Genomic DNA, 56,500 nt, shown 5'->3' on the forward strand with positions numbered 1-56,500 from the left:
GTGGGGCCTGTGGGGGCTACCTGGTCCGTTGGGCCGACTACCGGTTGCTGATCGATCCCGGCTTCGGCAGCCTCGGTCACCTGCTGGGACACACGCGGGCCGAGGACGTGGACGCGGTACTGGTCAGCCACGGTCATCCTGACCACTGCGCGGATATCAACCCGTTGCTGCGGGCACGGACCCTGAGCACCAGTCCGCCGGACCGACTGACGGTCGCCGCGCCACACGGCGCACTGGACGCGATTCTGGCCCTTGACGAACCCGGTTTCCTCGACGACTCCCACCGTCTCGCGGAATTCACCCCCGGCGACGCCTTCCGCCTCGGTCCGTTCCAGATCCAGTCCGTCGCTCTCCCCCATTCCGTGGACAACGCCGGATTTCGCATCTCCGCCGGGGGAAGGCACCTCGCCTACACCGGTGACCGCGGCCCCGACCCGCGCATGGTCGACCTCGCCTCCGGCGCGGACGTGCTCCTGGCGGAGGCCACGTTCCCCGAGGAGGTTCCGGCGCGCCACCGGGGGAACCTGTCCAGTGCCCGGGACGCGGCCGTCGAGGCGACGAGCGCCGGCGTGGGCCACCTCGTTCTCACCCACCTGTGGCCCGGCACCGCCCACAGGCGCGCCTACGAGGCGGCGGTCCCGTATTTCCGTGGCCCGATCAGTGTCGCCCAACCGACAATGGAGCTCGACCTCGGTTCGGCGGACCACGCGTCCTGAGCGGCCCGCCGCTGGAAAAGCTTGGGAGGGGACGCCTCATGGCGCCGTTACCCCGCGCCGTCCTCGGTGTGAACGCGATGCTGCGGATGCAGACGGCCTGCCCGGCGACCTTCGCGGCCCTGGTCCTGGACGCCGAACCGCTGGTCCCCGAGGGAGAAGGGATCGAGTTCCTCGACGCGACGTCACCGGACCCGCCGGGCGGTCCCGTCCCCGAGGAGTACGTGCGCGCCATCGAGTCCGGCACCCGCGCGGCCCTCACCGACCCCACGACGGGCCAGCCGCTCTACACCGCCGGCCTCATCCTGCGCCACGTCCGCTGGCACGAGGTCGACTCCAACGAACGCGACTTCACCCGAGCCGGCACCCGCGCGGCCCAGGAGGTCCTGGCGTGCGTGACCGAGTCCCGCGCCCCGCGACCGATCCGGGGGCGGTAGCGCCACCGTCGACTTCGCTCAGTCGTAGGGTCGGAACACCGATGTACGAATAGTGAACGGGCCCGCGTTGACAGTGTCGCCGAAAACCGCGTCACGACGTGCACGGTACTGCGGACCGACCAGGTCCGGACCTGGATCCGAAAACACGGTGACCGTTGATTTCCGTGGATCCACGATCAGATAGGTGGGGATCCACATCGCCGCGTAGTCGGCTGTCTTCTCAACGTAGTCGTTGTCCGGGTTGGAGTCGGAGACGACCTCGGCAACGAGCCGGACGTCCTCCGGGGAGACGTAGCGACCCTCCCCCAACAGGGCGGCTTCGGGTAACACGATCACATCCGGCCGACGCGACCGCTCCAGCGGAGCGGACTCCACGATGGGGCCGGAATGCGCGATCAGCTCCCCCGCGAGAGTCTCCGCTCCCTTGTCGAACTGTCGGATCAGCACCTTGGTGGCGAGAGCATGGCGGATGGGTGGGCTCGTCCGGACGTTGACGCCCGAAGCACCGACCTCTACGTCCCACACCTCGTGCCTGGCCATGATGTCTTCGGCGATGGCCCGAAGCCGCTGGTACTGGACCTGTTCGGGTGGCTCCACGTCTCCGAGCCTAGAGGACCGTCATCCTCAGGCCTGGGAATCGGCGCTACTCCACGACCTGCCAGTCGACCGTGGCGACGCCCTGACTGGCGGAGGCGATCTCCTCGAAGGCGGCGCGGGAGAGGTCGAGGCAGCGGCCTTCGACGAAGGGGCCGCGGTCGTTGATGCGTACGGTGACGCTCCTGCCGTTGGCGGGGTTGGTGACCTCGACCATCGTGTCGAAGGGCAGGGTCTTGTGCGCGGCCGTCATCGCGTTGGGATCGAACCGCTCACCGTTGGCGGTCATCTGGCCCTCGCCGTAGTTGGAGGCCTCGCACGTGCCCCCTTCACCGGAGGGCGTCGCGGCGGCCGACGGGCCCGAGTCGGAACCGTCGGAGTCGCCGGACTCGTCGGAGGAGTCGGAGGCATCGGCACTGTCGTCGGTCCCGGTCGAGTCCTCCGTGGCGGCCGGTTCGGGTTCCGGCGCGTCCTCGGTCTCCTCCGACTCCGGTTCCGCCTCCGCCTGCGCGGATCCGCTACCGGTCTGGGTCGCGTCGTCGCCCGCGTCCTGGCGCCGCTGCTCGGCGTCCTCGAGGTCGGCGTCGGTGCGCCCCTGCGGCTCGCCGAACGGCAGCGCCGCCGCCTCTGTCGTCTCCACCGCCTGTGGTTCCTCAGGGGTGTCTCCGCCGAACATCACCGCCGCTCCGGCCGTACCGGTGGCGAGGATCAGAGCCCCGGCGGCGACGGAGGTGACGAACAGCCGCGTGGGAAAACGCCGAGCACGTCGATGTCTGGTCACGAGGGAAGTCCTGGGATTGGGGACAGGAGTGACTGGCCCATGAAGGGGACCAGAAGCACCCACTATACATAACGTATGAATAACGGAAATTTCGGATAGTTTTGCCTGGGACGTCGAATGCCCAGTTCAGGGGACACAAGACCCATGGTTCGACAAACCGCACGCACCTCTCGCCCTCTAGCGAGTGGTATCGGACACCCACGGGCGGCCCTCCACCTGACGCTCCCCCGGTTCGCCCCGCGTTCATCGGGGCGTCCAAGCGGTGTTCCCTCCTAGTAGTATTTGGAGGGCTTAGTGTCACCGTTTTGGCTGTGGCGCGTGACTCGGCATCACATCGTCGGTCGAGTCCATCCCTCCGCGCACTGACCTACACTCACGGTGATCCAATGCGACGTGCGCTCCGATGCGGGGTTTCGCGCGTCCCACGAGCAGGGGTACTCACATCGAAGTGGAGGCCGCGTTGCCTGTGCTCTCAACTTCCCACGACAACCGTTCGTCTGCGACCCGTACAGTTGCCGTGGTCCTCGCTGGAGGAAGCGGACAGCGCATGGGCCTCGCGACACCGAAGCAACTGTTGAAGATCGCGGGCAAGTCGATCCTCGAACACACGCTGACGGAGTTCCAACAGGCTCCGGAGGTGGACGAGATCATCGTGCTGATGAACCCCGGGTTCATCGCCGACGCAGAGAAGATCGTCCGGGGCGCCGGACTCACCAAGGTGAGCCGAGTTCTGCCCGGTGGTACGTCACGTAACGCCACGACGCAGTTGGCGCTGGACGCGGTGGCGCACTACTCGCCCGACACCAAGCTCCTGCTGCACGACGCCGTGCGGCCCCTCCTCGGCCAGCGGGTCATCTCCGACAGCGTCACGGCCCTGGACTCCTACGACGCCGTCGACGTCGCCATTCCCTCAGCGGACACCATCATCCGGGTGGAGGACGACGTCCTCGTCGACGTGCCGCCGCGCTCGGAGCTGCGTCGTGGCCAGACCCCGCAGTCGTTCCGGTTGGGAACGCTGTCGGCGGCCTACGCGAAGGCCTGGGAGGACCCCAACTTCGAGGCGACCGACGACTGCTCGGTGGTGCTGCGATACAGCCCGGACACCCCCGTGTACGTGGTGCCGGGCAGCGAGCAGAACATGAAGGTCACCGAGCCCCTCGACATCTTCCTCGCGGACAAGCTGTTCCAGCTCTCCTCGTCCACCGCGCCGGCCTTCACCCCGGAGGAGTACACCAAGCAGCTCTCCGGCACCACCACCGTGGTGTTCGGCGGCAGCTACGGCATCGGTGCCGAGGTCGCGAAGCTGATCGAGGACCACGGAGGGCGGGTCTTCCGCTACTCGCGCAGCGCCACGCGCACCGACGTCGGCAACCTCGACGACTGCACCGCCGCACTGGCCCAGGCGCACGCCGCCACCGGCAACATCCACTACGTGGTGAACACCGCCGGCATCCTCCGCGTGGGCCGCCTCGACCAGACCAGCGCCGCGGAGATCGAGGAGTCGCTGCGCGTCAACTACCTCGCCCCGGTGCACATCGCGCAGGCCGCCTACCCCTACCTAAGCCAGACCCAGGGGCACCTGCTGCTGTACACCTCCAGCTCCTACACCCGAGGCCGCGCCTCCTACAGCCTGTACTCCTCGGCGAAGGCCGGCACTGTGAACCTGACCCAGGCGCTCGCCGACGAGTGGTCCGAGGACGGTGTCCGGATCAACTGCATCAACCCCGAGCGCACTCGGACGCCGATGCGCCGCCAGGCCTTCGGTGACGAGCCGGCCGACTCGCTGTTGAGCGCGGAGCAGGTGGCGCGCACGTCCCTGGACGTCATGTTGTCCGACCTCACGGGACAGGTGATCGACGTACGTCGCGCCGAGCCCTCCAGCGGTGGAGAGGGCTCGGGGCAGGAGGAGGCAAGCGCGGGATGAACCTCCGCCAGTACTTCGCCGCGAAGGAAGTCGTCGGGTACGCCGGCACCGCGCTCGCGTTCTTCCTGATGCTCATCGGCGCGGTCACCGCCAATCCGTGGTTGTTCGCCGTGGGCGCCGTCGGCACCTACGCGATGGACGTCGCGCTGATGGGGTTCCTGCCCCAGGAGGTCAGCACGCGGCTGCAGCAACTCCGGATGGGGGTCACGACCCGCGGTCTCCTGCGGCAGGTGCTGCTGCTCGCGCTGCTCGCCGCTGAGGGCGTGTCCGTACGCGTCCTCAGCGTGGTCATCCTCAGCCTGCTGGTGCTGTTCGCGCTGCAGTTCACGGCCGGTGTGACGGTGCGGATGCTCGGTTGGCGGCGCAAGCTCCCGGTCGTCACCCGCAACATCGACCTCGGCGCGCTGCGGATTCCCGACAGCCCGCCGATGGCGCTGATCCGTTCGCCTATGTCTCGGCTGCTTCCCCTGGACGTCTTCCTGGTCGCGGGAGTCACGGCCTTCGTGATCAGCGGCCTGAGCGTCCTGGTCGCGGTCGGGGCGGCCATAGCGATCGGGCTCACCGCCGTCTACCAACTGGTGATCGGTTGGCACCTGTGGCGGTCCCGGACCATCCCGCGCAGCGAGGCCGTCATGCGGCACGTGCAGGGGTGGTTGGACGACTACCAGCCCCAGGTCGTGGTCTACTTCTCCGGCTCTCCGGAGGGCGCCTACCAGGTGAACATGTGGCTGGACTGCCTGGCCAAGCTTTCCCTGCGACCCGTCATCGTGCTGCGGGAGCGGGCCATCGCCGCCCAGTTGGCGCCCACGACGGTGCCCGTCCTGTGCGTTCCGGTGTCCACCGACCTCATGGCGCTGGACTTCGGCCCGGCCCGGGTCGCGCTGTACCCCGCCAACACCGGCAAGAACATCCACATGCTGCGCAATCCCCTGCTGCGCCACGTGTTCATCGGGCACGGCGACAGCGACAAGATCGCCAGCATCAACCCCTTCACCAAGGTGCACGACGAGGTGTGGACCGCGGGGAAGGCCGGCCGGGACCGTTACGCGATCGCCCAGGTGGGGGTGCGAGACGACACGATCGTGGAGGTCGGCCGCCCCCAACTGGACACGCTGACCGGCAGCGTCTCCGACACCTCCCGGCCCACCGTGCTGTACGCGCCGACCTGGGAGGGCTGGACCGACGAACCGGGGAACACGTCCCTGATCGACGCCGGCCCCCGCCTGATCGAGCTGCTGCTGCGGGCCGAGCCGGGCGTACGGGTCCTGTACAAGCCGCACCCCTTCACGGGGATCCGCTCCGCGCGGGCGCGCAGGGCGCACAAGCGGATCGTGGAACTCATCACGACCGCCAACGGGACGACGGGGCCCGCCCCCCGCTCCGCGGCGCTCAGAGAACTCGACCGAAAGCTGGCGTCGTTCGACGACGAGATCAGCGCCCATGACGAGGCGCACCACTCCCGTGAGGAGGGCGACGCCGACTCCGGTGTGGTGGAACGGCTTCGGGTCCTCAGCGACCAGTGGCACGACACCTACTGGAGTGACAACTCCGACGGCCGGCACCTGGTCATCGAGGGGCCGCGGCCCAGCCTGTACTCCTGCTTCCACCACGCGGACCTGCTCATCAGCGACATCTCCAGCGTGGTTTCGGACTTCATCGCCACCGAGAAGCCCTACGCGATCACCAACTGCGCGGGGGTCAGCGACGAGGACTTCCGCACGGCGAACCCGACGTCGCAGGCCGCCTACCTCCTCGCGCCGGACGGGTCCGGCCTGGACGAGGCGCTGTTGGCCATCCGCCAGCCCGAGACCGACCATCGGGCCGACGAACGGCGTGGGCTGCGCGAGTACCTGCTCGGCCCCCGGGAGCCAAGCTCCCAGTCCCGGTTCGACGCCGCACTGCGCGACCTCTATCGGCGGGCCGCCGAACAACACCCGGTGACGGAGTTATCGTCCGGTGGCGACGCGGTCGCGGCCACGCACTCGGCCCAGCACGCGTCCGACTGAATCCACCCAGCGCCCGGTCCGGTCCTCCTCAGGGGTGACCAGGCCGGGCGTCGTCGTTCCTGGGAGTCGCTCCACCCCGATCTTGATCCTTTCGGCATCGAGTGTCACGGTAAGTACCGCGCCGTCCCGCGTCCGGTAGCCTTCACATGTGTAAAGGCGACCACGTCTCGTTAGAACGGCGTGGCGGAATCCCCACCGTCGCCGTTCGAGTAGAGAGGATCCACTGATGCACCCAAGCCGCGGTGTCCCCGTCGCGGCCGCCCTGCTGACCGTCAGCCTGGCTCTCTCCGGATGTGGAGCGATCAGCTCCCTGACCTCCGACGACGACGCCGCGGAGTCCGAGGGCGGCGGGGAGTCGGGAGCGGACACCGGCGAGGAGGCGGGCGAGCCCGGCGGAGCCCTGGAGCGGCCCAGCGTCACCGAGCGGGCCATCCAGGGCGAACGCGAGTTCACGGCGAACGTGGTGGCCCAGCGCCTGGACGGCGACCACATGATGGTCGAGTTCCAGATGGTCAACGACTCACAGGAGACGATCTCCATCGGGCAGAGCTACCTGAACAGCCAGTACGCGGACAACTCCGCCTACCCCAAGGGCAACTTCTCCATCCTGAGCTGGTTCGACCGGGACGAGTCCGCGTTACAGCTCCCCTACCACTACAGCGACCGCGAATGCGTGTGCTCCGACACCGACGAACGGGACAACCGTCGTGTCGAGGCCGGGGAAAGCCTCACCCTCGCCGCGGTGATGCCGGCCCCACCGGCGGAACAGTCCCAGGTCACCATCTTCTCCGGGCTCACCGCGCCGTTCGTGAACGTGCCCATCGAGGACGACGGGACGGACCTGGAGATGTTCGGGCTGGAGCACCCGGACGAGGCCGACGTCGAACGAGAGACCATCCGCCTGGAGTCCGTGATCGAGCGGGCCGACCGCAGTGGGTCGGTCGTGGAGGACAGCGAGGGCACCAGCTTCAACCTGTCGACCGACGTCCTCTTCGACACCAACGAGTCGGAGTTGACCTCCGAGGCGGACTCCCTGATCGAGGACACCGCCGACCGGATCGACGCCGCCGGGGCGACCGACATCAAGGTCGAGGGCCACGCCGACGACACCGGTGACGACGAGATCAACGACCCCCTGTCCGAGGAGCGGGCGGAGGCGGTGCGCGACGCCCTCGACGAGTACCTGGACGGTGTCAGTTACGAGATCGAGGGGTTCGGCTCCCGGGAGCCGCTGTACGACGACACCAGCGAGGAGGCCCGGGAGCAGAACCGCCGGGTGACCATCAGCATTCCGGACTCCGGTGAGATGTCCAGTTCGGGCGACGCCGACTCGGAGGTGGACACCGAGGCCGACGAAGAGGCGGAGGAGGACGCTCCGTCCTCGGCGGGCACCGGGGCGGGAGCCCCGCCGGAGGACTTCACCGCGGACCTGTCGGGAAGCTGGGCCAACGACCCGATCCAGGGCGAGCTGCGACTGACGGGGCTCACCCGTATCGCTAACGACCGCGCGGTGCTGACGTACTCCATCACCAACACCTCTGACGAGCGCATCCGCGTGTGGGGACTGCTCCGCGACAACAGCCCGCGGGACACCGGTGGGCGCAACGCCGAGGGCGCCCGGCTCACCGTCCCGGAGACGGGGAACACGCACCTGACGACGCACGCGTTCGTCCCCGAGTTCGGCACCGGCGCCGAGTGCGCCTGCACCAGCCTCCGGGGGCAGCTCGACGGGTTGGACCTCGAGGTCACCGACGAGTACTACAACCTGATGTCCATCGACCCCGAGGCCACCACGGTGGACGTCCAGATCGGCGACGCACCGCCCTTCGAGGGCGTCGCCGTCGAGGGCTGACCGTGCCTCGATTCGAGTCAGGAGCCGACGATTTCGGCCCCTGACTCGAATCGGCAGGAGATTCTTCCGCGCTACCCCTGGTGATCATGCGATTACAGGAGTAGCTTGCTACACATTGGCCGGCTCCCCTCACCGACCCAGCCGCCCGTCGCGGCACTAGCAGGTGACACTCGAACCACCTGTGGAAAGCAGGGGAGCTGTGGACACGAACACCAGGAACGTTCAGGCACGTCGACCCATGCGCGACGTTCTCGCGTTCCTGCGGTTCCGGCATTCTCCTCTTCGCGCATTACCCGCGTGAACAGCTCCGCCATGTGGACGGCGTGGCGGCGTGACGGGAGGCTCATGTTTGAGGGGGACGGGCCTCCCCACCCTGCTGCGGCCATCAGGAGTGGCCGCAGCAGGTCGAAGAAAGGGGGAGGCCCGCCGTTTTTGGCTGGCGCCGGGTCTCCCCCGCATCGTAGACCCACGCGCCGATATCGCGACGGACACTTGACGAACTGCGCGGCACCACCAAGGGTTCACCATCCAGATCGGACGCCTCTGACAGCGGGGCGCCCTGCTACCGGTGCACCTCCTTCTACTTCTACTTCTTTGACCTGCGGTCATCTTGTGTGACATGTGGTCGCTTCACCAGACCACAATGGGACTGGGCTGGTGTTCGGTCGTCCTCGGCCCGCGTCCCCCATGTGTGGGGTGGGCCGGGCGTCGCCACCTGCCGGTCCAGCGCCGCACCCGGCTCACGGCGGCTCTCTGAACTTCGCGCGGTGACGCCGTCGCCGGCCACGCTTCTGCTGTCGCCTCGTGCGACAGCACTCGGGGAGGCTCCTGTCGAGGGGGCGGGACCTCCCCACCGCCGCCGCGACCGCTTGCACCCACGAGCGGCGGCGAGGAGGCCCGCCGTATCGCTGGCGGCGGGCCTCCACACCACTCCCCGCGCCCGGGCCGCGCACGGCGAGGGTCACCTCTGCGTCGAGATTCTCCGGCCGGCCCGCACGCCGCCTGGCCCCCCGCCAGCGTCCGCTCGCGAATGCTTCGCGTCGGTTTCCTCCACCAATCAGAGGCGCGCGGACGTCGCGTCGGCGCCCCGGGAAGACGTCGCCCCTCCAGTCACGATGTGTGCCGACCCATGCACGCTGACCCGAATGCCACCACGGAAAGTAACATCGTGAACCGTCTTCACGTGACCCCCGTTCCTCGGTAGTCTCTCCGGTAACTCGCCGCCCTGCTCCCGCGGCCTCCCCCCACGCCCCACCGCTCTCGTGTGGCGTGCTCTTTCTGGAGAATCACGATGAAGCGATACCTGGCGCCTATCGCCGTGGCCACCACCACGGTGCTAATCGGCAGCGCTCCAGCGCATGCCGACAACCGTCCCAGTGTGAACGTCGAGGCGACCGAAGAGTGCGGACAGGCCACGATCACGTGGACCAACCCGATGCACCGCGACTACAGCGGCGGCTACGAGATCACGTCGAGCGACGCCGACGAGATCGACGTCTCGGTCCCCGCCGGTGAGACGATCACCGAAACGATCGACGCCGAGGACGGTGCCGAGCTCCGGGCATGGATCAATAAGAGTCCCGACCGGCCGGACGGAAGCTCTCGCGGCGATGCCACCGAAATCGACTTCACCATCGACGCCTGTGAAGACGATGACGACGACACCGACCCCACTCCGGACCCGACGCCGGAGCCCACCGCGACACCGCCGGACGACAAGGACGACGAGACCGATCCCGAGGAGGAGCCGGCCGAGTGGGTCGCCGACTTCGAGCCGGCGCCGGAAGACGTCCACCCAGGTGAGTTGTGCGACGCGGACGACGCCTACCGGATCTACGCGTACACCGACGAGTCCGTCGTCCAGTGCCTCCCCGACGACAACGGCGACACCCACCTGTGGGTCGAGATCTTCGACCCGGCCGACCTCGCCACCGCGCCCTCCGAGGAGGACGACGACGAGGAGAACGACACGGGTTCCGAGGACGACGGCGACGACAAGACCGCCCCCGGCGACAGCGGCGACCGGGGCGGCCTTCCCGTGACCGGCGCGGCTCTCGGTGGTCTGATCGCCACCGCCGTCGCCGCCCTCGGTGGCGGTGCGGCCACGGTCTGGGCCATGCGGCGCCGCCGCGCGGAGAACCCCGAGGAGTAGGGCGCCACACCGCCGGGTCCTCGGGACGGGCACGGCGGCATCCCGCGGGCCGGCCCTGTCCCGGGGAGGGCCGGGGCCGGCCCGCGCGTTGTTTCGTCGCGACCCGCGCGCCGATCGGCGACGACCACCGAGGGACCGATCGGGGGCACGTACCGACCGGACGTCTCACCAGGCGCTTCGAGCGTGGCGGCCAACGGTCCCATGCCACGCGTCGCGGTCGTGACGATCGACCCCGGTCCGTGCGACGCACCGAGGAACCGCCACAGCCTCGAATGCCCCCGCGAGAGCGTCTCCCCGAGGGGATCCGCGCGGCAGGTGGTGATGGGGCGGTCCATGTCGTCCTCCTGGGAGCCCCGATCCCGAGTGCACGAGCCTCGCTACTACACTCTGTAGAGTTCGACGTTCCGTGTCAGGATCTGGAGGCCCCCTCGTGGTGGACTGGCTCGCGATCGCGGTGAACACGATCTCGGTCCTGCTCGCCGCCTGGTTCGTGTTCTCGGCGTTTCGGAAGCAACCCATGAACCTTCCCCACATCATCGGGCTGGGGGTTCTGGAGGTTGCCCTGGTCGCGCAGCTCGTGACGGCGATCGTGCTCCTGGCCGGGGGCGACCGGCCGGCGGAGCTCGCGGTGTTCATCAGTTACCTGGTGTCCATCGTCCTCATCCCACCGGCGGCCGCGCTGTGGGGGCTGATCGAACGCGGGAAGTGGGGCACCGGCGTGATCGCCGCGGCGTGCCTGGTCATCCCGGCGATGATGGTGCGGCTCCAGGACCTGTGGGCGGTGGGGGTTGGCTGACCTCTCCGGCGCCGCGGTCCGGACCGGACCCGGACGCGTCCTCATCGCCATCTACGCCGTCTTCGCGCTCGGCGCGACGACCCGCGCCGTCTACCAGATCGCCACCCGCTTCGAGGTCGCTCCGCTCGCCTACGCACTGTCGGCGCTCGCCGCCGCCGTCTACGTCGTCGCCACCGTGGGGCTCGCCCGTGGTGGCCCCTGGGCACGACGCGTGGCCGCGATCTGCTGCTCCGTCGAACTCGTCGGTGTGGTGGTGGTCGGCGCCGCCAGCTACGTCGTCCCCGCGTACTTCCCCGACGCGACGGTCTGGTCCCACTTCGGCAGCGGCTACTTCTTCGTCCCGCTGGTGTTGCCGATCATCGGACTTTGGTGGCTGTGGCGCGGCGCGCGGGACTACGATGCCTCGCATGGGCGCGCCGACTCCGAACCAGCAGACCGGGCCTGACCCGATATCCGGCGGTGCGATGCCGCCGATCGTGACCGTCGACTGGCTGAGACACCACGTCGAGACCGGTCCGACCCCCGACGACCTCGCCCTCGTCGACGTCCGGTGGTACCTGGACGGTCGTTCCGGGCTGGACGCGTACCGGGCGGGGCACATCCCGGGCGCCGTCTTCGTCGACCTCGACACTGACCTCGCGGCCCCGGCCGACTCCGTCAACGGCCGACACCCACTCCCCACACCGGACGACTTCGCCGCCGCCCTGGGCCGGGCGGGTGTCGGAGACGCGACGCCCGTGGTGGCCTACGACGACACCGGAGGTGGGTCCGCCGCCCGCCTCGTGTGGATGTTGCGCGTCCTCGGCCTTCCGGCCGCTCTGCTCGACGGTGGCCTGCCCGCCTGGGACGGGGATGTCGCCACCGGCGACGAGTTCCGGCCCCCGACGGCCCGCACCACCCTCCCCTGGCCGGACGACCGCTTCCTGGACACCGCGACGGTCCGCGGGCTCCTGGACGACCCGTCGACGCTCCTCGTGGACGCGCGGGCCCGCGGGCGCTACACCGGACAGGAGCCGGCGGCGGTCGACCCCCGCCCCGGACACGTGCCGGGCGCGTACAACGCCCCTTGGCAGGACCTGCTGGACGCCTCCGGTCAGCTCGGATCTCCGGAGCGCGTGCGCGCCCGCCTCACCGAGCTCGGTGTCCCCGACGACGCCCGGAACCCGATCGCCTACTGCGGATCCGGGGTGTCGGCCTGCCTCGACCTCGTCGCGATGGAGCACGCGGGTCTACCCGCCGGACGGCTCTACGTCGGCTCGTGGTCGGCGTGGGGCGCCGACCACACGCTGCCCAACGAAACCACGCCCTGACGCTCGACCCCGGCGGCCCCGGATCGCGCGCCCACGGCTGATTCCCGTGCTCAGCGGGGGGCGGGGGTTCGACTGAGCGCTCTGACGGGCAAGACGGCCACGGAGGGTCCTTTACGCCGACGCGAGGAGACACCCCATGGCAAGCGACGCGACACCGGTTCACCTCGGACACTACGGTGTGTGGTTGCCCGCTGGTCACGTCACCCCTGAGGTCGCCGCGGGCGTCGAGAGTCTGGGATACGGAACGCTGTGGATCGGGGGTTCCCCGGCGGCGGACCTGACCGTCGCGGAGTCGGCGCTGGCCGCTACCTCCCGGCTGACGGTGGCGACGGGGATCGTCAACATCTGGGCCTCGGAGGCCCGAACCACCGCGGACTCCTTCCACCGCCTCAACGACGCCTACCGCGATCGGTTCCTGCTCGGGATCGGGGCCGGGCACCGCGAGTTGAACGGGCCGCAGGCCGTCCGCCCCTACCAGGGGATGGTGGACTACCTCGACGTGCTCGACGCCCGGAGCGTACCCGCCAACCGGCGGGTCCTCGCCGCGCTGGGGCCGCGCATGCTCGCCCTGGCCGCGGAGCGGGCCGCGGGCGCCCACCCCTACCTCGTGCCGCCCATCTTCTCCTCCGAGGCGCGCGCCACGCTGGGGCGCGACCCGTTGCTGGCGCCGGAGCACACCGTCGCCCTGGGCGCCTCCATCACCGCGACCCGCGCCACCGCACGGGAACTCGTCAGCGGTTACCTCCAGATGCGCAACTATCGGGCCAGCTTCTCCCGGCTGGGCTTCACCCCGGAGGACTTCGAGAACGGCGGCAGTGACCGGCTGGTGGACGCCGTCGTGGCCCAGGGGGACCCCGCGCTGGCGGCCGAGGCCGTTCGCGGCCACCGCGCGTCCGGAGCCGATCACGTGGCCGTCCAACTGCTGGCCCCACCCGGCGAACTCCTGCCCGGCCTGCGCCTTCTCGCGCCCCACCTGGGGCTTCCCGAGCGGCCGGGCCAGTACTAAATTGACATCCATGGCGGAGCGGTGGGCTCCCACCGCGCCCGGAGTCCTCCAACTCCCTTCCGGCCGCACCGTGCGCGGCTGGGGACTCCGGCTCGCCCCCCACCCGGGCCCCGACCCGACCTTCGGCCTCTTCCTGCTCAACTACCGACCCCCCGAGTTCCCCTGGGAACACCGCTGGGTGCGCTGGCCGGAGTTCTGGATACCCAGCGATCCCGCCGACGCCGTGGACGCCATCCACGCCGCGTGGGACCGTACGTCCACCGGCCGCGTACAGATCGCCTGCGCCGGGGGCCGTGGCCGTACCGGAACGGTCCTCGCCTGCCTGGCCGTCCTCGACGGCCTGCCGGCCCGCGCGGCGGTGGCCCACGTACGCCGCCACTACCACCCCCACGCCGTCGAGACCCCGTGGCAGCGCCGCTTCATCACCCGCTTCGCCCGCACGCTACGCCAGAGCGACTAGGTCGTGTCTCGGAGTTGGCTGTGGGCGGGTTCGCTGTGGCGGGAGGTGCCGGTGTGCTCTGGTCGGTTGATCGGGTGGGAGGTGAACGTGGACTTCGCCATCATGCGCGCTCAAGCATGCGCCCGGGGCGCTTCGGCGTTGGGGTCTGCGGGCCGAGCCGCCTGGGGATGTTCTCCGAGCTGGGCGATCACGCGTTGGGGCGGTCCACGGGAAGGTTGTCGACAACGGGCATCTGGCCCGCGAGCAAGGACACAGACCGATGTCGATAGTGGTGACCGCCGGACAGCGCGGTGATGCACCGCAGTTCGAGACGGTGCTGGCCGATATCCGGGTTGCCTGGCCCGGCGGTGCTCGCCCGCGGACGCGGCCGGACCGGTACGGGAGCACAAGGCGTATCCCTCTCACGCGATCCGTGCCCATCCGCGCCGCAGACAGATCACGTGCGCCATCCCGGTGCCAGCCAGCCACGCCGGGCACCGCCTCCAGCGGGGCAACCGTGGTGCCCGCCCGCGTTCGACACCGACGACCACCACAACCGCCACGTCGTGGAGTACGGCATCAACGACTCAAACGCCACCACACCATAGCCCTCGCTCCCCAGCACCCCCACACACGACGTCGCCACCCACCATTCGCGACACCCACCTCGAGACACACCCCAGGTCGCGACTCCTGGTCGGTGATGGAGCCGGAATCGGGCGTTGAGGTGGCTCAGTGGTCGTCCTGCCCCCTGGCGTCAGTGCGCGTTCGCGGCTCTCGTCGCCTGTCCGGTCCTGTTTCCCCGCGCCGGCCGCATGCTGGTGGGCGCGCACCGGCGTGGCCGTTCTCCGTGCCTCGGCCAGCGCGTTTGGGACGGTCACCCCCACGACACCGCATCGCGAGCGCGGAGATCATCCCGATGAGCCTGATGCGGAGGTCGTGTCAGCGGCCACCGCTCGCATCGCCGCCGGCCCGCCCGTCTCGCGGCCTCGTTGACCACGGAGGTCTCCCGAGAAGGTCCGTGTCGTCGCACGTGGCGACGCCGGGGCGTGGCCACCACCGATAGGCGGTGGAGAAGGCAACCGTGCCCGCCGACAGGTGTGGGCGGTGGGGGCGGCTCCCGTCGAGGCGCCTCGGAGCACCGGGAGACGTGCCGCGGGTCCAGGCAGATGGACGCGAGGGACAGCCCCCGGCCGCGTTCCCTCGCGGGTCCGTGGCGGTCGACGCCGGGGTACCGCGGTGGCGCGGCGGGCTCAGTAGGCGGCGTCGGTGGCGGGATCGAAGGTTCGGGTGCGGTGGAGGCCGGCGGCTCGGCCCTTGGCGGCGGCGGTGAGGGCCATCTTGCGGGACGCCTCGTCGAGCATCTCGCCGCCGAGCATGACGGCGCCGCGACGGCGCACCGTGGTGGCGTACTCGTAGGCGTCGAGGATGAGCTCGGCGTGGTCGTAGTCGGCCTGGGTGGGGGCGTAGACGGCGTTGGAGGCCTCGACCTGTTCGGGGTGGAGCACCCACTTGCCGTCGAAGCCGAGGGAGGCCGAGCGTTGGGCCGCTCGGGTGAAGCCGTCCACGTCCTTGATCTGCAGGTAGGGGCCGTCGATGGCCTGGAGACCGTTGGCCCGGGCCGCGACCAGGATCCGCATCAGGACGTAGTGATAGGCGTCCCCGTCGGTGTAGCCAGGGGGTTGTTCGCCGACGACGAGCGACTTCATGGCGATACTGGCCATGAAGTCCGCGGGCCCGAAGACCAGGCTCTCCAGGCGGGGGGACGCGGCGGCGATCTCCTCGACGCGGGTCAGCGCGGCGGCGTCCTCGATCTGGGCCTCGATGCCGATCCGGCCCAGCGCGAGCCCGTTGGCGCGTTCGATCTGGGTGAGGAGCTGGTCGAGCCACATGACGTCGCGAGCCGCGGTCACCTTGGGCAGGACGAGACAGTCGAGCTCCGCCCCCGCTCCCTCGACCACGTCGATGACGTCCCGGTAGGTCCACTCGGTGGTCAGATCGTTCACCCGGACCGTGCGCAGGCGTTCCCCCCAGCCGCCGGAGGTGAGCGCCTCCACCACGGCGGCGCGGGCCCGGTCCTTCTCCGAGGGGGCGACCGAGTCCTCCATGTCGAGGATCACGGCGTCGACGGGCAGGGTCTGGGCCTTCTCCAGGAACCTCGGGTTGGAGCCCGGAACCGACAGGCACGACCGCCGCGCCCGTTGCCGCTCGTCCGCCATCACAGTCTCCTTCGCCACGCGTGACAACTCTCCTATCCTCGCAGGCCGGCCGATGGTCAGCGCGGGTGGGCCACTGTGGCGGGCCGATTCCACGACCTCCTAAGCTGACAGGGGGAAACCGGCATACACCGCGAAGAGGATCATCCATGGCTCACGACGGCGGTTCCGCGACAGCGGTTCCCACCAGCGCGCACTGGGGGACCTACCACGTGGTGGTCGAGGGTGACCGGGTGGTCGCGGCGCGGCCCGATCCCGGGGACCCCGACCCCTCCCCGGTGATCGGCAACGTCCCGACGGCGCAGCACCACGCGTCCCGGGTCGGCCGGCCGGCGGTCCGGCGCGCGTGGTTGGAGAACGGCCCCGGGGCCGACGAACGGCGTGGTCACCCCGACGACGAGTATGTCGAGGTCGGCTGGGATCGGGTGCTCGACCTGCTCGCGGGTGAACTCGACCGGGTCCGTACCGAGCACGGGAACCAGGCGATCTTCGGTGGCAGTTACGGCTGGGGCAGCGCGGGCCGGTTCCACCACGCGCAGAGCCAGGTGCACCGCTTCCTCAACGCGATCGGCGGCTACACCCCGTCCCGGGCGACCTACAGCCACGGAACGTTGGAGGTCCTGTTCCCCCACCTGGTCGGCGCGCCCGGGGTCAACGACGTTCTGATGACTCCCCCGACCTGGGAGGTCATCGCGCGCGAGACCGACCTGCTGGTGACGTTCGGTGGGCTGCGCGTCTCCAACAACTGGACCGTCTCGGGTGGACGTGGCGCGAACACCGCACGGACCGGCACTCGGGCCGCGGCCGAGGCCGGAACCCAGATCGTCTCGGTCAGCCCGCTGCGCGACGACACCGCCGACGACCTCGCCCCCGAGTGGTTGCCGGTCGCTCCAGGGACGGACACCGCCGTCCTGCTGTCGTTGATCCACGTGCTGTTCGACGAGGACCTGGCGGACCTCGACTTCCTGGACAGGTACACCGTCGGCGGGGCCCGGCTGCGCGCCTACGTGAACGGCGAGGACGACGGCGTGGCCAAGACGCCGGAGTGGGCGGCGGAGATCTCAGAGCTCCCGGCCGCCACGCTGCGGGAACTCGCCCGCCGCATGGCCCGTGGCCGCACGTTGGTCAACATCGGCTGGTCGCTGCAACGGTCGGTCTTCGGCGAGCAGCCCCTGTGGGCGGGCCTGGCCCTGGCCGCCTGCCTCGGACAGGTCGGTCTGCCCGGCGGCGGGTTCGCCAGCGGGTACGGCTCCATGGGCAACTACGGCGGCGGGGCCACTCCCAAGGGGCTCCCCAAGCTGCCGCAGGGCACGAACCCGGTGCGGACCTTCATTCCGGTGACCCGCATCGCCGACGCCCTGCTCCACCCCGGCGAGGAGTACGACTTCGACGGGCGTCGCCGCACCTACCCGGACCTGCGCCTGGTGTACTGGGCGGGCGGTAACCCGTTCCACCACCACCAGGACCTGCACAAGCTCTCCCGGGCGTTCGGACGGGCGGAGACGGTGGTGGTCAACGAGACGCACTGGACCGCCACCGCCCGCCACGCCGACATCGTGCTCCCCGCCACCACCTCACTGGAACGCGACGACTTCGCGGTGAGCCAGGGCGACCTGACCCTGCGGGCCATGCCCCGCGCCGTAGCGCCGCACGCGGAGGCGCGCGACGAGTACGACGTCTTCACCGACCTCGCGCGGCGCCTGGGGGCCGAGGAGACCTTCACCGAGGGCCGCACGTCCTTGGAGTGGCAGGAGTACCTCTACGAGCGGTGGCGGCACCGCATGGACGCCGACCTGCCGGACTTCACGGAGTTCCGCAAGGTCGGAGCGGTCGACGTTCCGCACCGCAGCGAACCGGAGACCCTCTTCGGAGCCTTCCGCGCCGACCCGGACAACGCGCCGCTGCGCACCCCCAGCGGACGGATCGAGCTGTACTCCGAGACCATCGCCGGTTTCGGATACCCCGACTGTCCCGGCCACCCGGTGTGGGCGGAGTCGCCGGAGAGTCTGGGGTCCCCGCGCGCGGCCCGCTTCCCGCTGGTCATGGTCGCCAACCAACCCAGCGGACGGCTGCACAGCCAGCACGACATGGGGAGCTACAGCCAGTCACAGAAGGTGCGGGGCCGCGCTCCCATCCGGGTGCATCCCGAGGACGCGCGCGAGCGTGGCCTCTCCGACGGGATGGTCGTGCGTGTCCACAACGACCGTGGAAGCTGTCTCGCCGGTGTTGAGGTGAGTGACGCGTTGCGGCCGGGGGTGGTGCAGTTGTCCACCGGCGCCTGGTTCGACCCGTCGCATCCGGAGGTGGCCGGCTGCGTGCACGGCAACCCGAACGTGCTCACCGCCGACGTGGGCACCTCGGCCCTCGCCCAGGGCTGCTCGGCCCAGCTCACGTTGGTGGAGATCGAGGCCTACGAAGGGCCGCTGCCCGCCGTTCGCGCCTTCGACCCGCCGGCGGGGACGACCCCCTAGGCGTCGCGCCGCCCGCGGACGATTCCGCGAGCGGTGCGACCAAGACGTGCGCCCCACGGTGTCGACCGACACGGTCGAACACAGCGGGGCGCACCCATGACGAGCGTGGCCCGGCGGAGGGGACATTCCCGGGCCACGCTCCGATGGAGGGGGTATGCGAGGCGTGGCACGCGTGGCACCACGCCACTCGATCACACGCGAGCGGGGGTCGCCGCTTCCATGGAAATCACTGGTTCTCGCCCTGTGTCCTAGTTCTTACTCTGTCCCCTAGTTCTCGCTCTGTTCCTAGTTCTTAAAGTGCAGAATCCCCCAGGCCAGGTTGCCGGACTTGCCGCCTTTGACCCAGTTCCGCAGCCCGGTCTTCATGCGGGCCTGGTACTCCTCGCTGACCTTGCCCTTGAGCTCGCCGGCGCGGCTCTCCAGCTCGTCGTGCACCCGCCCGTAGTGGGTGGTGAGCTGGGAGGTGTGGTCCTCGAACTCGACCTTGCGCAGGCCGAGGCGCGTGAACTCGCGGGTGTAGAAGCCGGGGGTGCCCATCGAGTCCAGGTGCAGCCGGTCCAGGATCGGCTTGAGGTCCTCCCGCTTGGCGGTGTCACTGGCCATGGGGTCGGTGAACACGACGTCGCCACCGGGGCGCAACACCCGGGTGACCTCCTCCAGGACCCGGCGGCGGTCGCCGCTGTGCAGGATCGCGTCCTGGGACCACACGACGTCGAACGCGTTGTCCTGGCTCGGCAGGTCCTCGAAGGAGCCGTCCACGACGGTGATGAGGTGGTCGAGGCCCTCGCGCTCGTTCGCCAGGCGGTTGCGGTCGTTCTCGACCTCACTCAGGTTCACGCACGTGACGTGGCAGCCGAAGGTCCGGGCGAGGTAACGCGCGGACCCGCCGTAGCCGGAGCCGATGTCGATGACCTGGGTGTCGCCGGTGATGTCGAGCTTGTCGGCCATCCGCTCCACGGTGCGCACGCTCGCGGTCGCGATGTCCTCCGTAGGGGACTCGTACAGGCCGACGTGGATGTCGGTCCCGCCCCAGATGATGTGGTAGAAGTTGTCGGCGTCCTCGGAGTTGTAGTACTCCCGCGCCGTGGTGACCGCCGTGGAGTAGTTCTGCTTCAGCTCCTCGTCGCGCCGGTAGGACTTCTCCGCGATGTGGATGAAGAAGTCCGGCTGGTCGCCGGCGTGGGTCTCCTGGAAGTCACCGAAGGTCTCCACCCGCTGGAAGCCGACCTCCCGCAACAGCCGCCGCGTGTAGTCCTTGCGCAGCGGGAACATGTTGAGGTGGTACTTGGACTTGTCCGGGAACCGGTAGACGAACCGCGCCAGACCATCATCGACGTGTTCCGGCTCGGCGGAGACGTCTTCCCCGCAGTAGTAGTAGGTGTGCTTGTTGGCGTAGTCCCCGTCCAGCAGGGCGTCGTAGTTGCGCTGGTCGATGATCAGCACACCATCGTGGTTGAGCATCGCGTAGAACTCCGCGAGCGCCTTGCGGCGGTCACGCTCGGAGAACAGGTGCGTGAAGGAGTTGCCCAGACAGATGATCGCGTCGTAGGTCCCGTGCACGTCCCGGTTGAGCCAGCGCCAGTCCGCGTTGACGACCCTCAGGATGTGGTTGCCGTAGGAGACGCCGTTGGCGAAGGCCTTGGCGAGCATCTCGGGGCTGCCGTCGGCGCTGACGGTCTCGAAGCCCTCCTCCAGCAGACGAACCGAGTGGAAGCCGGTCCCGGTGGCGACGTCGAGGACCTTCTTCACCCCACGTGCCTTGAGCTGGTCGATGAAGAAGGCACCCTCGCTCTCGGCGCGGGCCTTCCAGTCGATGAGCTCGTCCCACTTGTCGACAAAACCGGTGACGTATTCCTCGGTGTAGTGGTCGGTGTCGCGTACGGCTAACGGGTCATTACCGAAGAACTGCTCGTCCTGACCTTTAATCGGTCGACTCCTTACACTAGAAGGACCTCAGGCGCACACAACACGGCCACCCTTGGTCAAACCTGGCATCTCTCCATTTAAAAACAGGATTGGGGGGTCGATGCAAGCCCCCCTAGCGCTAGATCTCACATCGTCGCTGCTCACAGTGCTTTAATTCACTCAGCGGAAACCATTCCGATACTGGAGATCGTGAGGCGGACTCAGTCCATGAGTGGCGCAGAACACACCCCTTGACCCTGGATCGCACCTGATGGCGCAACGCGTTGCACCATGCGCCAAACTGGACCGAACGGCGGAATGTGGCCAGAATTCCACGAGAATTCGACTTCTCGAATCCGCATCGTCGTACGCAACACGTTGCGCACAATGCGAAATCTCGTCGGATTATCACCCTGGGTGAAAATTCGCTCTCAGGGCCACCGATCATTCCCCAGAAACCCGGCGCTACACAAGCAGCGGCGATCACCCACGACACGCGATGCTGACATACGGTGATTAGCCGGCTTGACCTGCGGGTATGGGCGAGGCATGTACGACGATCGCCCCGAACGGCCAAGCGTCAACGCAACCAAACTGTGGGCGGGAGGCCTGGCGACAGCATTCGTCGCCGGGCTCGTGATCATTGTTGGTGTCCTCATCGCACGGGGGGTCTTCGGGATCCCCGTTCTCGCGCCGGAAGAGGCGGGGAACTTCGGGGACGCCACCACCGGGGTCTACGCGGCCTTCGCCGGCATAGCCGCCATCGCCGCCACCGCTGTCCTGCACCTGCTGTTGCTCGCGGCTCCGAGCCCGATGAGCTTCTTCGCCTGGATCGTTGGACTCGCCACCGCTGTCGCGGCTGTCACGCCGTTCACACAGTCGGCGGGTCTGGCCAGCCAGATCGCGACGTGCGTCATCAACCTGCTCTGCGGAGTCGCGATCGGATCGTTGTTGAGCGGAGTCGGTGCCGCCGCCTTGGACCGCCAGCGCGGCCGCGGCTACCGCAGCAACACCCAGACGCACCTCTACGGGGAATGATCGACCCCCGGCGCACTGACGCCGGCGCACTCTGACCATCGTCCGCATGACCCACCAGGGCGCACCCGCGACACCGACACGACGTTCCACCACCCGACGTAACGACTCGGCTACGGTTTCTCACGCCACTGTCTGCGTCCGGGATGGGGAGGTCGTTGCCGACACGTCGCCAGCCACGCGGAACGTCACCGTGGCTTCTCGCCGCCCTGGTGGGTCTTCTCGGCCTTCTGGGCCTCACCCACCCCTCCGCCGCGCTCGCGTCCCCGACCGGCTCGCCCGGCGCCGCTCCGGCCGGGAGTGACGGCCCTCCACCCCCGACCGTGTTCTTCGGAGTTCAGGGCCTCACCTGGGACGACATCGACCCGGATCACACCCCCCGCCTGTGGGAGCTGGCGTCCGCCGGAGGCATCGCCAACCTCTCGGTCCGGACCGTCACCTCCCACACCTGCCCCGTCGACGCGTGGCTCACCGTCTCCGCCGGACAGCGCGCGACGGACAAGCCCCACGCAGGGTCCGGCTGCGCCGCGCCCCCGGCACCCGTATCCGACGACGATGGCGCCGTCGTCCCCAACTACGCCGACCTGGTCGCGGCCAACGCCGGATCCTCCTACGCCGCGCACCTGGGCCTGCTGGGCGACGAGGTCACGCGCGACGGGACCACACTGGCGGTCGGGGCCGGCGGGGCGCTCGCGCTCGCCGACCAGCGTGGAACCGTCGACAGGTACCGGGCGGGAGTGGAGGACCTGCGGGAGTCGGACTGGCAGGGCCCCGCTCCGCTCGTGGCCGCCGTGGACCTGGGCGACCTCGGCGCGGACCTGGAGCAGTCGCGCCTGGAGTCACAGGAGCGTACCGACGGGCAGACCGGGCGGCAGAACGCGCGGGACACGGTGCGTGAACCCAACCCCGACCAGACCGCGCCCGGCCAATCAGAACCACCCCGACCCGAGCCGCCCCGTTCCGAGACCGAGTTCGAGGGCCCGTACGAGGACGATCCCGCGGAGGACGCCCCGGCGGAAGACCGGGCCGAGCGGCTCCGCGAAGCCGACGATCGAGTCCGCGACGTACTGCGCGGCGCTCCGGACGACGTACGCGTGGTGGTCTCCGGCCTCTCCTCTCCGCCGGGACCCCCCTCCCTCACCGCCGCGATCTACCACGACGGGGAATCCGACGCTCCCTCCTTCCTCGCCTCGTCCTCGACCCGCCGCGAGGGACTCGTCACGCTCGCCGACATCACCGCCACACTGGTCCCCGCGAACGAGTCCACGACGCACCGCGTCGTCGGTGGCCCGTTCGAAGCCGTCGCCCGCTCGGGATCCACCGCGGACGACGTCCAGCAGCTTCGGGACAGCAACACGGCGGCCCAGGTGGTCCAGGACCTCATGTTCGGGTTCTTCAGCTCCCTGGTGGCGGCCCAGCTCCTGATCTACGCGGCGGCGGCCTACGTGGTCCGACGCTATGCCGGACGGCCCCGGCACTGGATCCTGTCGGCGACGCGGGTCGTGGCGCTCGCCGGCGCCTCGTTCCCCGTGGCCAGCTATCTCGCCAACCTCCTGCCGTGGTGGCACTCCTCCGTCCCGCACATCGCGCTGCTCGGGACGATGGCCCTGGCCGTGAGCGGAGTCGTGGCGGTGGCGATGGGCGGCCCCTGGCGTCGCACCATCCTGGGGCCGGCGACGGTGGTCGCGTCGGTGACGGCGCTCGTGTTGCTGGTGGACACGGTGACCGGCGCGCGACTGCAACTGAACGCGCTCACCGGCTACACCGCGATCGTGGCCGGGCGGTTCTTCGGGGTCGGCAACATCGCGTTGGCGACCTTCACCACCGGCACCCTGATGGCGGTGGCCGGCCTCGCCCACGTGCTGGATCGTGCGGGACGTCACCGACTGGCGGTCGCGCTCTCCGCTGTGATCGGTCTCACCGTGATCGGGGTGATCGGGCTTCCGGGGCTCGGCACGAGCTTCGGTGGGATGATCGCGGCCGTTCCCGGTGTGGCGGTGACCGTGGCCATGATCGCGGGGCTGCGGGTGGGGGTCGTTCGCGTGCTGGTGGTGTCGGGTGTGGGGGTCGTGCTGGTGGGGGTGGTCGCGTTCCTGGACTACCTGCGCCCTCCGGGCCAGCGCACCCACTTCGGGGCCTTCTTCGAGCAGCTCGTCGGCGGCGACGCGGGCGTCATCGTGCTTCGCAAGCTGGAGGCCATGGTCGGAACCCTGGGGAACTGGCAGCTCACCCTGCTGGCCGGCGTCGCTCTGCTGTTCCTGTTCCTGGTGTTGAACAACCCGACCGACTGGCGTGCGGGTACGCTGCAGCGGGCGTACGAGTACGCTCCGACACTTCGAGCCGGGCTGACCGGTACGCTCGTAACCGGCCTGGTCGGCTTCGCGGCGAACGACTCCGGGGTGGCGATCCCGGCGATCGCTCTCACCGTCGCCGTCCCGCTCACCTTGTCGGCGTGCCTCTGGGTCCTCATACAGGAGGATTCCGACACTCCCCCCAATTCGGACACAAGTAACGGTGTGGTATCGTCCGAGGGCAGACCATAGGTCGGGAGTGCCCTGAATCCGCAGTGCCGCCGCTGAAGGGGGCACCGCGCCAGCCTGAGGGGGGCGCCGGCACGGACCCGACCGTATCTTCTTCACCTGACGCACCGCCGGAGCAGGAATGCCCGAGCTACGAACCATCAGCCACACCGACACCGAAACCGAGCACACGGTGGTTTCCGTCGCGGGTGAGCTCGACATTGCCACAGCGGCACTGTTTCGCACCGAGGTCGAGGAAGCGATCGCGACGGCGCCCGCCGGCGACCGGGTCATCCTCGACTGCGGCGAGCTGGAGTTCATCGACTCCAGCGGCCTGCAAGCCCTGATCAAGTGCTACAAGGCGTGCGTGGGTGTGAACAAGGCACTGGTCCTGGCCGCGCCGACCGAACGCGTGGTCCGTATTCTGCGCGTGGCCGCGCTGGACCGCCGGATTCCCATCTACCCGACGGTCGCGGTGGCGCTGGCGGCGTCGCTCACGACCCCGCCGCGGCAGGGTCAGAGCGGGAAGTAGTCCCGCAGCACCAGGAGCCACACACCCAGCGCCAGCACGGCGACGTTGACCACGCCGAAGAAGAACACCCAGAGTGTCCCCGGCAGGCCCGTCAGTCGTGCGAGCTGGTCGGCGTCGGAGGACGGCGAGGGGGTCCGGCTGCGCTGTGTCTGGAGCTCGATCACCGGGCGGACCCCGGAGAACAGCAGGAACCAGGTGAACACGTAGGCGAAGCCACCCTGCACCTCCGCCGGGGTGAACCAGGAGACGAGGAAGACCACGCCTCCGGTGATCACGATGCTGAGCACCCCGTAGAGGTTGCGGATCAGGAACAGCATGGCCAGCAGGAGCAGGATGCTGATCCACAGCAGTGCGGTGATGTGGTCCACGTTGAGGATGAGGATCCCAGCGAGGCCCACCAGTGATGGTGTGATGTAGCCGGCCGCGACGGTGAGGATCATGCCGACGCCGTCGGGACGCCCCCTGGAGACGGTGACCCCCGAGGTGTCGGAGTGCAGCCGGATCCCCTGGAGCTGGCGTCCACACAGCAGGGCGACCAGCGCGTGCCCACCCTCGTGGGCGATGGTGACGACGTTTCGGGCGATGCGCCACGGCGCTCCGGTCACCACGACGGCGAGTGCCACCACAGCGGTGGCGATGACGAGCCAGTCAGGGGGAGCCGGCTGGGTGCTGAAAACCTCCTGCATCACATTGCCGAACGTCTGCGCTTCCATGCCATCGTGCCCTTCGTCGGAGACCGCATGGGAACTCTATTCGCCTCGGTGGGCCCGCCGAACCGCGTGGCCCACCGAGGCCGATGTCGGCCCAGGACGTCCGTGACACGGGGCGGTGATCAGCGCGACGTCACGGAGACGTTGCCGGTTGTGGTCGTCAGATCCATCCACATACTGGCGTCCGGATCCGTGGCCACGTCGATGAACCGGTCACCCGAGCTACTCTCACCGAGCACGTCCACCGCACCGACGGCGTCGGCGACGGTCGCGGTGATGTCACCGGTGGTCGTGGCCGCGGTGATGTCGCCGAACTCCTCGTCGGCGGTGATGGTCACGTTGCCGGTGGTGGCCTCGCTCGTGAGGGATCCGGTGACACCGCGGAGGGCCTGGTCACCAGTGGTGGTGGACACGTTCACGTCCGGTGCCTCGAAACCGACGACGTCGACCATCCCCGTGGTGGTGGCGACGCTCAGGCTGTCACCGCGACCGGCCACGACGACGTCTCCGGTGGAGGTGGTGACGTCGACGTCCCCGTCCGCGTCGGCGATGTCGACGTTGCCGGTGGAGGTGTTCGTCGTGACGTTCGCTGCGCCGGTGAGGGAGGCGTCCCCCGTGCTGTTCGCCACCTCGACGTCTCCGTTGACGTCGTCCACGCTGACGTTGCCCGTGGACCCCTCGACCCGCACCGCGCTCCCGACGGGGACGCTGATCTGGAAGTCCACCACGCACGAACCGATGAACCACTGCTCACAGTCCGCGCCCACGCTGAGGGTTCCGTCCCCGGACACCGAGCTCACCGCCTCGGAGAACACGTTGTCGCGTAGGCGCGCCTCGACGGTGGCGTCGTCGTCCGCGGCGACGACCCGCACGTCACCCGTGGTCCGGTTGTCGATCTCCAGCGCGGTGACGCCGGACGCATCCGTGGTCTCGGTCGTGGTCGACGTGGTGCTGTAGGCGAGGATCGCGGAAACGACCCAGAAGACGGACGCGAGCGCGATCAGCGCCCCGATGATGAGCAGCACGCGGAACAGGCCGCGGCTCTTCCGCTCCTTGCTGGTGGAGGCGTAGAGCCCCCTGGCTGTGAAGGTCATTTCCACTCCTCGTGTTGACGACCGCTGTCGTCGAAGGGCGACGGCCCGGGGTTTCGCGCGCCGCGGAGGTACTGCAGGACGGCTTGGACTCGACGGTGTTCGTGACTGTCATGACCCAGGTCCAACTTGGTGAAGATGGCCCGGATGTGCTTTTCGACCGCGCGTTCGGAGACGTACAGGCGCGCGGCGATCCCCGCGTTGTTCAGTCCCTCCGCCATGGCGGCGAGGACGTCGGACTCGCGCGGGCTGAGTCGGGAGAGGTCGTCGTCGCGCCGCGTGAGCAACTGGGAGACGACCTCCGCGTCGATGGCGGCGCCACCGGCGGCGACGCGTCGCAGTGTCGCGAGGAACTCGGGGATGTCGGCCACTCGGTCCTTGAGCAGGTAACCGACCTTCTTCGCACCGCCGGCCAGGAACTCCGAGGCGTAGTGGCCGACAACGTGCTGGGACAGGATTACGACGGCGACGGCGGGGTGTTCGCGTCGGATGCGTACCGCCGCCCACATTCCCTCCTCGGTGTGGCTGGGCGGCATGCGGATGTCGACCAGACACAGGTCGGTGTCGGGGTGGCTCGCCACGGCGGCGAGCAGCTCCTCAGCGTCACGCGCCTCGGCGACGACGTCGACCCCCTCGTCGTGTAGCAGGCGGGCCACGCCGCTGCGCAGCAGCTCTGAGTCCTCGGCGATGATGGCACGCACGGTTCACGCCTCCCACGGAATTTCGGCGATGACGGTGGTGGGGCCGCCCGGCGGGCTCGTCACGGTCAGGGAGCCGTCGACGGCGTGGACCCGGTCCCACAGCCCGTACAGGCCGCTGCCATTGTCCGGGGCCGCGCCGCCCTCCCCGTCGTCGTGGACGCGGACGCGCAGGAGTTCGGCTCCGCGCCGCTGCCGGACGTGTTCCACGATGACCTCCGCGTTGGTGGCGCCTCGGGCGTGGCGGGCGACGTTGGTGAGCGCCTCGGACGTCACGAAGTACGCGATGGCCTCGGCGCGGGCGGAGGGGCGGGTGTCCAGGTCGGCGGACAACCGAACCGGGACTGGGCAGCGCCCGGTGACTCCCGGGAGGGCCCGGACCAGGCCGTGGTCGCTGAGCACTCGCGGGTGCAGCCCCAACGCGACCTCGCGCAGTTCCGCCATGGCTTCCTTGGCCTCGGCGTGGGCCTCGTCGAGCAGAGGGGCGATCACCTCCGGGCCGGCGGAGACCCGTCCGCGGGCCCGGGAGACACTGATCGTCAGGGCGAGGAGTCGTTGCTGCGCGCCGTCGTGGAGGTCCCGTTCGATCCTGCGGCGTTCGTTCTCCGCGACGTCCACCATGCGGCGACGCGTCTCCTTGAGCGTCGCGACCCGGCGGCGCGCCCGGACCTCGGGCGGCTCCACGATCAGGGCTTGGGCGAGTGCCCGGTCCACCCGCACCATCGCGGGCGCCAGCCACAGGGCACCGAGGGCCATCGCCGGGCCGAGGACCAGCAGCCCGACGAGTTGCGCGGCGCTCAGGTCCCCGAACGCGCTCGCGCCGGCGAGACGCGCGACGAGCGCCGCGAACATCCCGATGGGGATCCCCAGGCCGAACGCGCTGAGCACGAGCACCGTGCCGCCGCCGAGCAGTGCCCAGCCGCCGAGGACCGCCGCGTGGATGACCGAGCGCCAGGCGGCGGCCCCGTAGAGCGCGGTCAGGACCCGCAGCCACGGCTCACGGTCCCGGTCGCCCTCGTCGCCGGCCGGTTCGGGGAGGTCGGGCACGGGTTCCCCCAGCCGACGGCCCTGGAGCCGGCAGCCGGCCCGGGCGAGCGCCGCACACGCGGCGGCGAGGACCGGCAGTGTCCCCAGGAACACCCAGAACCAGGTGTCGCGCTGGGCGCTCCCGGCGAAGGTCGGGAGCGCCTGGAACTGTCGCGCTCCCGCGTCGAGGATCCACAACACGACGAACGCCGTCGAGACCAGGAGGATCAGCGCTGGGAGGAGCAGCAAGGGGGCCAGGACAAGCGACGCCTGGGAGTGCAGCACGGCGACAACGCGCCACCAGCGCGTCTTCCGCCGTGGCGCCGTCTCCAGGTTCACGCTCTCGTCCTTTCCGCTGCCATTCCCAGCACATCTCACGCTAGGTCGCGGGACGGGTTCTCCGCGATGACGGCTTCCCGTCAAGGTGAGGTAGTGCCTGCACCACCACGTTGACCCACCAGGGGGACTGTCGCGGTGACGCGCTGGTGACCACCGGCCTGGTTCGCGTTTTCGCCCCTCACGGCGATGGCCAGCCGTGGCCGAATGCGGCGGCCCGGGTGTGGTGGCTCTGCCCGGCCGACTCGATTCACCAGGGAGGCGTGGGTTCGCCGATTGCGGGATTCCCGCGCACGGATCTTCCGGCGCGGCGTCGGCGGCGGTCCTGCGCTCGCCGTCCTGGTCGAGGCACGGGGATGGCGGGTTGGACGAAGCGATCGCGGGACGCGCGGGCAGGAACTCCGCGAATCAGACCCAGGGGTCGCACCTTCCCGGCGTCGGCCCGACGCCGGAAACCCGTCAAACGGGACAGGTAGCGTGACGCTATGGTCCAGCGCAAGGTTTCCCGCACCGTCGTCATCGACGCCCCCGCGCGGCGCGTCTTTGGTTTCCTGGCTGATCCCCGGCAGCACCAGGACTTCGACGGCTCCACCACGGTCCGCGGCACGGTCGACGGCCCGCAGCGACTCCACCACGGGGCGGTGTTCCGGATGCGGATGCGACTGTGGGGGTTTCCCTACCGCACCACGAACCGGGTGGTGGAGTACCAGGAGAACCGTCGCATCGCGTGGCAGCACAGCGGTCCCCACCGGTGGCGGTGGACGTTGCGCGAGCGCCCCGACGCGACGACGCACGTCACCGCGACTTTCGACTACGCACACGGGGGACCGCTCTGGTACCTCTTCTACATCCTGTTCGGTTCTCCCGCGCGCAACGCGGCGGGGATCGAGGCCAGCCTGCCTCGCTTGAAGGCGCTGTCGGAGATCCGAGCCCGCCGCGTGCGGACGCCGTCCCACCGTCACACCGCGAGCTGAGGTGCCGTGACCATGGCGGAGGCAGTGATCGGGATCGACCTCGGCACGAGCGGGGTCAAGGCCGTGGTGGCGGAGGTCGACGGCGGGATCCTCGCCGAGTCCGAGGCGTCCTACCCCGTCCGTAGTCCCCATCCCGGCTGGGCGGAGACGGACCCCGAGGCCTGGTGGACGGCGACCGTCACCGCCGTGCGCGACGCGGTCGTCCAGGCGCGAGCCTCCCAGGACGTCCAACCGGTCGCGGTGGGGCTCGCGGGGCAGATGCACGGGCTGGTGCTGGCACGGCGGGACACCACGGCGGCCCGACCGGCGATGCTGTGGCCGGACAGTCGGGCGGCGGACGTGTTGTCGGGGTGGGAGTCGTTGCCGGACGAGGAGCGGGCCCGGCTGGCCAATCCGATCCTGCCGGGGATGACCGGACCGCTGTACCGCTGGGCCGCCCTTCGGGAGCCCTCCACGGTCGACTCCTCGGACGTGGGGCCGTCCTGGGTGCTGTTGCCCAAGGACTGGTTGCGGTTCCGCCTCACCGGGTGCGCCGCGACGGAGCCCACGGACGCCTCCGCGACCCTGCTGTGGGACGTGCCCGGCGACGCCTGGTCGTCGGCAGCCGTGGAGGCCGCCGGGCTGGACCCGGCGGGGCTGCCGCCGGTGGTGCCCTCGGGCGCCTCGGGCGGACCGCTCACGCGGGACGCGGCGGCGACGTTGCGGCTCCCCGTGGGGATCCCGGTCGCGGCGGGCGCGGGGGACACTCCGGCGGCGCTGGCGGCGGCGCTCGCGTCCACCGCCGATCCCGGGGCCACGCTCGTCACCGTGGGCAGCGGCGCCCAGGTCCTGGCGTTGACGGACGAGCCGGTGGCGGCGGCCGGCACCCACGTGTACCGGACGGTCGAGGCCACGGGCTGGTACCGGATGGCGGCGGTCGCGAACGCCGGCCTCGCCCTGGGGTGGGTGCGTGACACGCTCAACGCGTCCTGGAGCGATCTCATGGACGCCTGCGCCGTCGGACATCCGGGGGCCAACGGGGTGTTGTTCGCCCCGTTCCTCACCCCGGAGCGGTTCGGAACCGGGTCGGCCGGGGGGTTCGCGGGCCTGCGGCTCGACGTGGGCCGCGAGGACCTGCTGCGGGCCGCGGTCGAGGGCGTGGCCTTCACGATCCGGTACGCCACCGAGCTGATGCCCGAGCCATTGAGCGGCACCATCCACCTGGCCGGCGGCATCGGCCGCACCCCAGCCTTCGGCCAACTCCTCGCCGACGTCCTCGGTGTCCCCCTATCACCGCTCCCCCACCGCAGCCTCTCCGCCCTGGGCGCCTGCCAACTCGCCGCCCGCACCACCGGCGTCAATCTCCCCACCCCACCCGCGAGAGAGATTCCAACCATCACCCCAAGCGACAACGCCAAGCTCTACCGCACCACCTACGAAACCTGGAGGGAAGGCCGCGTGACGTAGGCCGTTCCCGCTGCCCAGCCCGGCACCAGGCCGTGGAGAGGGCGCGGAGCCAACCGGAGTTGCCGCCGGGGGGGAAGGTCACGCGGAGCGTGGCGGTTAGCTTCGTCTAGCTCGACCAGCCGATCGAGGTGCCGTTCTCCAGGTATCGCGGTGTCCCTGCCTCCTGGGCTTTTACAGCGGCGTGAACACGTCGGGCCAGTCGATCGATCAGCACGTCGCTGAGGCATGAAGTCTCGACGAACTGGGCCTCGGAGATCTCCTCCCCGTCTGGCGTGATCCTTGCCCGCCAAGAGACGTCGAGGACACCGCCGTCGAAGATGAAGAGCACTTTGTCTCCGTGCGCCGGGTGCGGTGCCCAGTCCACAACCAATAGGCCACCGATCGGCGGCCTGACCCCCAACTCCTCCTCGACCTCCCGCACGGCGGCCTGGTACGGAGTTTCGTCCGGCTCGACCAACCCACCAGGGATCTCAAGCGAAGGCTTGTACGTCGGCGTCACAAGGAGGACACGCCCTCGGCCATCACGGAACAGAACCCCTGCGGCGGCCAACGGACGAGCCATTGGAGGAAGCGTCACGCAGGCGAGGCTACCCCTGACTATCCGAGGTGCGGGGGTGCTTTGGGGGTGAGGGCGTGGGTGATGCGGAGGTGTTGGGTGTGGTGGATGGGGAGGGCGTCGATCTCCTCAGGTGGTGTCCATTGGACGTGTGTCGATTCGGGGCTGACGCTCAGGATGCCGCCGAGCAGGCGGGCGTGGAAGCAGATGTTGAACTGTCGGCGGACTTCGCCGTCGTCGTAGGCGATGACGTGCCGGGGATCGGTGTAGGTGCCCACGAGTCCGGTGATCTCGATGTCGAACCCGGTCTCCTCACGGACTTCCCGCACAGCCGACTCGGGCAGACTCTCGGTCATCTCCATGACGCCCCCCGGTAGCGCCCACAGGCCACTGTCAGCACGCCGCTGCAACAGAATCCTGCCCTGATCATCAATCACCGCAGCACTCGCCGCCACCACCACCCGATTCGGCACCGGAGCGGCTGGATCATCGAAGAACTCCCGACGCACACACACCTCCCGCACGAGTTGACGAACAGCATGGATCTTCTAATGGGCAGCGATGGTGTGGGCGAGGTCCTTGAGTTGTTCGGGGGTGTGGGGTGTCTGGCTGATGGCGTGGGCGGCGGTGTGGAGGCGGCGGTGGTTGCGTTTGGAGCTCACCGAATCCATGAGTTGGGGGATTGTGTGGAGTGTGGTCTCGAGGTCTGACCACGCCTGGACTCGTGCGTAGGCGGTTACTAGTGAGACGCGGTAGTAGAGGGATCCTCGGCCGTCGGGGCGGTGTGCCTCGGCGAGTTCCTGAGCGTGTTCCAGGTATGGGAGCGCGGTTTCGGGTTGCCCGAGGTCGAGGAGTGCTTCTCCGAAGTGGCCTGCCACTTCGCACTCGTTGACCCACCAGGTCCACGGTGGGTCCGTGGCGGTGATGGAGTCCTGGACCATCCCTTGTGCTGTGGTGAGGTCTTCGATCGCGGGTTCGCGGTGGCCTAGCTGGGCGAGTGCTCTTCCGCGTCGGATTTTGGCGAGGAGGCCTACTCGTTGCGGGAGGCGTGGCTGGTCGAGCAGGGACTCGGCGATGCGGATGGCTTCTCCGGGGCGCCCGGTTTCGATGTCATGCATCGCCAGGTTGGTCAGTGCGAATCGTTCCATCGAACGATCTCCCACCTGGCGCGCGAGGAGTTGGGCTTCGAGCGTGGCGTTCCGGCAGCCGGGCTGATCGTCGGCGTCGAACAGCAGCCAGCCCGCGAGTTCGGCGGCCTCGGCCGTAGCGGCGACCACGTCGCGCGATTGTCTCGGCGGGACTATCCCTTGGTCCAGCTTCCGCTGCGCCGCCTTCCAGACACGCACTGCCACCGGGGCGATCTCGTCACCGCCGAACCGCCCATCCAGCGAAACCAGATGCGAGACGGTAGTACGTAGGTGTGTTGCCTCGTCAGTGCCCCCAGGAGGCGTGGGGACAGCACCAGCCTGGTCGCCCTCGGCGGCAGCGACGAGTGCCCCATCTGTGTCGAGGGCAGTGTCTAGTGCTCGAACCAGGTCGCCTGAGGGGGACTGTTTCCCGCTGACCACGCGTGAGATGTAGCCGGGGTCGTAGTTCACGGTCCGTGCGAGCGCTCGCAGCGACAGGCCCTGTTCGGTCATGGCGCGCCGAACAATGTCAGAGAACTCGGCCATGGGGACTCCCGAGTGTGTTGACCGTTGCCTGCAAGCGTAAGCAACACGGTCACCCTGGCGCAGGCCGTCCACAACCCGAAACGCTCGAAGGAGCAAGGCCCCCGCGACGCTTTGAACGTCCGGGGGCACGGACACCAGCCAGTGGAGGACTGATGCCAGCGAGAACCCTAACTCCCGATAGCGGGTTTCTAGTACCCCCCGGCCCATCCGGTGCGCGGCGCCGTCATGCGCGGGTGCGTCCCTACCTTTTCCGCCGCCCATCCCATGCCTGGTGTCGGGGTTGTGGCACCGCTCTGGACCATCCGTCGACGGTGACGTCGATCCTCGCGACCGGCCCGCTACCCGTGGTGGGGGTGACGTCATGACCACGAAGAGGTTCGCTGGCCTGCCGGGGAGCGTGGCGCTCGCCCGCGCCTGGGTCCATACGGAGTTGGCCAAGCGCGGGGTCGAGCCCGACGCGATTGATGAGGCGACGCTGGTGGTGTCGGAGCTCGGCACCAACGCGCTGCTGCACACCCGCAGCGGGGAAGTGGGCGGAACCTTCACCGTCACTGTGGAGATCCAGCCCACCCGAGCGTTGGTGAGCGTCACCGACCAAGGCAACGACACCCAGTCCACACCCCGATGGGGACAACACCCCGACCCCCTCGACGAGCACGGGCACGGACTTCAGTTGGTCGCCGCCATGGCGGAAACCTGGACCACCATCCTCGCGGATGACCACTGCACCGTCACCGCCCACCTGCCTTTGCTGATCCCCGCACAGAGAGGACGCGAGCGGTGAACATGCCCCCTAAGGATCGCCTGCTCACCGAACTCCTCAAGCACGGCGACGTCTTCATGGGCTGGCAGCAGCTCCCCGACGGAACCCACGTCCGCACCTACCACCTCCGCAACAGCCCGTTAGCGGAATGGCACACAACCCACTGGCAAGTCGAAAACACCACCTACCCCATCGGACAAGAGAAAGCCGTCGCCAACCACCTACGCCACACCACATAAACCACCTCACCGGCCGCCCCACCCACACCCTCCCGGGCCGGGGCGGCCACCCCCACCAAACCCCCGACCACAACAGGACACGCAGTTCGTAAGGAGTGAGCATGCAGTTCCATAATCCGTTCCCTATCGGGAGTGACACCGCGACCGACGTGCTCGAAGGTGAAGCGACCGTCCCATTCGGCGCTCGTCTTGTGACGTACGTTCCCTTCGATCCCGACGCTGTCGCAGAGGCGAGTCGTTCCTACCTCGATCCCGGCCGACAGATCTCGGTGGTGGCCGTCGACGGCGCGACGGTGCCGATGATGCGCCGCTCAAGCGGAGAAACCAGTACGACCACGTCGAGCCAGGATCGACAGGCTCCGGACGACGACACCGACGTCGGCGACAATGGCTGAGGCTGATGACGGTTCTCATCCTCACCCGCGACTTTGATCCCACATCGGATCACGTGATCGAGGCGCTGAACCGTCGTAGGGCGCCCGTCCTACGCTGCGATGTCGCCGATTTTCCGTTGAAGCTCGAGTTCACGGCGACGTTGGCGGAATCATGGGCTGGCGCCCTTCGCACCCAAGAACGTGTCCTCGACCTATCCGAAGTGACGGGAATCTACTACCGGCGCCCGACGCGCTTCCGGTTTCCCAGCGGAATGAGCGACTCACACAGAGCGTGGGCCGAGGTCGAAGCCCGGCTCGGATTCCTCGGCACGCTCGCCGCCCTCCCCCGATGGTTGAACCATCCGAGTCGGATCGCGAACGCGGAGTACAAGCCCCTCCAGCTACGCGTCGCACGTGAACTTGGGCTTCGAGTGCCCGAGACCATCGTGACCAATGTGGCAAGCGACGCCAAGGCGTTCGCCACCGGGCTGGGCAGGCCCGTGATCTACAAGCCGTTCTCTCCTCGGGGGGTGATCGATGAGGATGGCCGGCAACATCTGCTCTTCGCGACCCCGGTAACCGCCGAACAGATCGATGATCCCGCCCTGCACCTCACCACTCACATGATCCAGGAGTACGTCGCGCACACGCACGCTGTCCGCTTGTGCGTCGTGGACACGGACATGTTCGCCGCCGAGATCCATTCGGGGTCCATCGCGGGGCATCTCGACTGGCGGAAGGACTACGCGGCCTTGAAGTACTCGCGGACCACCCCACCGGCACATATCCGCGCGACGGTTCAGTCGTTCATGTCCCACTTCGACCTTCGGTTCGGAGCGTTCGACTTCCTTGTGGACGAGTCTGGCCGGTGGGTGTTTCTGGAGATCAACCCCAACGGCCAGTGGGCCTGGATTCCCGAGGTCGCGCCGATGATCGCGTCCGCTCTCGCCACCGCACTACAAGAAGGACGGCCACGTGAATGACGTTGAGCACGACTACCGCCGCGACGACGGGTGCGCGCGGTCGCTCAGAGTGGGACTGGTTGACGAGATGTGGGCGGCGGGGGCGCTCTCGGACAGTCGGTGGCGCGCGATCTTCGAGGAGATCCCGCGACATACCTTCGTGCCCTGCGTGTTCGTTCCGACCGACGCGTCCGGAAGCTTCCGTCCGCTGGATGGGCGGGTGCCGGCGAACCGGTATGAGTGGCTGAGGCTCGTGTACTCGGACGACATCGCGATCACCCAGCTCGACGGAGACGACGAGGCATGGCGAATCGCGACGCGGAATGGAACCGTCCGGGCCGTCACGATGACCTGCACGAGTTCCCAGCCGCGACTCATGGCGCGCATGCTGTCGGAGCTGGACGTGGACGACACGTCACGCGTCCTCGAGATCGGCACTGGAACCGGGTACAACGCGGCGCTTCTCTCCGCCCGACTGGGGTCGGACCAGGTATCAACGATCGACGTGGATCCAGTACTCGTCTCCCGCGCCGGCGAACGACTGCGCGGCCTCGGCCTCAGCCCGCACATCGCCATAGGAGACGGTGCGAAGGGGATACCGGAACGCGCGATGTTCGACCGGATCGTGACGACCGCCGCGTTCCCGCGTATCCCTCCCGCATGGATCCACCAAAGCGTCGAAGCCGGTGTCATCCTGGCCAATCACGCGCGCCTCTTGGGAGGGGTCGCGGCACTCGTCAGGTTGGTTGTTCGAGGGAACATCGCAGAGGGCCGCTTTCGCACCCTCTCGGCGGGGTTCATGCCCACCCGGACCGATGACAGCGCCTCCGCCCTCAAGCTGTTCCGCGCCCTCACCGATTCCGAGGTCCTCGCCGCACGGACGGAGCAGCGATCCCCGACGATCTACCAAGCAGTCAAGGACGAGGGATTCAGATTCTTCCTCGGACTGCGCAGTAACATCCTCGACATCGGACTAAGCTACCCCGACGGCGAGCCTGACGAACAGTGGCTGCTCACCCCAGACGGCGGGTGGGCCTACATCACCCCCGCGGGCCAAGCTCGACAGAGCCCCCACAGCGTCCTGGACACAGTGCAGACGCTGTGGAACGAGTGGCAGGGTCTCGGCGCCCCCCACCGCGACGACTTCGGTCTCACCGTAGCCACCGATGGACATCACCGGGTGTGGCTGGGAAACCCCGACTCCAACGACTCCTGGGACCTTCCTCTCCCCCACCAGGCCCTCGGCCACCCACCCACAGCACCGAAGTGGCCATAGGAAAAGGCGCCATGCGAAGCATGACCTTCTCTAGTCGGGCGTCAGGATGCGGCGCAGGCTGGTACGGAGTGCCGCGTCTGCTTCGTGTTCTGACAGGCGACCGGCGTCGGTCTCTTCGCTGGCGGTGTGACTCAGTTTGATCGTGGCGGCCACCAGCCAGGTGACCGAGATGTGGGCGTCGAACTCTCCGGACTGCTGGCCGCGCCGGAATATCCGACTCAGTCTGTCCGCCACGGGGTCGTGACGTTGGTCGTCAGCGCTCTGTGTCGTGGCCGCCGCATCACCCGACTGGAAGAGAACGGGATACCGGCCGACGGTGCGCTCGCTGGCATCGAGGAGTCGAAACAGCGCGTCCATGGCGGGCCCGGTGTCGATGTCCTCGGCGTCGATCTCGGCGACGGTCTCGGCGGTGAGATGGTCGACGACCGCTCTCAGGAGCTTCTCCCTCGACGAGAAGTGCGCGTAGACCGTCTGGCGTGTGACGCCGGCGGCGGCCGCGATGGCTCCCATGCTGGCATCGGGATCGCGGTTGAGCACCTGGATGGCCGCACCCACGACCGACTCCGCGCTGCGCTGCGCGTCGGCGCGCCGCTTGCGCGCTTCAGACCCGGACATCTCTTACACCTTGTCAGATTTGCTACCGTGTAGATATCTTACACGTTGTCAAAGATTGAGACTCAGTCGACCATTGGGAGAACCATGATGACCTTCGACGACACCGACCCGAAGCAGATGATCACCGATTTCCTCAACTCCTACTCCGAGGAACTCATCTACGGAGACGAGGATCCGAGCGTGGTTGTCGATCGTTATCGCACCCCTGACATCGTCGAGATCGCCGACGGAATCCGCATGGACCGAGACAAGCTCATCGCGCACGCGAAACCCCTGCGCAAGAACAAGCCAAGCGGTCGAATGGAGGTGCACGAAGCCATCGCCCACGGTGACCGGATCGCCGCCCGCTTCACCATGTACGTCCACCAGCGAGGCAAGGATCTCACCATCGAGGTCTACTTCTTCGGCCGGTTCGCTGCCGACGGGCGCATGCGTGAGTCCCACCAGCTCACCCGCACGGTCACCGACGAGCCACGGTCGCAGCCAACCGCGTCCACGTGACCGGGTGCGATCAACCCCGTCAGAGCAGGTGAATGCGCACATCCAACTGATGAAGGTGCGGAAACCCTGATGGGGGTGGAGAAATCCTGATGGGGGCGTCCCCTAGCCGAGCCAGCCGGGTTTGACGAGGCCGGCCTCGTAGCCGATGACGACGAGTTGGGCGCGGTCGCGTGCGTTGAGTTTGGTGAGGATGCGGCTGATATGGGTCTTGGCGGTGGCGGGGCTGACCACGAGGTGGGCGGCGAGCTCGTCGTTGGACATCCCCTGGGCGACGAGGCTGAGGACCTCGCGTTCCCGGTCGGTGAGGGAGTTGAGCCGCGCCTCGGGGATCTGCTGCCGGGCCTGGGTGGCGAACTCGGCGATGAGGCGGCGGGTGACGGAGGGGGCGAGCAGCGCGTCGCCACGAGCGACCACGCGGACCCCGTGGATCAGCTCGGCGGGTTCGGTGTCCTTGACCAGGAAGCCGCTCGCGCCGGCCTTCAACGCGCCGTACACGTAGTCGTCGACGTCGAAGGTGGTCAGGATGATGACCTTGACCTCGGAGAGTCGAGGGTCGGCGGCGATGCGGCGGGTCGCCTCGAGGCCGTCCACGCCCGGCATCCGGACGTCCATCAACACGACGGTGGGGAGGAGTTCGACCGCCGCGCGGACCGCCTCGTCGCCGTCACCGGCCTCGCCGACGACGGCGATGTCGGACTCGCTCTCCAACATCGCGCGGAACCCCGCCCGGACCAGGGTCTGGTCGTCCACGAGCAGCACCCGGACCCGCCCGTCGCCCGCACCTGAGTCCTTCATCAACCAGCCTCACTTGTCGTGGGAGAGTCCGGGGGGATCGGCAACGTCGCCTCGACGTGTGCCCCTCCCTCGGGACCGTTGCGGAGTGTCGCCGTTCCGCCGACCGCGGTGACGCGTTCGGTGATGCCGAGCAGACCGTTGCCGCGCGGAACGTCGTCGGGGAAGCCACGGCCGTCGTCCTCGACCGACAGGGTGAGCTGGTCCGGCCGGTAGGTGAGCCGCACCGTCACCCTCCCCGCCCGCCCGTGCCGCACCGTGTTGGTCAACGACTCCTGCACAACACGGTAAGCGGCGGCGTCGACCGCTGTGGGCAGCGTCCTGGTCGTACCGTCGACGACGATCCGGACGTCGAGCCCCGCCGGCGCGTGCTCTCGGCGAGTTCGTCCAGGCGGGCCAGCCCCGGGGTGGGGAGAAGCTCGGCGTCGTCCTCGTCCACCTGGCGCAGTACGCCGAGGATCGTGCGGAGTTCCCGAAGGGTCCCCTTGCTGGCGAGCCGGATCTCCTCCAGGGCCGCGTAGGCCCGCTCGGGATCGCGACGGTGCACGGCGGCGCCGGCCTGGACGTTGATGAGGGAGATCTGGTGCGCGAGGACGTCGTGGAGTTCGCGGGCGATCCGCATGCGTTCCTCGGTGGACCGCCGCCGCGCCTCCTCCTCACGCGTGCGTTCGGCGTGCGCCAGGCGCTGCTTGACCTCAAGGAGGTAGGCCCGGCGACTGCGGGCGATCTCCCCGAGCGCCAGGACGCTGGCGATCCCCACGAACACGCCCACGGCGCGTAGCGGGACTTGCCCGGAGAACTCCGCGGTCGCGAAGAGGATCATGGAGAGCAGCGCGGAGGTCACGGCGGCGACGCGTTCACGCTCCATCGCGAGCCACACGACACCAATGGCGAACGCGAGCCACCCGGCTCCGCTGTCCACGTCGCCCAGCACGTAGTAGGCGGGGGCGACCAGCGCGAGGACGACCGCGGCGAGGATGGGCAGCCGACGGATGGTGAGCAGCGCGGCCGCGCCCACCAGGAGGACGACGAGGTTCCGCGCCTCCAGTGGCACGTCCGTGGCGAACGCCGTCACCAACTCGATGACGACGGAGGCGACCGCGACACCGACGGCGAACACGACCTCCGGCCACCCGCGCGGGAGGGGGAACGCTGTGCTTCCCATGATCATCACCCTAGGGGGGTTCACGCTGCGCGCTGTCGCGGACACGACACCTTCCCGCCCATCAGGACTGACTCGGCGCGGACCCGCCCTTGCGCGCGTCGATCATGGGAGCCGCCACAGCTCCGATCACTCCGATGATCACCGGCAGGAAGCCGACGAAGAACAGGAAGCTCGGCACCTCCCCGAAGACCGCCCGCGCCCCGAAGACGATACCCACCTCGAGAACGAATCCAAGGAACAGTCCCCCGAACAGACCACCGATGGCGAACGCGACCGCGCGCATGTTTCCTCCAGCCTGACGACTCGTGTGCTGGGGCGACGAACATCCCCCAGCGTGGGACACGGTAGTAACCAGGTCGGCTCGGTCGCGTCCCCCCAGAGGGCTCACCTGACATGCATCCTCCGATGTAGACGGTGCGTCTCGGCCCACCCTGGCGGGCGGTGCCGGCAACGCGGAGGACTACACTCCCATCGATCACTGTCGATAGATCAGGAGTCGGAGTCTCGGTGCCTACCCCCAGCACACCGGCGCCACTGCGTTGGGCTCTCGCGGCGCTGTGCGTCACCGTCACCGTCAGCTACGGGGTCCTCTTCTACGCGTTCCCCGTCCTCGCCTCCTCCATCGCCGACGACACCGGGTGGTCGCTGCCCTGGCTCACCGCGGCGTTCTCGGTCGGGCAGCTCGTAGTGGCGCTGTTGGGCGCACCGATCGGTCGGTGGATCGACCGCTCCGGACCACGGCCGGCCATGGTCACCGGGTCACTCCTCGCCTTCCCCTCCCTCGCGGCGGTCGCCCTCGCCCCCAACCCCGTCGTGTTCTTCGCCGCCTGGATCCCGGCCGGGGCGGCGAGCGCCATGCTCTTCTACTCCCCCGCCTTCGCCGCGTTGACCCGCTGGTACGGCGAGCGACGTGTGCGCGCGCTGACGATGCTGACGCTGGTCGCCGGGTTCGCGAGCACGATCTTCGCCCCACTCTCCGCCGCGTTGGACAGCGCCATGGACTGGCGCGCCGCCTTCCTGATCCTCGCCGGCATCCACCTGGTCGTCACCCTCCCGCTACACGTGATCTTCTTGCGACCGTCCTGGCCCCAGGTCGCGGAGAGCGACACGGCCACGTCCGGCGCGAGCGTCAGGTCGATCGTCCGGGGGCGGGCGTTCATCTGCCTCACCGCCGCGTTCGCGCTCTGCGCCTTCGCGGTCTACGGACTGGTGATGCACATCGTTCCCCTGCTGGCCAGCCGTGGGATCGACGCACAGACGGCCTCGTGGGCGCTGGGGTTGGGGGGCGTCGGCCAGGTGCTGGGGCGCTTCGCCTACGCCCCGATGGCCCGCCGCCTCGGCGTGATCAGCCGTACGGTCGTCATCCTGGCCTCGTGCACCGTCACCACGGCGCTGCTGGCGCTGCTCCCCGCGGACGCGGCCCTGCTGCTGGCGGCGGCCCTGCTGTCCGGTGTGGCGCGCGGAATCTTCACCCTGTTGCAGGCGACCGCGGTCAGCGACCGGTGGGGAGCCACCAACTACGGCCTGCTGAACGGGATCATGCACGGCCCCCTCCTGGCGGCGATCGCCCTCGCCCCGTGGGGCGGCACCGTGCTGGCTATCGCCGTCGGCGGCTATCAGGAGTTGTTCGTGCTGCTCGCGCTGGGTGTGGCCGTCGCGACGGTCCTCGCCGCGGCCACGCGCCCCCGAGGCTCAGGAGCGGCCTGACATCACGTCGTCGGATGGGGCGTATCCGCGTAGTTCGGCGACCTCGGCGCGCAGGGCGCGGATCTCGGTGAGCAACTGCGCCGGCGTGACGTCCGCCCCGTCACCACCGGGCCCGCCCTGGGGTCCGGCGGTGTCGCCGGCGCTCCCGCTGCCGCCCCCATCCTTCTCCGCACGCTCCTGGGAGGCGGACGGCAGCGCCTCGACGGCGACCGCGATGAACAGGTTCAGGGTGATGAACGTGGAGATCAGGATGAAGGTCACGAAGAACAGCGCCGCGATCGGCTGTTCCTCCACGATGGGCCGCGCGATGACCGACCAGTTGTCGCCGGTCGTGATCTGGAACAGCGTGAACAGGGTCTCGCCGAGGTTCTCGAAGTGCACCGGGTCGGTCTGCTGGAACAGCTTGGTCGCCATCACACCGGAGACGTACATGATGAGCCCGAGCAGCGCCCCGATCGAGGCCATCCCGGGAAGGGCCCGCAGCAGGCCGGTCACGACCCGACGCAGCGGCGGAACCACCGAGATGAGGCGCAGCACGCGCAGCACCCGCAGGACCCGCAGCACGGCGAACGGCCCGGACGTCGGCACGATCGCGATGGTGACGATCGCGAGGTCGAACCAACCCCAGGGGTCGGTGAAGAAGCGCCAGCCGTGCGCGTAGACACGCAGCACGATCTCCACCACGAAGACCGTGAGGATCGCGGTGTCGACGACGAAGAGGATGGCCCCCAGGGAGTCCATCATGGCCGGGGAGGTCTCCAGGCCGAGGATGACGGCGTTGATGAGGATCAGAACCGTGATGACGCCCTGGAACCAGGTCGCCTCCACCATGTCCCGGACCCGCGCTCGCACCGCTGTGACCTCCTGAGTCGTGAATGAAACGAAAGTTGAGCCTACCGGCTGGTTTGTGGTGGCCACCTCTGGGCATTGGGAGGTCTGACAGCCCCCGACGCCGGGTTCCCCTCACCCGGAGGGACGTGCGTCCCATGGTTGACCGGCCGGACAGCGATCCAGTATCCACCGCGTCCACGACATCCTGGGACGGGCGCCTACGAAGAACCATGGCCCTGACCGCGGCGTTGTGCATGGTGGGCGGGCCGTTTCTCCTGTTCTCGGCGCTGCGTGCCGCCCTGGACGCAGACCCCACCGGTTTCCTCACCGGGAGTGCTGTGATTCCCGTCGCGATCGTGGGTGGCGCCCTGCCGCTCGTCGGTCTGGTGTTGGCCAGACACGGCCAGGCGGGGCGGGCGGGCGCGGGGCTGCTACTCGCGCTGCTGGTGGTCTCCATCGTGCTGTTCCTCCTGGCGTCGCTGACTCCGGGATGGATTCCCCGTTTCCCCGCCCAGGAGTGGTCCGCGGTACGTGACCTCGTGGCCGAAGAGTTCCAGCGACTCCGCTGACCCGTCACGGCCCCACTGGTCCGGCCCGGCCAGGGTGCCAACGCGATGTCGGCCCACAGTGTTACCGTCATCCCCGCCCGTTGGAGAGCGGAAGCCGGAAAGGGTGCAGGCATGACCATGTCAGAGCTGCGGCTCGCCATCGCGGAGGAGCTGCGCTTCCTGCTGCCACCCCGCCGACGCACCCCCATCCTGACGGTCACCTGGGACGGAACCGCGTCCCTGGGGCACGTGGTGCGCTCGGCCGGCGTCCCGCTCACGGAGGTGGGCGCCCTCACCGTCAACGGGTCGCCCCGGACACCGGGGGACCGCCCCACCCGGGGTGACCTCATCGAGGTCCACGCGGTGCGACGCCCGGAGACCCCTCCGTTCACTCCCCTCCGGTTCCTGCTGGACGTACACCTGGGCACCCTGGCCCGACGTCTGCGGTTGCTCGGGATCGACACCGCCTACGACAACGACCGGGACGACCCGTCGCTGGTGCTGCAGGCCAACGCGGAGGAGCGGGTGCTCCTCACCCAGGACCGCGGCCTGCTGCACCGCGGAAACCTGCTGTCCGGCGCGTTCGTCCGGGGCAGCGACCCCGACGACCAACTCGACGACGTCCTGCGCCGCTTCGCGCCACCGCTCGCACCCTGGACCCGCTGCACCAACTGCAACGGAGAACTGTCGGCGGTGTCCAAGGAGGACATCCAGCAGCTCCTCGACGAGGGGACCAAGATCTCCTACGACGCGTTCGCCCGCTGCGGCACCTGCGGGCAGGTGTACTGGCCCGGCGCGCACCACGACCGCCTGGCCCGGATCGTCGCCGAGGCGGAGACGATCGTCGCGGAGGCGGGATCCGTGCACGGAGGCTGAACCGGTCCGACCGTCCCCCACGGGGTCCGGCGAGCTGGGGTTTCCCCCCATCAGCGCCTACTCTGGGGCCTTGTGAGCCACTCCCCAGGCCGGGCCGGGCGCGCGATTCGTCGCGAACGCGTGGCCGCGGCCCAGAAACCGATCACCACGTTCTGCACCGTGCTCGTCGCCCTCGGACCCGTACTCGGGATGGCCGCCGGCGTGGCCGGCGCCTTGGAGGTCTACCCCTATGAGTGCGCGCTGGCCGTCTCCATATCCGTGACACTCGGCATGATCAGCCTCGCTCTGCTCATCGGCGCCGTGTGCGGCCTGTACATCATGGGCGGAGCGAAGGTGGCCCCGTTCGGGGTCGTGTTCGTCGCCGGTTTCGGCGGGCTGGTACTTGGCCTCTCCGGCGGCGGCCCGCTCTACCGCGACGTCGGCGTACTCCTCTTGGCGGTCAGCGGCGCCGTGTTCTACTCGGTCGGATTCGTCTCCGGCCACGCACCGGCGAACGCGGTGGATCGATGGGGCCATCCCGGCGCCATCGTGGGAGGCGCCCTCCTCGCCGCCGTCGGCCACCTGCTCGACCTGTGGCCGATGCTGCTGTTCGGCGCGATGGCGGCCGGGTGTGGACTGGGCACCGTCGTGACCCGCTGGCGGTCCCGATCCGCCCCCCGCCCTCCGGACGCGGACCCACGATCCACGCGAGAACCGAACGTGTGACCGTGATCACACAACCGATCGACGCGCGTGAGCGTGGCACGCGAGCGACCCCGGCCCGACGCCCCCGGCACCACCCGTACTTGGCCAAAGGCCCACCCCGGACGGATCTCCCGCCGCGTGGCCGCGCCGGAGCGGATCCCCGTCGCGTGCCGCACTGGGCAGCAGAGACGCGTCAAGCGGATGTTCGAGGCCGCGTTCCGCCGGAAGTCACGCACAAAGAATTCATCGAGAACGACAAAACCCCGCTACCTGTCGCCCAGGTGACGGGGTCTGCTTTGGATCTTCCGGGTGGCCAGGGGCGGGGTCGAACCGCCGACCTTCCGCTTTTCAGGCGGACGCTCGTACCAACTGAGCTACCTGGCCCTGGCACCCAACGAGGTGCGCAAGCGGTCCTGACGGGATTTGAACCCGCGGCCTCCACCTTGACAGGGTGGCGAGCACTCCAAACTGCTCCACAGGACCATGTTTTCAGTTTTTCGGGTTCCGCCCTTCCGGGCGGCCCGTTGGTGTCTATTCTGCCATGCTTTCGCAGTGCTTTAGACCAACCGTAGCCCCAACGGGATTCGAACCCGCGCTACCGCCTTGAAAGGGCGGCGTCCTAGGCCGCTAGACGATGGGGCCAAGTGACGGTTTCCCGTCCGTCCCGCTCCGCCGTGCCGTCGGGATCTCTCAAAGCATAGGGGAGAATCCTGGTGCCTGCCAAAGCGATATCCCCCGCCGCCCCTCCGCGCGCTACTCCCGCGGGCTGGCCTCGGGGGACGAGTCCTCCGAGGCGGCCTCGTCCTCGGGCTCCAGGTCCCGGTCAGGGTCACTCTCCACGTGTCGCTCGATCTGGGCCGAGGTGAGACCCAGACCACCCAGATCGATGTCGTCACGCGCCTGCAGCCGTCCCGTCTCGCGATCGAAGTACAGCACCGACGCCTGGTACGGCGTGGGCGAGTCGACGCCCGTCTCCAGGCCGCGCAGCCCAGCACCGCCGGTGGACCCCTGGACGAGGAACTGGGTTCCCGAGGGCTTGGTCTCCTCCCAGCGCCGGTGCCCGTGCCCGGCGAGCACGAGCGGGACCTGGCCGCTGAAGGGTTCCGCCTGCACGGGGTCGTGCATCACCACGAAGTCCAGCGGCGGGTCGGCGTCGGCCTGGGACTGGGCCTGCAACTCGCCGATCTCGGTCAGGTCGTCCTCGGTTCCGGGGTCGGCGGACTTGTCCGGCGTGAACCGGGGGTCCCCCGCGCCGTAGACCCGCAGGCCCTCGATCTCGGTGGCCTCACCGTCGAGCACCACGGCGTTGTCCTGCGCCTCCACCGCCTCCTGGGTGGAGGTCGAGTCGTGGTTGCCCCGGACCCACACGTAGGGGACGTCGAGGTCGGAGATCTCGTCGGCGAACACGTCCTCGGCCGGGTTCCCGCGGTCGGTCAGGTCACCGGAGTCGACGATGAAGTCGGCCTGGAACTGGTCGCGCAGGGAGCTGATGATCGTCCACGCCGCCGGGTTGAGATGGATGTCGGAGACGTGCAGCACCCGCACCGTGGACTCGTCGTCCTCCTCGTACACCGGGAGCGTCGACGTCACCTGGTACAGCGTGGAGACGTTGCCCACGAGGCCGGCGAGCTGCTCCTGGTACTCCTCGAACCGGTCGACGACGTCGTAGGCGTTGCCCACCACCTGGGGCGCGCCGGCGAGGAGGCCCGTGTATCGGGGTTCGGCGATGGCGTTGGCGTTGAACGTGCCGACGGCGGTGACACCGACCGCCCCCAGCGTCACCAGGGCGCCCGCGGTGGCCCCGGCGGTGCGGCGGACGTCCCGGAACAGGACGCCGCCCGCCAGCGCGGCGCCGAGGACCCCGAAGAGCAGCGCGTGCGCTCCCATCCGGATCACGCCGTCGCGCACCTCGGAGGCCACCGACTCCGCCATCCGGTTGATCGCGTCGGGATCGTCGATGATCTCCTCGGCGGCGTCCAGGCGGATCTCGACGATACGGGCGTCGATCCGGAGCGGTCCCGTGTGGGTGTCGAAGCTGAGCCGCCCCAACGGGGAGACGTCCACCACGGTCTCGCCCTGCAGCGCGGGGCGGAGGGAGAGCTGGACGTCGGCGGGCCCGATCGCCGTGGTGACCGATCCGCCGGCGGCGACGCCCACTCCGGCCCCACCGACGCCGACCAGCAGCACCAGGACGACACGGGTGACGCGGGCGCGGGCGAAGGTCCGCAGGCGGTCACGCAGTCTCGCGCCTGGGCCGGCCGCGAGTCCGCGTCCGGCCGCGCGCAGGCGATTCCACAGGTATCTCAGTGTTTCCCGCATCGGTTCGGAACCCCCGGTACGTCACTCACACACCGATCACTCCGCCCCTTCCGCGGTGGCCCCCCGACCATGATCAGCGGCGCTGCTCGGGGAGCGCGTTGGTCCTACTCCCTCATCAGGCCCAACCCAGCTCAGCCAACCGATCGTCCTCGATCCCGAAATGGTGGGCTATCTCATGGATCACTGTGACCGCGACCTCATGCACCACGTCCTCGTAGTTCTCGCACAGCCGGAGCGTGGGGTTCATGAAGATCATGATGTGGTCGGGAAGCACGCCACCGTAGGAGTCACCGCGTTCAGTGAGCGGGGTCCCGTCGTAGAGGCCCAGCAGTCCGGGCTCCTCGGGTGGGGGTTCCTCCTCCACGAAGACCGCGACATTGTCCATGAGGTTCGCGAGTTCGACCGGAATCCGGTCGAGGGCTTCGCTGACCAGGTCTTCGAACTCTCTCCGCGTCATTTCGAGCACATCGCCCATTGTGCTTGGGCCGCACGTTCGCCGTCGAGATTGGTCGATCAGGTTGCGTCTTGACCACCAATCGGGGACATTGAGTCACGACAAGCCAACCAATAGTGATGCATACGCCCGGAAGTCTGTGGCCCCCCGGCGGCGACACCGACCGAGGGGGCTCGTTGGGAGAGTCCGGTGGGCAAAGCGCGTGCCGACGACCACGACCACCCGCCCGACGCCGCGAAGCCACTCCCGCCTCCGCGAATACCCCGACAGCGGGCCGCGGCCGAGAGCGCGAACGGGGCGACCTACCGAAAGGTGCTCGCCGTCGGGGAGTTCCGCGCCGTGTGGCTTGGCCACGCGGTGTCCACGATTTCGTCGAACCTGCTGCTCCTCTCGGTGGCGATGCTCGTCTACCAGCGGACGGGCATGCCGGCCGCCGCGGGGTTCACGGTGGCGCTCACCTTGCTGCCCCCCATCTTCGCGGGACCGCTGCTGTCCATCATCGCCGACCTCTGTCCTCGGCGCAGGGTCATGGTGATCAGCGATCTGGTTCGCGCCGCACTCATCGCGGCGATTGGACTTCCAGGCATGCCAATTTGGGGCATCTGGCTCCTGGTGGCGCTCGCGACTCTTCCGGGTGTCCCGCACAACGCCGCCCGCGCCGCCCTGCTCGCCGAGATCCTCCCCGGGAACCGCTATGTCACCGGGTCGTCGCTGGCGCACATGACCTCACAGGTGAGCGTCATGTTCGGCCTGTTGCTCGGTGGGGTCGTGGTGTCGGCCATCGGCCCGGGTCCGGCGATGCTGTACAACGGCCTGGGGTTCGTGGCGGCGGCGTTCATCGTCCTGGTCGGGGTCCGGTCGCGGCGGGCACCGCGACCGTCGGGCCCGCGCCACCAGGGACTGTGGGCGATCACCGCCGAGGGCGCGGTTCTGGTCTTCAGCGATCCGCGGCTGCGCACCCTCGCGCTGTTGTCGTGGCTCGCCGGGTTCTACGTGATTCCCTCCGGGCTCGCCGCCCCGCTGGCCGACGAGATGGACGCTGGCGCGAGCGGGATGAGTCTGCTCATGGCCGCCGTACCGGCGGGTGCGCTGATCGGCAGCATCGTCTGGACGCGACTGGTGCCTCCCGCCCCCCGAGCGCGCCTCCTGGCGGTGCTGGCGGCCTTCGCGTCCCTCCCCCTCGTCGGAATCGCGTTCGACCTGCCGCTGGAGCTGGTCGCCCTGCTGCTCCTCGTCTCCGGCGTGTTCGGGGCCTACCAGTTCGTCGCCAACGCCACGTTCGTGCTGTGCGCGCCCGCGAGTGGCCGGGGTCGCACGTTCGGCGTGGCCTCCGCGGGGCTTCAGTCCTCCCAGGGCTTGGGGATCCTGGCGGGCAGCGTCCTCGCGGGGAGCATCGGCGCCCACTCGACGATCGCCGTCGCGGGTGCCGGGGGCGCGATCTGCGCGTTGGCGCTCATCCCTACGTGGCGCAAGGTCGCGCCCAGCACGATCGAACCTCTCCAGGAGTCAGAGCAGAGAACGTAGTCTCCCGTGCTTCCCCCGGATTCCCGCACGGCGACTCAGTTCTTCTTGGTGAAGGAGCCGATGATGTTCTCCAGCACGGAGCTCGGCGCCCCGCTCTCCGGGATGACCAGCCAGGCGATGATGTAGAGAAGGATGCCGCTCCCACCGAAGAGGGTGAAGACGGCGAACGCGAGACGGATGATGTTGGCGTCCACGTTGAAGTACTCGCCGATGCCTCCACAGACACCGGTCAGGAGACGGTTGTTGACGCTGCGTCGTAGCTTCTTGTCGCTCATACCTCTACCGTGCCCCAAATAGGCCGCGACGTGCATCGGGCACGCCCCTGGCCTGTCCCTGAGTCGACCCTCACCTGGGGTAGAGGGCTCCCTGGCCGCGGTCTCGCGCCCCCGTGTCGGGGGCTCAGGGGCGACCCGCGAGCCACGGTCGGCCAGCGCATATCCGGACGGCGGTCGCACGAGCTTTCGCCGAGGGTGGTGCGAACCTAGGCTTGGGGTGCGCTGTCCATCGTCCGATGTCAGGAGTTGACACTGTGCCCGATCCCCACGGTTCCCCCCAGCGTCCCCCTGCGTTCGACACGTCCGTCCCGCACTCGGCGCGGGTCATGAACTACTGGCTCGGCGGAAAGGACTGGTACCCGGCGGACCGGGCGATGGGCGACCAGATCCTTGAGTCGTTTCCCGAGATCGTGGCGGTGATGCGGGCCGACCGGGTCTTCCTGGAGCGCGCCGTCACCTTCCTCGTGCGGGACGCGGGAGTGCGGCAGTTCCTCGACCTCGGCACCGGGCTTCCCACGGCCAACAACACGCACGAGGTCGCGCAGGCCATCGCCCCGGAGTCGCGGATCGTCTACGTCGACAACGATCCGTTGGTGTTGACCCACGCCCGGGCGCTACTCACGAGCGCCCCTCAGGGGGCGACGGAGTACGTGGACGCCGACGTCCGGGACACCGACCGGATCCTCACAGAGGCGGCCGCGACCCTGGACTTCTCGAAGCCCATCGCCGTGTCCCTGCTGGGGATCACCACGCACCTCGAGGACGACGAGGCGTACGGGGTGGTGCGACGCTACGTGGACGCCCTGCCGGTGGGGAGCTATCTCGCCCTGTGCGACTGCACCGACACCAGCGACGCGATCGTCCGAGCCGCCAGTCGGTGGAACGAGTCCGCCTCTCCCCCGGTGCGGCTGCGCACGATAGAGGGAATCACCAGCTTCTTCGACGGACTGGAGGTCCAGCCCCCGGGTGTGGTTCCCGCGCTGCGCTGGCGGCCGGGTCACACCGACATCGGGGGCGTGAAGGACGTCGACCTCTACGGCGGGATCGGTCGGAAGGTCTGACGCCCGACTCCGATCGCGCCGGTGGAGCATCGCCACCGTACCCCGGTGCCCCACACTCAGGGCCGTCCACCGTCGCCTGGCCGGCACGCGGCGAACGACACCTCCGCGACCCGGACTATCGGAGGAAAGGTCAGCGGGCGCGGCCGCCCAGGGAGGGGTGTTGGGCGGCCACGCCCGCGGGTGCCACCGTGCGGCGGGAGTGGGAAAAGGTTCCGCACGGCGGCTGGAAGACCTGCCGGCCGAGCGCACTGGCGCCTGCGCTCGCCCGGCAGGTGGCTCTATTTATGTTGTACGAGGAATGGAGAACGCGGCCCAGACGACCTTGCCGCGACCATCCCTGTGCTCCCAGCCCCATTCCTGGCTGAAGCGTTCCACCAGGTGAAGCCCGCGTCCCGACTCCGCGGTCTCGTCCACGCGGGCCAGGGCCGGCTCCCGTGAGCTGGAGTCGGAGACCTGACACACTACGGCAGAACGTCCGCGGAACAGGCGCAGTTCGATTTGTTCGTCGGCGTGTCCCTTGTCGGAGGCATGCCGCCAGGCGTTGGTGACCAGCTCCGAGACGACCAGCCGGACGTCCTCGCACAACTGTGCGAGTCCCCAGCGAGCCAGGACCGACACGCTGAAGTCCCGCGCGTGTCCGGCCGCGGTCTCCTGACCGGCAAGGCCGCACACGGCGGTGTCCGCCGCAGCGTGGCTGTCGCTGGCTGAGAGCGCCGGCTTCCCGGTACCGCCCTCGGCCTCTAGGTCTGGCGAGTTCATCACGTCCATCGCGTTCCCCACAGAGGTCTGCTCCCGACCTCTTGCACACCCACCCCTGCACACTCAAATGCAAGAACGGATGCACGTGCAATTGAAATCACAGCTATGGTAACCGACGGGGGCCCGGTATTGGAATGGTGCGGACCAGGAATTTACCCTTCGGGTCGGCAGCGCCCGAGATCACGCGTGATGGACCCTCAGGGACCGCCCGGGTAGAGTCCATGATCCGTTGGAAGGGCAGGACCCCATGGCCACAGAGCACCCTGTCGACAACCTGGCCGTCACCGAGCTCGTCGCGCACTCCCGTGGCGGGCCGACCGTCATGCGCATCCTCCTGGGCTCGCAGCTCCGCCGGATGCGCCTCGCGCGGGGCATCTCGCGGGAGGACGCGGGGTTCGCGATCCGCGCCTCACACGCCAAGATCACGCGGTTGGAACGGGGCCAGGTCGGCTTCAAGATCCGTGACGTCGAGGACCTGCTGACGCTGTACGGTCTCACCGACCCGAAGGAACGGGCGGCGATGATCGACCTGGTGCGCCAGGCCAACGCCCACGGCTGGTGGCACAAGCACAGCGACGTCCTACCGAGCTGGTTCAACGTCTACATGGGCCTGGAGGAGGCGGCCTCCGTCATCCGCGCCTTCGAGGTGCAGTTCGTGCCGGGGCTGCTACAGACCGAGGCCTACGCGCGCGCCGTCATCGGACTCTCGCGCACCGCGACGACGACCGCCGAGATCGACAGCCGGGTGGACATGCGGATGCGGCGCAAGGAACGTCTCCTCGAGGGCGGCTCCCGCCTGTGGGCCGTGATCGACGAGGCCGGATTGCGGCGGCCCTACGGGGGTGACGACGTGTTACGCGAGCAGCTTGACCACCTGATCCAGCTCGCCGACCACCCCAGGGTCACGATCCAGCTCGCGCCGTTCTCGATGGGCGGGCACCCAGCGGCGGGCGGTCCGTTCACCATCCTGCGTTTCGCGTCGGACCAGCTCCCTGACATCGTCTACCTGGAACAGTTGGCCAGCGCCCTCTACCTCGACAAGTACGAGGAGACGCACGGCTACACCGAGATCATGGACCACGTGACGATCCAGGCCCCGGTACCCGCCGAAACCCCCGCCCTGTTGGCACGGATCCGGGACTCCCTTCCCTAGGCCGACGCGCCGGAACCCTCTCCGTCTCTCCGTCCCGCGGGGCTCGCGGGGCTCGCGGGGCTCGCGGGACGCGCGTACGCGCACGGGCCGCCGCGCGGCGAGCTCATGGCGTCCCTCCCGCCCGGTCGGCGGTGAGCGGTCGACGACCAACGGCAAACCGGAAAATCTTGCCGTTTTCTGGACGTACCACCCATCCGACAACGTGTACGACATGCCGCCCCTGCGGCCGTCCGACTCCCGCGCCCGAGCCACCCCGCGGGGACCCTCGAAACGCGCAAACCCCTGTGGTTGAGAGCTTCTGTGCATCGGACGGACTTATCGTGCATCTACAATTACAAATGCACGTGCATTTCCCCGCCCCTCGCCGATGTCAAAGGAGCCTTCGGCATGCGACCGATCCATGGCGACACCTGGCGCAAGAGCAGCCACAGCAATCCCAACGGCAACTGCGTGGAAGTGGCCACGGTCGGTCCACGGAAAACAGCGCTGCGTGACTCCCAGTCCCCCGGTGGCCCGGAGCTGGCCTACCCCCACGCTGAGCTCGTCGTCTTCCTGCACTCCCTCAAGACCGAGACGCTCACCACGGCGAGCGACGGCTAGAACGGGACTCGCGACCGCGTCCCATCGAGGGTCCCCGGGAACGACCGGCGACGCGACCGTTGACGGGCGCGTGGCGAAGCCGGCCCGCGACGCGGAGACTAGAGCCGAACCCCCCGCTCCGCGGCCTGGGACCGGAGACGGGACACGACCTGTTCGGCGGGAACCGCGGCGGCGCCGGTGAATCCCTCGCCTGCCCACAGGGCCATCCCGCCGGTGTCCCCCACCGCGGCGGCCTCCGCGCGCAGGGGTCGCGTCATGTGGTGGACCTCAGGGTAGGCGGCGGGTGCCGCCGGGTGCTCACCCATGAAACGGTTCTCCAGCCCCCGCGCGAGACGGCCGGTGAAGGCGCGCGTCAGCGCCGTCGTGGTGAACCCCGGATCACCGAGCGCACTCTTGTGCGCTGGGTGAGCTCCGCTTTCAGGACAACGGAGGAACGCGGTACCGACCTGGACTCCGGCCGCACCCCTGGCCGTCAAGGTCGCGGCGTCCCGGCCCTCCGTCACACCGCCGGCGGCCACGACGGGAACGTCCACGGCGTCGACGAGTGCCGACACCAGGTCCCGCACGGGGTACCCCGGGTCCGCCTCAGGGTCGAACGTCGCCCGGTGCCCACCGGCCTCCAGACCCTGCGCGCAGACCCCACCGGCCCCACGATCGACCGCCTGTCGGGCCTCTTCCGTACGGGTCACGCTCACCATGGTGAGGACGCCCGCCGCGTGGAAGCGGCGCAGGGTCTCCGCGTCGGGGCACCCGAAAGTGAAGCTCACCAGGGGGACGGCGAGCCGAATGGTGAGGTCGATCTTCTCCCGCCACCCGTCGTCGTCGTGCACGGGTTCACCCGCTCCGGGACCCAGTTCACGGCGGTAGCGACGCACCGCGTCCTCGTCCCCCGGTGGGCCTGGGACGAAGAGGTTCACGCCGAAGTCGACCACGCCGGCGGCGCGCACCGTCGCGATCTGTTCCTCGAGCCGAGCCGTCGGAAGATATCCCCCGGCCAAGGATCCGAGACCGCCGGCGGTATCCACGGCGACGACGAATTCCGGGGTCCCCACGCCACCCGCCATCGGTGCGAGCAGCAGCGGCCGTTCCCGCAACAGTCCGGACAGATCGCGAGGTCCCGACGGACCAGACAGACGCGCCACGTTCTCGTCCCTCCCACCGGCAGCGGACCCAGCCTACGGCGACGGCGGTGGCGGCCACGTACACGGGTCCCGTACGCGCGATGGTGCCCGGCGGGCTTCGACGACCCCTCAGGTAGGGATCCACTGTGTCGCCCGACACAGCGTGTAGGAGACACTCGGCGAAGCGGCCGTCGGCGACGGCCCGGGCAGCGCCCCGCCAGACACAACCGAGGGAGGCCCTGTGACCGCAGGCTCTGACAGCCCAGGCGTCCGATCGACCGTGGCCTACGCGGTGGGTGAGACCATCGCCCGGCTTGGCGCCCGTCGGTGCTTCGGCGTCGTGGGGTCGGGCAACTTCCACGTCACCGTCGCCCTGCGCGCGGCCGGTGTGGAGTTCGTCGCCGCGCGGCACGAGAACCACGCCGTCACGATGGCGGACGCCTACGCGCGGCTGACCGGTGAACTCACGCTGGTGAGCCTGCACCCAGGCCCGGGACTGACCAACGCCACCACCGGAATCGCCGAGGCCGCCCGCAGCCGCACTCCTCTGCTGGTGCTGGCGGGAACGACGGCCAACGGCGCGCTCCGCTCCAACTTCCGGATCGATCAGGAGGACCTCGCCCGTTCCGTCGAGGCGGTCGCGGAGCGTCTCCACTCTCCCCACACCGCGCTGGCCGACACCGCCCGCGCGGTCGAGCGAGCGATGTGGGACCGTCGGACCGTCGTCCTCAACATGCCACTCGACGTGCAGGACGCCCCCCTCCCGGAGAACACTCCGCTACCCGTGGCGCGCGCGGTGGCCAACCCACCCATCCCCACCCCCGAGGCGGTAGGTGCCCTCGCGGACGCCGTCGAAGGGTCCCGACGCCCGCTCGTCTTGGCGGGGCGCGGCGCCGTCCTCTCCGGCGCAGGGAAGGCACTGCGCGAGCTGGCCGACCGGACCGGGGCCCTGCTGGCCACCACGGCCTGCGGCCACGGGCTCTTCGCGGACGATCGATGGTCGGTCGGAATCTCGGGCGGTTTCTCCTCCAACGAGGCGGCGCGTCTCATCCGGGAGAGTGACCTCATCCTCGGCTTCGGCGCGAGCCTCACCCAGTGGACCACCCGGCACGGTCGGTTGATCGGCCCCGCGACGACCGTGGCCCAGATCGACGTCGAACCTGGCCGGCTCGGCAGCCAGCGGGACGTGGACCTCCCCGTCGTCGGCGACGTGTCCCGGACGGCCGCCGCGCTCCGCGGTGAGCTCGACGCCCGGGGCCACGTGGCGACGTCCGAGCTGCGGACCGCGGAGGCGGCCGAACGCGTGCGGAAGGCGGACAACCACCACGAGCCCTTCACCGACACCTCGACGGAACAGCACATCGACCCCCGGACGCTGAGCATGCGCGTCGACGAGCTCCTGCCCGCGGACCGCACGGTCGTGGTGGACTCCGGACACTTCATGGGCTGGCCGGCCCGGTACTTCCGGGTGGCCGACGCGAGGTCGTGGTGCTTCACCCAGGGCTTCCAGTCCATCGGCCTGGGTCTGCCCACGGCGATCGGCGCCGCGCGGGCCGCGCCCGACCGTCTGGTCCTCGCCGGGGTGGGGGACGGCGGGTTCCTGATGTCGATCGCCGAGCTGGAGACCGCCGTCCGCCTCGACATCACCCTGTGCGTCGTGGTGTACGACGACGCCGCCTACGCGGCCGAGGTTCACCACTTCGGGCCCGAGGGGCACCCGACCGACACGGTGCGCTTCCCGGACCGGGACATCGCCGCCATCGCGCGGGGGTTCGGCGCGGAAGGGATCGTGGTGCGTACGCTCGACGATCTGCGTCCGCTGCGGGACTGGGTGGCCCAGGGACCGCGGGGGGTGTTCGTGGTGGACGCCAAGGTCACGCCGGACCTGGTCGCGGACTGGCTGGAGGAGGCCTTCCGCGGCGAACACTGAGGACCTTCGTACCGGCACCGGGCCGGCTCGCACTCTATTTCCCCCGCCGGCCGTCCCGAGTCGGATGACCCGACGGAACCTCCATCCTCCTCGGAACGCACGGTGAGCGAGGAGAGGCACCGGAGCGTCGGGGTGCGGGTCGACAACGGACAGGCGGGCACTCCCCGTTGCTCTCCGCGCAATCGGCGATATTTCGGGCGGGCGCATTCCGTGACCGTTGCTGCCTGATTCGGCGGCCGAGAGGGCCTGATCGCGCGCGGCTCCGGGGAGCCGCGCCGCCGACCGCAGGGGTGATGGACGGCGCCACCGGAGCCGTTCCTTCGGGCACGGCGGTGATCCGTGGAAAACGGACCTGAAATGTGGTGCCAACGCTACCCTTGGGGAACCCGCCCTTTCCGGCACGGCGACGAGGTGTACTGTGAGTGACTCTCCTCGCAACCCAACGCTCATCGGGTCGGTCCAGCGTGCCCTTCGGTTGTTGGACACGGTGGGTTCCAGCAACAGTCCGGTCACCGCGAAACAGTTGGCCCGCCAGACGGGCCTCGCCATGCCCACGACCTACCACCTGTTGCGCACGCTGGTGCATGAGGGATACCTGCACAAACTCAGCGAGGGGTACGTGCTCGGGGAGCGCGTCAACGCGCTACAGACCCGCTCCACTCCGCAGACGACCGTCGCACAACTGTCTCCGACACTGCATCGACTCCGGGACGAGCTCTCGGCGGCGGTTTACCTCGCGTCGTTCGACGACGGGGAGATCGTGCTGATGGACG

54 protein-coding genes, 3 tRNA genes and 1 pseudogene (2 of these 58 cut by a window edge) are annotated in these 56,500 nt (G+C 69.2%); 33 read left to right on the forward strand and 25 right to left on the reverse strand.

What is annotated here, in order from left to right:
- Together J4H86_RS12535 and J4H86_RS12540 are read left to right on the forward strand one after the other, a co-directional pair.
- A protein-coding gene (locus J4H86_RS12535; RefSeq protein ID WP_236543675.1) for an MBL fold metallo-hydrolase crosses the window boundary here: on the forward strand, positions 1-716 show its 3' portion. Its footprint begins 46 nt before the window's first position; only the last 716 of its 762 coding nucleotides appear in the window; its start codon lies beyond the left edge, outside the window; its stop codon occupies positions 714-716.
- A 38-nt stretch (positions 717-754) separates the two neighbouring features.
- The gene (locus J4H86_RS12540; RefSeq protein WP_236543676.1) at positions 755-1,150 is read left to right on the forward strand and encodes a hypothetical protein; all 396 of its coding nucleotides are present in this window, start codon (positions 755-757) and stop codon (positions 1,148-1,150) included.
- 18 nt (positions 1,151-1,168) lie between these two features.
- On the opposite strand, the gene J4H86_RS12545 is transcribed toward J4H86_RS12540, so the two are convergent.
- Positions 1,169-1,747 carry a Uma2 family endonuclease gene (locus J4H86_RS12545; RefSeq protein WP_236543677.1) on the reverse strand — a complete coding sequence of 193 codons (579 nt, stop codon included), beginning with the start codon at positions 1,745-1,747 and terminating at the stop codon, positions 1,169-1,171.
- 46 nt (positions 1,748-1,793) lie between these two features.
- Positions 1,794-2,525, reverse strand: coding sequence for a septal ring lytic transglycosylase RlpA family protein (locus J4H86_RS27450; protein ID WP_330932527.1), 732 nt, complete (start codon positions 2,523-2,525; stop codon positions 1,794-1,796).
- A 517-nt stretch (positions 2,526-3,042) separates the two neighbouring features.
- Here J4H86_RS27450 and J4H86_RS12555 point away from each other — a divergent pair.
- The 9 genes from J4H86_RS12555 to J4H86_RS12595 all read left to right on the forward strand — a co-directional run bounded on the left by J4H86_RS12555 (position 3,043) and on the right by J4H86_RS12595 (position 14,031).
- Positions 3,043-4,449 carry a bifunctional cytidylyltransferase/SDR family oxidoreductase gene (locus J4H86_RS12555; RefSeq protein ID WP_236543678.1) on the forward strand — a complete coding sequence of 469 codons (1,407 nt, stop codon included), beginning with the start codon at positions 3,043-3,045 and terminating at the stop codon, positions 4,447-4,449.
- Positions 4,446-6,455 carry a CDP-glycerol glycerophosphotransferase family protein gene (locus J4H86_RS12560; RefSeq protein ID WP_236543679.1) on the forward strand — a complete coding sequence of 670 codons (2,010 nt, stop codon included), beginning with the start codon at positions 4,446-4,448 and terminating at the stop codon, positions 6,453-6,455. Before J4H86_RS12555 ends, J4H86_RS12560 begins: the two co-directional genes overlap by 4 nt.
- Before the next feature lie 226 nt (positions 6,456-6,681).
- On the forward strand, positions 6,682-8,307 hold the full coding sequence (locus tag J4H86_RS12565) for an OmpA family protein (protein ID WP_236543680.1): 1,626 nt from the start codon (positions 6,682-6,684) through the stop codon (positions 8,305-8,307).
- Between the two features lie 1,291 nt (positions 8,308-9,598).
- The gene (locus J4H86_RS12570; protein ID WP_236543681.1) at positions 9,599-10,459 is read left to right on the forward strand and encodes a hypothetical protein; all 861 of its coding nucleotides are present in this window, start codon (positions 9,599-9,601) and stop codon (positions 10,457-10,459) included.
- 406 nt (positions 10,460-10,865) lie between these two features.
- Positions 10,866-11,255 (forward strand): hypothetical protein, encoded by a 390-nt coding sequence (locus tag J4H86_RS12575; protein WP_236543682.1) that lies wholly within the window; start codon positions 10,866-10,868, stop codon positions 11,253-11,255.
- Positions 11,248-11,700, forward strand: a complete 453-nt coding sequence (locus J4H86_RS12580) for a hypothetical protein (protein ID WP_236543683.1) — start codon at positions 11,248-11,250, stop codon at positions 11,698-11,700. The genes J4H86_RS12575 and J4H86_RS12580 overlap by 8 nt, the downstream gene beginning before the upstream one ends.
- Positions 11,663-12,565, forward strand: coding sequence for a sulfurtransferase (locus J4H86_RS12585; RefSeq protein ID WP_236543684.1), 903 nt, complete (start codon positions 11,663-11,665; stop codon positions 12,563-12,565). Before J4H86_RS12580 ends, J4H86_RS12585 begins: the two co-directional genes overlap by 38 nt.
- Positions 12,566-12,701: 136 nt before the next feature.
- Positions 12,702-13,571 (forward strand): TIGR03620 family F420-dependent LLM class oxidoreductase, encoded by an 870-nt coding sequence (locus J4H86_RS12590; RefSeq protein WP_236543685.1) that lies wholly within the window; start codon positions 12,702-12,704, stop codon positions 13,569-13,571.
- A 10-nt stretch (positions 13,572-13,581) separates the two neighbouring features.
- Positions 13,582-14,031 (forward strand): protein-tyrosine phosphatase family protein, encoded by a 450-nt coding sequence (locus J4H86_RS12595; RefSeq protein WP_236543686.1) that lies wholly within the window; start codon positions 13,582-13,584, stop codon positions 14,029-14,031.
- A 1,232-nt stretch (positions 14,032-15,263) separates the two neighbouring features.
- Here J4H86_RS12595 and J4H86_RS12600 read toward each other — a convergent pair.
- Complete coding sequence (locus J4H86_RS12600; RefSeq protein ID WP_236544012.1) at positions 15,264-16,229, reverse strand: HpcH/HpaI aldolase/citrate lyase family protein; 966 nt, start codon at positions 16,227-16,229, stop codon at positions 15,264-15,266.
- A gap of 146 nt (positions 16,230-16,375) precedes the next feature.
- Here J4H86_RS12600 and J4H86_RS12605 point away from each other — a divergent pair, with 146 nt between their 5' ends.
- A complete protein-coding gene (locus tag J4H86_RS12605; RefSeq protein WP_236543687.1) occupies positions 16,376-18,697 on the forward strand; it encodes a molybdopterin-dependent oxidoreductase in 2,322 nt (773 codons plus the stop codon).
- A gap of 285 nt (positions 18,698-18,982) precedes the next feature.
- On the opposite strand, the gene J4H86_RS12610 is transcribed toward J4H86_RS12605, so the two are convergent.
- A complete protein-coding gene (locus J4H86_RS12610; RefSeq protein ID WP_449451347.1) occupies positions 18,983-20,623 on the reverse strand; it encodes a glycine/sarcosine N-methyltransferase in 1,641 nt (546 codons plus the stop codon).
- A 528-nt stretch (positions 20,624-21,151) separates the two neighbouring features.
- Between J4H86_RS12610 and J4H86_RS12615 the strand changes: the two are divergent.
- From J4H86_RS12615 to J4H86_RS12625, 3 genes and pseudogenes are all read left to right on the forward strand, one after another.
- Positions 21,152-21,595: pseudogene (locus J4H86_RS12615) on the forward strand (DUF6069 family protein); the annotation flags it as partial.
- 200 nt (positions 21,596-21,795) lie between these two features.
- The gene (locus J4H86_RS12620) at positions 21,796-24,180 is read left to right on the forward strand and encodes a hypothetical protein (protein ID WP_236543689.1); all 2,385 of its coding nucleotides are present in this window, start codon (positions 21,796-21,798) and stop codon (positions 24,178-24,180) included.
- A 118-nt stretch (positions 24,181-24,298) separates the two neighbouring features.
- Positions 24,299-24,688 carry an STAS domain-containing protein gene (locus J4H86_RS12625; RefSeq protein WP_236543690.1) on the forward strand — a complete coding sequence of 130 codons (390 nt, stop codon included), beginning with the start codon at positions 24,299-24,301 and terminating at the stop codon, positions 24,686-24,688.
- Here the strand turns inward: J4H86_RS12625 and J4H86_RS12630 are convergent.
- From J4H86_RS12630 to J4H86_RS12645, 4 genes are all read right to left on the reverse strand, one after another.
- Positions 24,673-25,401, reverse strand: a complete 729-nt coding sequence (locus J4H86_RS12630) for a M50 family metallopeptidase (RefSeq protein WP_236543691.1) — start codon at positions 25,399-25,401, stop codon at positions 24,673-24,675. The two genes, J4H86_RS12625 and J4H86_RS12630, sit on opposite strands and share 16 nt — an antisense overlap.
- Positions 25,402-25,520: 119 nt before the next feature.
- A complete protein-coding gene (locus J4H86_RS12635; protein ID WP_236543692.1) occupies positions 25,521-26,492 on the reverse strand; it encodes a DUF4097 family beta strand repeat-containing protein in 972 nt (323 codons plus the stop codon).
- On the reverse strand, positions 26,489-27,190 hold the full coding sequence (locus tag J4H86_RS12640; RefSeq protein WP_236543693.1) for a response regulator transcription factor: 702 nt from the start codon (positions 27,188-27,190) through the stop codon (positions 26,489-26,491). The genes J4H86_RS12635 and J4H86_RS12640 overlap by 4 nt, the downstream gene beginning before the upstream one ends.
- 3 nt (positions 27,191-27,193) lie before the next feature.
- Complete coding sequence (locus tag J4H86_RS12645; RefSeq protein WP_236543694.1) at positions 27,194-28,552, reverse strand: sensor histidine kinase; 1,359 nt, start codon at positions 28,550-28,552, stop codon at positions 27,194-27,196.
- Between the two features lie 482 nt (positions 28,553-29,034).
- On the opposite strand from J4H86_RS12645, the gene J4H86_RS12650 reads away from it, so the two are divergent.
- Together J4H86_RS12650 and J4H86_RS12655 are read left to right on the forward strand one after the other, a co-directional pair.
- Positions 29,035-29,523 carry an SRPBCC family protein gene (locus tag J4H86_RS12650; protein ID WP_236543695.1) on the forward strand — a complete coding sequence of 163 codons (489 nt, stop codon included), beginning with the start codon at positions 29,035-29,037 and terminating at the stop codon, positions 29,521-29,523.
- 12 nt (positions 29,524-29,535) lie between these two features.
- Positions 29,536-30,969, forward strand: coding sequence for a xylulokinase (locus J4H86_RS12655; protein WP_236543696.1), 1,434 nt, complete (start codon positions 29,536-29,538; stop codon positions 30,967-30,969).
- A gap of 106 nt (positions 30,970-31,075) precedes the next feature.
- Here J4H86_RS12655 and J4H86_RS12660 read toward each other — a convergent pair whose 3' ends face one another.
- Genes J4H86_RS12660 through J4H86_RS12670 form a run of 3 tightly spaced genes read right to left on the reverse strand, consistent with a single transcriptional unit; the run spans position 31,076 to position 33,198 of the window.
- On the reverse strand, positions 31,076-31,546 hold the full coding sequence (locus tag J4H86_RS12660) for an NUDIX domain-containing protein (RefSeq protein WP_236543697.1): 471 nt from the start codon (positions 31,544-31,546) through the stop codon (positions 31,076-31,078).
- A gap of 20 nt (positions 31,547-31,566) precedes the next feature.
- Positions 31,567-32,034 (reverse strand): NUDIX domain-containing protein, encoded by a 468-nt coding sequence (locus tag J4H86_RS12665; RefSeq protein ID WP_236543698.1) that lies wholly within the window; start codon positions 32,032-32,034, stop codon positions 31,567-31,569.
- A 39-nt stretch (positions 32,035-32,073) separates the two neighbouring features.
- Positions 32,074-33,198 (reverse strand): helix-turn-helix domain-containing protein, encoded by a 1,125-nt coding sequence (locus tag J4H86_RS12670; RefSeq protein WP_236543699.1) that lies wholly within the window; start codon positions 33,196-33,198, stop codon positions 32,074-32,076.
- A 361-nt stretch (positions 33,199-33,559) separates the two neighbouring features.
- On the opposite strand from J4H86_RS12670, the gene J4H86_RS12675 reads away from it, so the two are divergent.
- From J4H86_RS12675 to J4H86_RS12695, 5 genes are all read left to right on the forward strand, one after another.
- On the forward strand, positions 33,560-33,982 hold the full coding sequence (locus J4H86_RS12675) for an ATP-binding protein (protein ID WP_236543700.1): 423 nt from the start codon (positions 33,560-33,562) through the stop codon (positions 33,980-33,982).
- Entirely contained in the window at positions 33,979-34,200 is a 222-nt protein-coding gene (locus tag J4H86_RS12680) for a hypothetical protein (RefSeq protein ID WP_236543701.1), read from the forward strand. Before J4H86_RS12675 ends, J4H86_RS12680 begins: the two co-directional genes overlap by 4 nt.
- A 101-nt stretch (positions 34,201-34,301) precedes the next feature.
- Complete coding sequence (gene tgmA / locus J4H86_RS12685) at positions 34,302-34,595, forward strand: putative ATP-grasp-modified RiPP (RefSeq protein WP_236544013.1); 294 nt, start codon at positions 34,302-34,304, stop codon at positions 34,593-34,595.
- 5 nt (positions 34,596-34,600) lie between these two features.
- Positions 34,601-35,557: an ATP-grasp ribosomal peptide maturase gene (gene tgmB / locus J4H86_RS12690; protein ID WP_236543702.1), complete on the forward strand. Its 957-nt coding sequence runs from the start codon at positions 34,601-34,603 to the stop codon at positions 35,555-35,557.
- Entirely contained in the window at positions 35,550-36,812 is a 1,263-nt protein-coding gene (locus J4H86_RS12695; RefSeq protein WP_236543703.1) for a methyltransferase domain-containing protein, read from the forward strand. The genes tgmB and J4H86_RS12695 overlap by 8 nt, the downstream gene beginning before the upstream one ends.
- Positions 36,813-36,842: 30 nt before the next feature.
- Here J4H86_RS12695 and J4H86_RS12700 read toward each other — a convergent pair whose 3' ends face one another.
- Positions 36,843-37,427: a TetR/AcrR family transcriptional regulator gene (locus J4H86_RS12700; protein ID WP_236543704.1), complete on the reverse strand. Its 585-nt coding sequence runs from the start codon at positions 37,425-37,427 to the stop codon at positions 36,843-36,845.
- 84 nt (positions 37,428-37,511) lie between these two features.
- Between J4H86_RS12700 and J4H86_RS12705 the strand changes: the two genes are divergently transcribed.
- The gene (locus J4H86_RS12705; RefSeq protein ID WP_236543705.1) at positions 37,512-37,928 is read left to right on the forward strand and encodes a nuclear transport factor 2 family protein; all 417 of its coding nucleotides are present in this window, start codon (positions 37,512-37,514) and stop codon (positions 37,926-37,928) included.
- A gap of 102 nt (positions 37,929-38,030) precedes the next feature.
- Here J4H86_RS12705 and J4H86_RS12710 read toward each other — a convergent pair whose 3' ends face one another.
- The 4 genes from J4H86_RS12710 to J4H86_RS12725 all read right to left on the reverse strand — a co-directional run bounded on the left by J4H86_RS12710 (position 38,031) and on the right by J4H86_RS12725 (position 40,168).
- Positions 38,031-38,723: a response regulator transcription factor gene (locus J4H86_RS12710; RefSeq protein WP_236543706.1), complete on the reverse strand. Its 693-nt coding sequence runs from the start codon at positions 38,721-38,723 to the stop codon at positions 38,031-38,033.
- Complete coding sequence (locus J4H86_RS12715) at positions 38,723-38,989, reverse strand: sensor histidine kinase (protein WP_236543707.1); 267 nt, start codon at positions 38,987-38,989, stop codon at positions 38,723-38,725. Before J4H86_RS12715 ends, J4H86_RS12710 begins: the two co-directional genes overlap by 1 nt.
- Entirely contained in the window at positions 38,986-39,885 is a 900-nt protein-coding gene (locus J4H86_RS12720; RefSeq protein WP_236543708.1) for a histidine kinase, read from the reverse strand. Before J4H86_RS12720 ends, J4H86_RS12715 begins: the two co-directional genes overlap by 4 nt.
- A gap of 61 nt (positions 39,886-39,946) precedes the next feature.
- Positions 39,947-40,168 (reverse strand): DUF5957 family protein, encoded by a 222-nt coding sequence (locus tag J4H86_RS12725; RefSeq protein WP_236543709.1) that lies wholly within the window; start codon positions 40,166-40,168, stop codon positions 39,947-39,949.
- Positions 40,169-40,392: 224 nt separating this feature from the next.
- On the opposite strand from J4H86_RS12725, the gene J4H86_RS12730 reads away from it, so the two are divergent.
- Positions 40,393-41,592, forward strand: a complete 1,200-nt coding sequence (locus tag J4H86_RS12730) for an MFS transporter (RefSeq protein ID WP_236543710.1) — start codon at positions 40,393-40,395, stop codon at positions 41,590-41,592.
- On the opposite strand, the gene J4H86_RS12735 is transcribed toward J4H86_RS12730, so the two are convergent.
- Entirely contained in the window at positions 41,578-42,444 is an 867-nt protein-coding gene (locus J4H86_RS12735; protein WP_236543711.1) for an ion transporter, read from the reverse strand. The two genes, J4H86_RS12730 and J4H86_RS12735, sit on opposite strands and share 15 nt — an antisense overlap.
- A gap of 209 nt (positions 42,445-42,653) precedes the next feature.
- On the opposite strand from J4H86_RS12735, the gene J4H86_RS12740 reads away from it, so the two are divergent.
- The 3 genes from J4H86_RS12740 to J4H86_RS12750 all read left to right on the forward strand — a co-directional run bounded on the left by J4H86_RS12740 (position 42,654) and on the right by J4H86_RS12750 (position 44,552).
- Positions 42,654-42,992: a hypothetical protein gene (locus J4H86_RS12740; protein WP_236543712.1), complete on the forward strand. Its 339-nt coding sequence runs from the start codon at positions 42,654-42,656 to the stop codon at positions 42,990-42,992.
- Between the two features lie 111 nt (positions 42,993-43,103).
- A complete protein-coding gene (locus J4H86_RS12745; RefSeq protein WP_394356488.1) occupies positions 43,104-43,847 on the forward strand; it encodes a Mut7-C RNAse domain-containing protein in 744 nt (247 codons plus the stop codon).
- 72 nt (positions 43,848-43,919) lie between these two features.
- Positions 43,920-44,552, forward strand: a complete 633-nt coding sequence (locus tag J4H86_RS12750; RefSeq protein WP_236543713.1) for a hypothetical protein — start codon at positions 43,920-43,922, stop codon at positions 44,550-44,552.
- 289 nt (positions 44,553-44,841) lie between these two features.
- Here the strand turns inward: J4H86_RS12750 and J4H86_RS12755 are convergent.
- From J4H86_RS12755 to J4H86_RS12775, 5 genes are all read right to left on the reverse strand, one after another.
- Positions 44,842-44,915: transfer RNA gene (locus tag J4H86_RS12755), tRNA-Phe, on the reverse strand.
- Positions 44,916-44,939: 24 nt separating this feature from the next.
- Positions 44,940-45,014: transfer RNA gene (locus J4H86_RS12760), tRNA-Asp, on the reverse strand.
- A gap of 86 nt (positions 45,015-45,100) precedes the next feature.
- A tRNA-Glu gene (locus J4H86_RS12765) sits at positions 45,101-45,173 on the reverse strand.
- Positions 45,174-45,284: 111 nt separating this feature from the next.
- On the reverse strand, positions 45,285-46,850 hold the full coding sequence (locus J4H86_RS12770) for a metallophosphoesterase family protein (RefSeq protein ID WP_236543714.1): 1,566 nt from the start codon (positions 46,848-46,850) through the stop codon (positions 45,285-45,287).
- Between the two features lie 115 nt (positions 46,851-46,965).
- Complete coding sequence (locus tag J4H86_RS12775; RefSeq protein WP_236543715.1) at positions 46,966-47,325, reverse strand: metallopeptidase family protein; 360 nt, start codon at positions 47,323-47,325, stop codon at positions 46,966-46,968.
- 168 nt (positions 47,326-47,493) lie between these two features.
- Here J4H86_RS12775 and J4H86_RS12780 point away from each other — a divergent pair, with 168 nt between their 5' ends.
- Positions 47,494-48,828, forward strand: coding sequence for an MFS transporter (locus J4H86_RS12780; RefSeq protein ID WP_236543716.1), 1,335 nt, complete (start codon positions 47,494-47,496; stop codon positions 48,826-48,828).
- Positions 48,829-48,863: 35 nt separating this feature from the next.
- On the opposite strand, the gene J4H86_RS12785 is transcribed toward J4H86_RS12780, so the two are convergent.
- Positions 48,864-49,103 carry a PspC domain-containing protein gene (locus J4H86_RS12785; RefSeq protein ID WP_236543717.1) on the reverse strand — a complete coding sequence of 80 codons (240 nt, stop codon included), beginning with the start codon at positions 49,101-49,103 and terminating at the stop codon, positions 48,864-48,866.
- A gap of 236 nt (positions 49,104-49,339) precedes the next feature.
- Between J4H86_RS12785 and J4H86_RS12790 the strand changes: the two genes are divergently transcribed.
- Entirely contained in the window at positions 49,340-50,164 is an 825-nt protein-coding gene (locus J4H86_RS12790; RefSeq protein WP_394356489.1) for an SAM-dependent methyltransferase, read from the forward strand.
- A gap of 282 nt (positions 50,165-50,446) precedes the next feature.
- Here J4H86_RS12790 and J4H86_RS12795 read toward each other — a convergent pair whose 3' ends face one another.
- Complete coding sequence (locus tag J4H86_RS12795) at positions 50,447-50,923, reverse strand: ATP-binding protein (protein WP_236543718.1); 477 nt, start codon at positions 50,921-50,923, stop codon at positions 50,447-50,449.
- Between the two features lie 247 nt (positions 50,924-51,170).
- Between J4H86_RS12795 and J4H86_RS12800 the strand changes: the two genes are divergently transcribed.
- Positions 51,171-52,076, forward strand: a complete 906-nt coding sequence (locus tag J4H86_RS12800) for a helix-turn-helix domain-containing protein (RefSeq protein ID WP_236543719.1) — start codon at positions 51,171-51,173, stop codon at positions 52,074-52,076.
- A gap of 387 nt (positions 52,077-52,463) precedes the next feature.
- On the forward strand, positions 52,464-52,676 hold the full coding sequence (locus J4H86_RS12805; RefSeq protein ID WP_236543720.1) for a DUF397 domain-containing protein: 213 nt from the start codon (positions 52,464-52,466) through the stop codon (positions 52,674-52,676).
- 98 nt (positions 52,677-52,774) lie between these two features.
- Here the strand turns inward: J4H86_RS12805 and J4H86_RS12810 are convergent, their stop codons facing one another.
- Positions 52,775-53,818, reverse strand: coding sequence for a nitronate monooxygenase (locus tag J4H86_RS12810; protein WP_269134566.1), 1,044 nt, complete (start codon positions 53,816-53,818; stop codon positions 52,775-52,777).
- A 220-nt stretch (positions 53,819-54,038) separates the two neighbouring features.
- Between J4H86_RS12810 and J4H86_RS12815 the strand changes: the two genes are divergently transcribed.
- Together J4H86_RS12815 and J4H86_RS12820 are read left to right on the forward strand one after the other, a co-directional pair.
- Positions 54,039-55,727 carry a thiamine pyrophosphate-binding protein gene (locus tag J4H86_RS12815; protein WP_236543721.1) on the forward strand — a complete coding sequence of 563 codons (1,689 nt, stop codon included), beginning with the start codon at positions 54,039-54,041 and terminating at the stop codon, positions 55,725-55,727.
- 418 nt (positions 55,728-56,145) lie between these two features.
- On the forward strand, positions 56,146-56,500 hold the 5' portion of the coding sequence (locus J4H86_RS12820; RefSeq protein ID WP_236543722.1) for an IclR family transcriptional regulator. It continues 392 nt past the right edge of the window; only the first 355 of its 747 coding nucleotides appear in the window; the start codon lies at positions 56,146-56,148; its stop codon lies off the right edge, out of view.

The sequence above is a fragment of the Spiractinospora alimapuensis genome (genome assembly GCF_018437505.1).
Classification (GTDB): domain Bacteria; phylum Actinomycetota; class Actinomycetes; order Streptosporangiales; family Streptosporangiaceae; genus Spiractinospora; species Spiractinospora alimapuensis.

What these genes read in the sequence shown, in the direction of transcription:
- J4H86_RS12625 (WP_236543690.1), top strand. Translation starts at nt 24,299, where the DNA reads ATGCCCGAGCTACGAACCATCAGCCACACCGACACCGAAACCGAGCAC.
- J4H86_RS12705 (WP_236543705.1), top strand. Translation starts at nt 37,512, where the DNA reads ATGATGACCTTCGACGACACCGACCCGAAGCAGATGATCACCGATTTC.
- J4H86_RS12800 (WP_236543719.1), top strand. Translation starts at nt 51,171, where the DNA reads ATGGCCACAGAGCACCCTGTCGACAACCTGGCCGTCACCGAGCTCGTC.
- J4H86_RS12775 (WP_236543715.1), bottom strand. Translation starts at nt 47,325, where the DNA reads ATGGGCGATGTGCTCGAAATGACGCGGAGAGAGTTCGAAGACCTGGTC.
- J4H86_RS12600 (WP_236544012.1), bottom strand. Translation starts at nt 16,229, where the DNA reads ATGGCGGACGAGCGGCAACGGGCGCGGCGGTCGTGCCTGTCGGTTCCG.
- J4H86_RS12590 (WP_236543685.1), top strand. Translation starts at nt 12,702, where the DNA reads ATGGCAAGCGACGCGACACCGGTTCACCTCGGACACTACGGTGTGTGG.
- J4H86_RS12770 (WP_236543714.1), bottom strand. Translation starts at nt 46,850, where the DNA reads ATGCGGGAAACACTGAGATACCTGTGGAATCGCCTGCGCGCGGCCGGA.
- J4H86_RS12725 (WP_236543709.1), bottom strand. Translation starts at nt 40,168, where the DNA reads ATGCGCGCGGTCGCGTTCGCCATCGGTGGTCTGTTCGGGGGACTGTTC.
- tgmB (WP_236543702.1), top strand. Translation starts at nt 34,601, where the DNA reads ATGACGGTTCTCATCCTCACCCGCGACTTTGATCCCACATCGGATCAC.
- J4H86_RS12560 (WP_236543679.1), top strand. Translation starts at nt 4,446, where the DNA reads ATGAACCTCCGCCAGTACTTCGCCGCGAAGGAAGTCGTCGGGTACGCC.
- tgmA (WP_236544013.1), top strand. Translation starts at nt 34,302, where the DNA reads ATGCAGTTCCATAATCCGTTCCCTATCGGGAGTGACACCGCGACCGAC.
- J4H86_RS12790 (WP_394356489.1), top strand. Translation starts at nt 49,340, where the DNA reads ATGTCAGGAGTTGACACTGTGCCCGATCCCCACGGTTCCCCCCAGCGT.
- J4H86_RS12785 (WP_236543717.1), bottom strand. Translation starts at nt 49,103, where the DNA reads ATGAGCGACAAGAAGCTACGACGCAGCGTCAACAACCGTCTCCTGACC.
- J4H86_RS12540 (WP_236543676.1), top strand. Translation starts at nt 755, where the DNA reads ATGGCGCCGTTACCCCGCGCCGTCCTCGGTGTGAACGCGATGCTGCGG.
- J4H86_RS12675 (WP_236543700.1), top strand. Translation starts at nt 33,560, where the DNA reads ATGACCACGAAGAGGTTCGCTGGCCTGCCGGGGAGCGTGGCGCTCGCC.
- J4H86_RS12720 (WP_236543708.1), bottom strand. Translation starts at nt 39,885, where the DNA reads ATGGGAAGCACAGCGTTCCCCCTCCCGCGCGGGTGGCCGGAGGTCGTG.
- J4H86_RS12740 (WP_236543712.1), top strand. Translation starts at nt 42,654, where the DNA reads ATGGCCCTGACCGCGGCGTTGTGCATGGTGGGCGGGCCGTTTCTCCTG.
- J4H86_RS12700 (WP_236543704.1), bottom strand. Translation starts at nt 37,427, where the DNA reads ATGTCCGGGTCTGAAGCGCGCAAGCGGCGCGCCGACGCGCAGCGCAGC.
- J4H86_RS12795 (WP_236543718.1), bottom strand. Translation starts at nt 50,923, where the DNA reads ATGAACTCGCCAGACCTAGAGGCCGAGGGCGGTACCGGGAAGCCGGCG.
- J4H86_RS12805 (WP_236543720.1), top strand. Translation starts at nt 52,464, where the DNA reads ATGCGACCGATCCATGGCGACACCTGGCGCAAGAGCAGCCACAGCAAT.
- J4H86_RS12595 (WP_236543686.1), top strand. Translation starts at nt 13,582, where the DNA reads ATGGCGGAGCGGTGGGCTCCCACCGCGCCCGGAGTCCTCCAACTCCCT.
- J4H86_RS12670 (WP_236543699.1), bottom strand. Translation starts at nt 33,198, where the DNA reads ATGGCCGAGTTCTCTGACATTGTTCGGCGCGCCATGACCGAACAGGGC.
- J4H86_RS12655 (WP_236543696.1), top strand. Translation starts at nt 29,536, where the DNA reads ATGGCGGAGGCAGTGATCGGGATCGACCTCGGCACGAGCGGGGTCAAG.
- J4H86_RS12570 (WP_236543681.1), top strand. Translation starts at nt 9,599, where the DNA reads ATGAAGCGATACCTGGCGCCTATCGCCGTGGCCACCACCACGGTGCTA.
- J4H86_RS12650 (WP_236543695.1), top strand. Translation starts at nt 29,035, where the DNA reads ATGGTCCAGCGCAAGGTTTCCCGCACCGTCGTCATCGACGCCCCCGCG.
- J4H86_RS12585 (WP_236543684.1), top strand. Translation starts at nt 11,663, where the DNA reads ATGGGCGCGCCGACTCCGAACCAGCAGACCGGGCCTGACCCGATATCC.
- J4H86_RS12710 (WP_236543706.1), bottom strand. Translation starts at nt 38,723, where the DNA reads ATGAAGGACTCAGGTGCGGGCGACGGGCGGGTCCGGGTGCTGCTCGTG.
- J4H86_RS12605 (WP_236543687.1), top strand. Translation starts at nt 16,376, where the DNA reads ATGGCTCACGACGGCGGTTCCGCGACAGCGGTTCCCACCAGCGCGCAC.
- J4H86_RS12630 (WP_236543691.1), bottom strand. Translation starts at nt 25,401, where the DNA reads ATGGAAGCGCAGACGTTCGGCAATGTGATGCAGGAGGTTTTCAGCACC.
- J4H86_RS12565 (WP_236543680.1), top strand. Translation starts at nt 6,682, where the DNA reads ATGCACCCAAGCCGCGGTGTCCCCGTCGCGGCCGCCCTGCTGACCGTC.
- J4H86_RS12745 (WP_394356488.1), top strand. Translation starts at nt 43,104, where the DNA reads ATGACCATGTCAGAGCTGCGGCTCGCCATCGCGGAGGAGCTGCGCTTC.
- J4H86_RS12635 (WP_236543692.1), bottom strand. Translation starts at nt 26,492, where the DNA reads ATGACCTTCACAGCCAGGGGGCTCTACGCCTCCACCAGCAAGGAGCGG.